The organism is Halobacillus campisalis, from assembly GCF_030345335.1.
GTDB lineage: Bacteria > Bacillota > Bacilli > Bacillales > Halobacillaceae > Halobacillus_A > Halobacillus_A campisalis.
This window is the reverse complement of the sequence record NZ_JAPVRC010000010.1, coordinates 1-57,497: the sequence shown is the minus strand read 5'-3', so window position 1 is coordinate 57,497 and position 57,497 is coordinate 1. Positions and strand designations below refer to the sequence as shown.

At 43.0% G+C, this 57,497-nt stretch carries 56 protein-coding genes, 1 pseudogene and 1 riboswitch (1 of these 58 running past the window's edge); of the genes and pseudogenes, 26 read left to right on the top strand and 31 right to left on the bottom strand.

The features are described from left to right. The 6 genes from O2Q26_RS16650 to O2Q26_RS16625 form a co-directional block, all read left to right on the top strand. Positions 1-328 carry the 3' portion of an LLM class flavin-dependent oxidoreductase gene (locus tag O2Q26_RS16650; protein ID WP_289216967.1) on the top strand. The gene continues 683 nt to the left of window position 1, outside the view, so only the last 328 of its 1,011 coding nucleotides appear in the window; its start codon lies beyond the left edge, outside the window; the stop codon is at positions 326-328. A gap of 1,131 nt (positions 329-1,459) precedes the next feature. Next, the gene (locus O2Q26_RS16645; RefSeq protein WP_289216966.1) at positions 1,460-2,137 is read left to right on the top strand and encodes a VOC family protein; all 678 of its coding nucleotides are present in this window, start codon (positions 1,460-1,462) and stop codon (positions 2,135-2,137) included. Positions 2,138-2,256: 119 nt separating this feature from the next. Beyond that, positions 2,257-3,204 carry a BMP family lipoprotein gene (locus O2Q26_RS16640; protein ID WP_289216965.1) on the top strand — a complete coding sequence of 316 codons (948 nt, stop codon included), beginning with the start codon at positions 2,257-2,259 and terminating at the stop codon, positions 3,202-3,204. Beyond that, complete coding sequence (locus O2Q26_RS16635) at positions 3,201-4,919, top strand: methyl-accepting chemotaxis protein (RefSeq protein WP_289216964.1); 1,719 nt, start codon at positions 3,201-3,203, stop codon at positions 4,917-4,919. Before O2Q26_RS16640 ends, O2Q26_RS16635 begins: the two co-directional genes overlap by 4 nt. Positions 4,920-5,117: 198 nt before the next feature. Then, a complete protein-coding gene (locus O2Q26_RS16630) occupies positions 5,118-5,483 on the top strand; it encodes an ArsR/SmtB family transcription factor (protein ID WP_289216963.1) in 366 nt (121 codons plus the stop codon). Then, positions 5,458-7,572 (top strand): heavy metal translocating P-type ATPase, encoded by a 2,115-nt coding sequence (locus O2Q26_RS16625; protein WP_289216962.1) that lies wholly within the window; start codon positions 5,458-5,460, stop codon positions 7,570-7,572. Before O2Q26_RS16630 ends, O2Q26_RS16625 begins: the two co-directional genes overlap by 26 nt. Before the next feature lie 623 nt (positions 7,573-8,195). On the opposite strand, the gene O2Q26_RS16620 is transcribed toward O2Q26_RS16625, so the two are convergent. Further along, the gene (locus tag O2Q26_RS16620) at positions 8,196-8,450 is read right to left on the bottom strand and encodes a DUF2164 domain-containing protein (protein WP_289216961.1); all 255 of its coding nucleotides are present in this window, start codon (positions 8,448-8,450) and stop codon (positions 8,196-8,198) included. A 240-nt stretch (positions 8,451-8,690) separates the two neighbouring features. Then, a complete protein-coding gene (locus O2Q26_RS16615) occupies positions 8,691-9,281 on the bottom strand; it encodes a class I SAM-dependent methyltransferase (protein ID WP_289216960.1) in 591 nt (196 codons plus the stop codon). A gap of 157 nt (positions 9,282-9,438) precedes the next feature. Here O2Q26_RS16615 and O2Q26_RS16610 point away from each other — a divergent pair, with 157 nt between their 5' ends. Genes O2Q26_RS16610 through O2Q26_RS16590 form a run of 5 tightly spaced genes read left to right on the top strand, consistent with a single transcriptional unit; the run spans position 9,439 to position 13,908 of the window. Continuing rightward, positions 9,439-10,674 carry an ABC transporter substrate-binding protein gene (locus tag O2Q26_RS16610; protein WP_289216959.1) on the top strand — a complete coding sequence of 412 codons (1,236 nt, stop codon included), beginning with the start codon at positions 9,439-9,441 and terminating at the stop codon, positions 10,672-10,674. Further along, on the top strand, positions 10,655-11,512 hold the full coding sequence (locus tag O2Q26_RS16605) for an ABC transporter permease (RefSeq protein WP_289216958.1): 858 nt from the start codon (positions 10,655-10,657) through the stop codon (positions 11,510-11,512). The genes O2Q26_RS16610 and O2Q26_RS16605 overlap by 20 nt, the downstream gene beginning before the upstream one ends. Then, positions 11,512-12,312, top strand: a complete 801-nt coding sequence (locus O2Q26_RS16600) for an ABC transporter permease (RefSeq protein WP_289216957.1) — start codon at positions 11,512-11,514, stop codon at positions 12,310-12,312. Before O2Q26_RS16605 ends, O2Q26_RS16600 begins: the two co-directional genes overlap by 1 nt. Further along, positions 12,309-13,274 (top strand): heme ABC exporter ATP-binding protein CcmA, encoded by a 966-nt coding sequence (ccmA, locus tag O2Q26_RS16595; RefSeq protein ID WP_289216956.1) that lies wholly within the window; start codon positions 12,309-12,311, stop codon positions 13,272-13,274. Before O2Q26_RS16600 ends, ccmA begins: the two co-directional genes overlap by 4 nt. Further along, the gene (locus O2Q26_RS16590; RefSeq protein ID WP_289216955.1) at positions 13,264-13,908 is read left to right on the top strand and encodes a TVP38/TMEM64 family protein; all 645 of its coding nucleotides are present in this window, start codon (positions 13,264-13,266) and stop codon (positions 13,906-13,908) included. Before ccmA ends, O2Q26_RS16590 begins: the two co-directional genes overlap by 11 nt. A gap of 176 nt (positions 13,909-14,084) precedes the next feature. On the opposite strand, the gene O2Q26_RS16585 is transcribed toward O2Q26_RS16590, so the two are convergent. The 5 genes from O2Q26_RS16585 to O2Q26_RS16565 form a co-directional block, all read right to left on the bottom strand. Next, positions 14,085-15,167 (bottom strand): FAD-dependent oxidoreductase, encoded by a 1,083-nt coding sequence (locus tag O2Q26_RS16585; protein ID WP_289216954.1) that lies wholly within the window; start codon positions 15,165-15,167, stop codon positions 14,085-14,087. A gap of 72 nt (positions 15,168-15,239) precedes the next feature. Then, positions 15,240-15,557 (bottom strand): thioredoxin family protein, encoded by a 318-nt coding sequence (locus tag O2Q26_RS16580; RefSeq protein WP_253933760.1) that lies wholly within the window; start codon positions 15,555-15,557, stop codon positions 15,240-15,242. A gap of 78 nt (positions 15,558-15,635) precedes the next feature. Beyond that, positions 15,636-16,451: a DUF368 domain-containing protein gene (locus tag O2Q26_RS16575; protein ID WP_289216953.1), complete on the bottom strand. Its 816-nt coding sequence runs from the start codon at positions 16,449-16,451 to the stop codon at positions 15,636-15,638. Positions 16,452-16,587: 136 nt separating this feature from the next. Continuing rightward, on the bottom strand, positions 16,588-18,081 hold the full coding sequence (locus tag O2Q26_RS16570) for a glycine betaine uptake BCCT transporter (protein ID WP_289216952.1): 1,494 nt from the start codon (positions 18,079-18,081) through the stop codon (positions 16,588-16,590). Between the two features lie 134 nt (positions 18,082-18,215). Continuing rightward, complete coding sequence (locus tag O2Q26_RS16565; RefSeq protein WP_289216951.1) at positions 18,216-18,782, bottom strand: nucleotidyltransferase domain-containing protein; 567 nt, start codon at positions 18,780-18,782, stop codon at positions 18,216-18,218. A gap of 110 nt (positions 18,783-18,892) precedes the next feature. Here O2Q26_RS16565 and O2Q26_RS16560 point away from each other — a divergent pair, with 110 nt between their 5' ends. After that, positions 18,893-19,459, top strand: a complete 567-nt coding sequence (locus O2Q26_RS16560; RefSeq protein WP_289216950.1) for a GNAT family N-acetyltransferase — start codon at positions 18,893-18,895, stop codon at positions 19,457-19,459. Positions 19,460-19,564: 105 nt separating this feature from the next. Here O2Q26_RS16560 and O2Q26_RS16555 read toward each other — a convergent pair whose 3' ends face one another. The 6 genes and pseudogenes from O2Q26_RS16555 to O2Q26_RS16530 all read right to left on the bottom strand — a co-directional run bounded on the left by O2Q26_RS16555 (position 19,565) and on the right by O2Q26_RS16530 (position 24,092). Next, positions 19,565-20,431: an NmrA family NAD(P)-binding protein gene (locus O2Q26_RS16555; RefSeq protein WP_289216949.1), complete on the bottom strand. Its 867-nt coding sequence runs from the start codon at positions 20,429-20,431 to the stop codon at positions 19,565-19,567. A 90-nt stretch (positions 20,432-20,521) separates the two neighbouring features. Beyond that, a complete protein-coding gene (locus O2Q26_RS16550; protein WP_289216948.1) occupies positions 20,522-21,133 on the bottom strand; it encodes a metal-dependent hydrolase in 612 nt (203 codons plus the stop codon). 98 nt (positions 21,134-21,231) lie between these two features. Further along, positions 21,232-22,764: pseudogene (locus O2Q26_RS16545) on the bottom strand (gamma-glutamyltransferase family protein). Between the two features lie 128 nt (positions 22,765-22,892). After that, positions 22,893-23,177: an iron-sulfur cluster assembly accessory protein gene (locus O2Q26_RS16540; protein ID WP_289216947.1), complete on the bottom strand. Its 285-nt coding sequence runs from the start codon at positions 23,175-23,177 to the stop codon at positions 22,893-22,895. A gap of 142 nt (positions 23,178-23,319) precedes the next feature. Next, on the bottom strand, positions 23,320-23,736 hold the full coding sequence (locus O2Q26_RS16535) for an organic hydroperoxide resistance protein (protein ID WP_253933768.1): 417 nt from the start codon (positions 23,734-23,736) through the stop codon (positions 23,320-23,322). Between the two features lie 71 nt (positions 23,737-23,807). Next, the gene (locus tag O2Q26_RS16530) at positions 23,808-24,092 is read right to left on the bottom strand and encodes a YkvA family protein (RefSeq protein WP_289216946.1); all 285 of its coding nucleotides are present in this window, start codon (positions 24,090-24,092) and stop codon (positions 23,808-23,810) included. Positions 24,093-24,232: 140 nt separating this feature from the next. Between O2Q26_RS16530 and O2Q26_RS16525 the strand changes: the two genes are divergently transcribed. Further along, positions 24,233-24,772, top strand: a complete 540-nt coding sequence (locus O2Q26_RS16525) for an NADPH-dependent FMN reductase (RefSeq protein ID WP_289216945.1) — start codon at positions 24,233-24,235, stop codon at positions 24,770-24,772. A gap of 47 nt (positions 24,773-24,819) precedes the next feature. Here the strand turns inward: O2Q26_RS16525 and O2Q26_RS16520 are convergent, their stop codons facing one another. The 4 genes from O2Q26_RS16520 to O2Q26_RS16505 all read right to left on the bottom strand — a co-directional run bounded on the left by O2Q26_RS16520 (position 24,820) and on the right by O2Q26_RS16505 (position 27,988). Beyond that, entirely contained in the window at positions 24,820-25,485 is a 666-nt protein-coding gene (locus O2Q26_RS16520) for a lytic transglycosylase domain-containing protein (RefSeq protein ID WP_289216944.1), read from the bottom strand. A gap of 805 nt (positions 25,486-26,290) precedes the next feature. After that, entirely contained in the window at positions 26,291-27,184 is an 894-nt protein-coding gene (locus tag O2Q26_RS16515) for a diacylglycerol/lipid kinase family protein (protein ID WP_289216943.1), read from the bottom strand. Positions 27,185-27,210: 26 nt separating this feature from the next. Further along, positions 27,211-27,675 (bottom strand): GNAT family N-acetyltransferase, encoded by a 465-nt coding sequence (locus O2Q26_RS16510; protein WP_289216942.1) that lies wholly within the window; start codon positions 27,673-27,675, stop codon positions 27,211-27,213. Positions 27,676-27,697: 22 nt separating this feature from the next. Then, positions 27,698-27,988, bottom strand: coding sequence for a GNAT family N-acetyltransferase (locus tag O2Q26_RS16505; protein ID WP_289216941.1), 291 nt, complete (start codon positions 27,986-27,988; stop codon positions 27,698-27,700). Positions 27,989-28,074: 86 nt separating this feature from the next. On the opposite strand from O2Q26_RS16505, the gene O2Q26_RS16500 reads away from it, so the two are divergent. Then, on the top strand, positions 28,075-28,854 hold the full coding sequence (locus O2Q26_RS16500; protein ID WP_289216940.1) for a carbon-nitrogen family hydrolase: 780 nt from the start codon (positions 28,075-28,077) through the stop codon (positions 28,852-28,854). A 975-nt stretch (positions 28,855-29,829) separates the two neighbouring features. Here O2Q26_RS16500 and O2Q26_RS16495 read toward each other — a convergent pair. From O2Q26_RS16495 to O2Q26_RS16485, 3 genes are all read right to left on the bottom strand, one after another. Further along, positions 29,830-30,906 (bottom strand): nitric oxide synthase oxygenase, encoded by a 1,077-nt coding sequence (locus O2Q26_RS16495; RefSeq protein WP_289216996.1) that lies wholly within the window; start codon positions 30,904-30,906, stop codon positions 29,830-29,832. A gap of 99 nt (positions 30,907-31,005) precedes the next feature. Continuing rightward, a complete protein-coding gene (locus O2Q26_RS16490) occupies positions 31,006-31,212 on the bottom strand; it encodes a zinc ribbon domain-containing protein (RefSeq protein WP_253935845.1) in 207 nt (68 codons plus the stop codon). Between the two features lie 59 nt (positions 31,213-31,271). Then, positions 31,272-32,603, bottom strand: coding sequence for a CoA-disulfide reductase (locus O2Q26_RS16485; protein ID WP_289216939.1), 1,332 nt, complete (start codon positions 32,601-32,603; stop codon positions 31,272-31,274). Positions 32,604-32,747: 144 nt separating this feature from the next. On the opposite strand from O2Q26_RS16485, the gene O2Q26_RS16480 reads away from it, so the two are divergent. After that, positions 32,748-33,923 (top strand): pyridoxal phosphate-dependent aminotransferase, encoded by a 1,176-nt coding sequence (locus O2Q26_RS16480; protein WP_289216938.1) that lies wholly within the window; start codon positions 32,748-32,750, stop codon positions 33,921-33,923. Between the two features lie 255 nt (positions 33,924-34,178). Here the strand turns inward: O2Q26_RS16480 and O2Q26_RS16475 are convergent, their stop codons facing one another. Together O2Q26_RS16475 and O2Q26_RS16470 are read right to left on the bottom strand one after the other, a co-directional pair. Further along, positions 34,179-35,633, bottom strand: coding sequence for an aldehyde dehydrogenase family protein (locus O2Q26_RS16475; RefSeq protein WP_289216937.1), 1,455 nt, complete (start codon positions 35,631-35,633; stop codon positions 34,179-34,181). A 74-nt stretch (positions 35,634-35,707) separates the two neighbouring features. Then, on the bottom strand, positions 35,708-36,151 hold the full coding sequence (locus O2Q26_RS16470; RefSeq protein WP_289216936.1) for a GNAT family N-acetyltransferase: 444 nt from the start codon (positions 36,149-36,151) through the stop codon (positions 35,708-35,710). Between the two features lie 142 nt (positions 36,152-36,293). Between O2Q26_RS16470 and O2Q26_RS16465 the strand changes: the two genes are divergently transcribed. The 3 genes from O2Q26_RS16465 (at position 36,294) to O2Q26_RS16455 (ending at position 39,006) form a co-directional block, all read left to right on the top strand. Continuing rightward, a complete protein-coding gene (locus O2Q26_RS16465) occupies positions 36,294-37,679 on the top strand; it encodes a DUF2254 domain-containing protein (protein WP_289216935.1) in 1,386 nt (461 codons plus the stop codon). A gap of 114 nt (positions 37,680-37,793) precedes the next feature. Beyond that, the gene (locus O2Q26_RS16460) at positions 37,794-38,702 is read left to right on the top strand and encodes a cation diffusion facilitator family transporter (protein ID WP_289216934.1); all 909 of its coding nucleotides are present in this window, start codon (positions 37,794-37,796) and stop codon (positions 38,700-38,702) included. After that, a complete protein-coding gene (locus O2Q26_RS16455) occupies positions 38,695-39,006 on the top strand; it encodes an ArsR/SmtB family transcription factor (protein ID WP_371925038.1) in 312 nt (103 codons plus the stop codon). The genes O2Q26_RS16460 and O2Q26_RS16455 overlap by 8 nt, the downstream gene beginning before the upstream one ends. Before the next feature lie 869 nt (positions 39,007-39,875). Here O2Q26_RS16455 and O2Q26_RS16450 read toward each other — a convergent pair. The 3 genes from O2Q26_RS16450 to O2Q26_RS16440 all read right to left on the bottom strand — a co-directional run bounded on the left by O2Q26_RS16450 (position 39,876) and on the right by O2Q26_RS16440 (position 41,489). Then, positions 39,876-40,301 (bottom strand): pyridoxamine 5'-phosphate oxidase family protein, encoded by a 426-nt coding sequence (locus tag O2Q26_RS16450; protein WP_289216933.1) that lies wholly within the window; start codon positions 40,299-40,301, stop codon positions 39,876-39,878. Between the two features lie 78 nt (positions 40,302-40,379). After that, complete coding sequence (locus tag O2Q26_RS16445) at positions 40,380-41,270, bottom strand: manganese catalase family protein (RefSeq protein ID WP_289216932.1); 891 nt, start codon at positions 41,268-41,270, stop codon at positions 40,380-40,382. A gap of 12 nt (positions 41,271-41,282) precedes the next feature. Then, positions 41,283-41,489 (bottom strand): YuzF family protein, encoded by a 207-nt coding sequence (locus O2Q26_RS16440; RefSeq protein ID WP_289216994.1) that lies wholly within the window; start codon positions 41,487-41,489, stop codon positions 41,283-41,285. 368 nt (positions 41,490-41,857) lie between these two features. On the opposite strand from O2Q26_RS16440, the gene O2Q26_RS16435 reads away from it, so the two are divergent. Then, positions 41,858-42,712, top strand: a complete 855-nt coding sequence (locus tag O2Q26_RS16435; RefSeq protein WP_289216931.1) for an alpha/beta fold hydrolase — start codon at positions 41,858-41,860, stop codon at positions 42,710-42,712. 43 nt (positions 42,713-42,755) lie between these two features. Here O2Q26_RS16435 and O2Q26_RS16430 read toward each other — a convergent pair whose 3' ends face one another. The 4 genes from O2Q26_RS16430 to O2Q26_RS16415 all read right to left on the bottom strand — a co-directional run bounded on the left by O2Q26_RS16430 (position 42,756) and on the right by O2Q26_RS16415 (position 45,317). Further along, positions 42,756-43,277 carry a hypothetical protein gene (locus O2Q26_RS16430; RefSeq protein WP_289216930.1) on the bottom strand — a complete coding sequence of 174 codons (522 nt, stop codon included), beginning with the start codon at positions 43,275-43,277 and terminating at the stop codon, positions 42,756-42,758. 126 nt (positions 43,278-43,403) lie between these two features. After that, positions 43,404-43,925 carry a GrpB family protein gene (locus O2Q26_RS16425; RefSeq protein ID WP_352232262.1) on the bottom strand — a complete coding sequence of 174 codons (522 nt, stop codon included), beginning with the start codon at positions 43,923-43,925 and terminating at the stop codon, positions 43,404-43,406. A 39-nt stretch (positions 43,926-43,964) separates the two neighbouring features. Continuing rightward, positions 43,965-44,381: a VOC family protein gene (locus O2Q26_RS16420; protein WP_289216929.1), complete on the bottom strand. Its 417-nt coding sequence runs from the start codon at positions 44,379-44,381 to the stop codon at positions 43,965-43,967. Between the two features lie 255 nt (positions 44,382-44,636). Next, complete coding sequence (locus O2Q26_RS16415) at positions 44,637-45,317, bottom strand: class I SAM-dependent methyltransferase (RefSeq protein ID WP_289216928.1); 681 nt, start codon at positions 45,315-45,317, stop codon at positions 44,637-44,639. A gap of 257 nt (positions 45,318-45,574) precedes the next feature. After that, positions 45,575-45,754: riboswitch (cobalamin riboswitch) on the top strand. 151 nt (positions 45,755-45,905) lie between these two features. On the opposite strand from O2Q26_RS16415, the gene O2Q26_RS16410 reads away from it, so the two are divergent. The 4 genes from O2Q26_RS16410 to O2Q26_RS16395 all read left to right on the top strand — a co-directional run bounded on the left by O2Q26_RS16410 (position 45,906) and on the right by O2Q26_RS16395 (position 51,125). Beyond that, positions 45,906-48,128: a ribonucleoside-diphosphate reductase subunit alpha gene (locus tag O2Q26_RS16410; RefSeq protein ID WP_289216927.1), complete on the top strand. Its 2,223-nt coding sequence runs from the start codon at positions 45,906-45,908 to the stop codon at positions 48,126-48,128. Between the two features lie 12 nt (positions 48,129-48,140). Continuing rightward, positions 48,141-49,181: a ribonucleotide-diphosphate reductase subunit beta gene (locus O2Q26_RS16405; protein WP_289216926.1), complete on the top strand. Its 1,041-nt coding sequence runs from the start codon at positions 48,141-48,143 to the stop codon at positions 49,179-49,181. Between the two features lie 180 nt (positions 49,182-49,361). Continuing rightward, positions 49,362-49,703 (top strand): P-II family nitrogen regulator, encoded by a 342-nt coding sequence (locus O2Q26_RS16400; RefSeq protein ID WP_289216925.1) that lies wholly within the window; start codon positions 49,362-49,364, stop codon positions 49,701-49,703. Between the two features lie 27 nt (positions 49,704-49,730). After that, a complete protein-coding gene (locus O2Q26_RS16395; RefSeq protein WP_289216924.1) occupies positions 49,731-51,125 on the top strand; it encodes an ammonium transporter in 1,395 nt (464 codons plus the stop codon). A gap of 24 nt (positions 51,126-51,149) precedes the next feature. Here O2Q26_RS16395 and O2Q26_RS16390 read toward each other — a convergent pair whose 3' ends face one another. Then, complete coding sequence (locus O2Q26_RS16390) at positions 51,150-52,802, bottom strand: YndJ family protein (protein WP_289216923.1); 1,653 nt, start codon at positions 52,800-52,802, stop codon at positions 51,150-51,152. Between the two features lie 121 nt (positions 52,803-52,923). On the opposite strand from O2Q26_RS16390, the gene O2Q26_RS16385 reads away from it, so the two are divergent. Both O2Q26_RS16385 and O2Q26_RS16380 read left to right on the top strand, forming a co-directional pair. Beyond that, on the top strand, positions 52,924-53,514 hold the full coding sequence (locus O2Q26_RS16385) for a sigma-70 family RNA polymerase sigma factor (RefSeq protein WP_289216922.1): 591 nt from the start codon (positions 52,924-52,926) through the stop codon (positions 53,512-53,514). Beyond that, entirely contained in the window at positions 53,507-54,142 is a 636-nt protein-coding gene (locus O2Q26_RS16380) for a hypothetical protein (RefSeq protein ID WP_289216921.1), read from the top strand. Before O2Q26_RS16385 ends, O2Q26_RS16380 begins: the two co-directional genes overlap by 8 nt. A gap of 47 nt (positions 54,143-54,189) precedes the next feature. On the opposite strand, the gene O2Q26_RS16375 is transcribed toward O2Q26_RS16380, so the two are convergent. Continuing rightward, complete coding sequence (locus tag O2Q26_RS16375; RefSeq protein ID WP_289216920.1) at positions 54,190-54,816, bottom strand: uracil-DNA glycosylase; 627 nt, start codon at positions 54,814-54,816, stop codon at positions 54,190-54,192. 146 nt (positions 54,817-54,962) lie between these two features. Between O2Q26_RS16375 and O2Q26_RS16370 the strand changes: the two genes are divergently transcribed. Then, complete coding sequence (locus O2Q26_RS16370; protein ID WP_289216919.1) at positions 54,963-57,110, top strand: MMPL family transporter; 2,148 nt, start codon at positions 54,963-54,965, stop codon at positions 57,108-57,110. The last annotated feature ends 387 nt before the right edge of the window (positions 57,111-57,497 follow it).

Sequence of the window (57,497 nt, the reverse complement as noted above, 5' to 3'; positions counted from 1 at the left end):
GGAACGAGCAGAATATTTGGCCGGAAGTCTTGACTTGGCCATATTGAAAATAGAGCAGGGCGGTATCCGGCATAATTTCCCTACACCCGAGGATGCTCTGAATTATTCTTATACGTGGCATGAAGAAAAACAAATCCAAGAAAATAGAAACCGTATCATCGTCGGACCGCCTGACAAAGTGAAAGAAGATATTGAAGAATTGGCTGCCTACTATAAAGTCGATGAAGTAATTGTGAATACTATTATTTCTCCGTTTGAAGCAAGGTTAACCTCTTATCGTTTGTTAGCGGAAGCTTTTGAATTAAATTCTGTTACACGACGTAGTTGATCGGATTAGAAAGCCTTAATTAGTGGTTTCTATGCCATCAAATTTGTTCTAAAATCACCTTTTATAACTGGAGGGGATTTATATGAAAAAGATCGGACGAATTCTTTTCTATCCTTTTTTAACGATAGGCTATGTTAAAGGTGGTTGTCGATGTTGATAATTGAGTTATTCAACAATATGACAGGTTAGTCGAAGACTCGATTTCGAGACATTTGTTGAGTGGATAGGGTCGGCGGGGAATGGCTCGCTTTCCGTGGGAGCGCGGTGAGCTTCCTCGGAAGTCCCGTCCTGCGGGATCTCACTAAGCACTCTCTTCCCACAGGAGTCTTCACCATTCCCCACCGCCCCTTACTATAGATGTGCTTCTCGAAATCGCTGTAAAAAGAACCTTCTAAGTAATAATGTGAGTATTAAATTCCAGTGGTATGGCTATAGAATTTTAGTTATAAAACCTGTACTTTAAGGTAGTTCCAAACATTTTCTTGCATATCACAGTCTCGCTGGTTATCACTAAAGAGCAGTTATTTTTTTATGTGAAGCACTGCAAAAAATCTTTCCGTTATCCTCGCAAAAGCAAGAAGTTCCAAAAAAGGTTAGACTCATGGAATACACGGTGTTTTCAAGTATTTTCAATCAGTGGCTACTATTTTTAAACTTGGTATAGTTTCGAGCGCCTTCCAATCGGATGGTGGCTTTAGAAAACGGTGAGACTCCTGTGGGATGTACATGATCGGTGAGATCCCGGAAGGCGAAGCCTGAGGAAGCTCACCACATGCCCACGGAAAGCGATCCGTTTTCTAAAGCCACCATACCCTCATACAAAAGCCTCGAAACTGAGTCTTCAAGAATAGGGAGCTTATTTGAATATCAACACGGAACTTTAACATAGCCTAACGACAAGATAGATGGAATGATTTTGTTTCCTATAACTGTAATCGGTTCTCTCGCTCTACAAGTTCTAAAAAATCATGGGTTTAGCTTAGGAGAAATCTTTTCCATTTCTCTAGTTTGCATGCTCATTATGATAACAATACTTCGTATAATCAGCTGGTCGCTGGGTTACCCGAGAGATGAAACCAAAAACAAATCAAAAAGGGAAAACCCGCCAAAAGATCCTAAGGAGTGGTTCAAATGCTTGCTTTCGACCATATCGTCGTTGCTTCCGAACATCCCCTCAATGACCGGAGACAGCTGACAGAGAAATATAATTTGACCGGGGTTCCTGGCGGACATCATGAAAATTGGGGCACCTTCAATGAATTATGCTATTTTTCCAATCGGAATTATATCGAATGGTTAGGCTTACAGCATCCCGATACAGCTTCTCAATCAGATAATCCGCTGATTCAGCAGTTTAAACAAACGTTTGACCAAGGTAATATGGGCCCTTTTCAATTTGCGCTGCGTACTACCGATATGGATGGATATATCAGCTATTTCCGATCACAGAACATAGCGTATACTGGTCCATTTCCAGGTGAAAGGATGCGGCCGGATGGTTCGGTTTTAAAATGGAGGATGCTTTTTCCTAAAGGACCAGACGGCCTCCCTCCCCTCCCTTTCCTGATCGAATGGGAAGGTGTAAATGAACCCAGTCAGGCTTCCGACATTAATGCAGAAAAGTTCCAGTCACTGTCCATAGGGACGGAGGAAATTGAACGCTTCAAAGAAGCACTCGTACACACGTTCCAGCTTAAAAACATGGAAGAGCCTTTCCAATTGACCTATCGTTGGCCGTTACAAAACGGGGAGCTTATCCTCACTAAAGGGCAGCACATATTCGTTCAGTTCGATACCTTCCAATTATAGATGACCATAAAAAGAGCGATGATTCATTTCATCGCTCTTTTTTATATTCTGTAACTTAATTTTTTCCAAAATTAACCGATAATTAGTTTGTCAGACATCTTACAGAAGGAGGGGGCACCATGAGTAAACGAGGATGTATAGGTTTCATCATTTTATGTCTAGCGTTGATGGGGTGTAGTAAAGGGGAAGCAGAGTCTGCGAGCACAGCTGATGGAATCAGTGCCGGCCTGCTCGTTACGGAAAGCGGGCTTGGTGACGATTCGTTTAGCGACTCGGCATTTCAAGGACTGGAGCAAGCCAGGGACGAACTTGGCATCACCTTCGATTATCGGGAACCTTTTGAAGGAGATTTCAAAGGAGACATGGAAGAATTAATTGATCAGGGACATGATGTTATTATCGGGCTTGGTTATGATTCGCAGGATTCCATAGATACGTTAGCTGAAAAGTATCCTGAGCAGCATTATGTGTTGATTGATGCCGTTTCAGAGTTCGAAAATGTGACATCAATCACGTTTAAAGAGGATGAAGGCAGTTATTTAATTGGTCTGCTTGCCGGCATGAAAACAGAGTCGAATGTGGTCGGTTTTGTCGGCGGGGAACAGATTGAGGTGGTCGAACGTTTCGAAACGGGTTTTCGCGATGGTGTGGCTGAAGTCAATTCAGAGGCAGAGGTGCTGATCGAATATGCGGAGACATTCGATGATGATAAAAAAGGCGCTGACATCGTTGGATCTATGGTAGAAAAAGAGGCAGACTACATATTCCACGCCGCCGGATTTACAGGTGTCGGTGTGATGAAAGAGGCTCAAGAACAAGGGATCTACGCATTCGGCGCTGACAGTGATCAATACTATGTCGCAGAGGATGCTGTCGTATCTTCAATGATTAAAAACTTGAACGTCGCTCTTTATGATGTGATGGCTCAGCTTGTGGAAGGCGAATCTTTAGAGGGTGGTTTAAAAGAACTCGGCATTGAAGAAGAAGGTGTCGGTCTTGCGCCAATCCGTCTGATTGAATTGACTGATGAAGAGCAGAACCGTATGGATGAGGAGGTTGCCCAATGACGATAGGCAAAAGGTTATATACGCTCACGCTGCTTCCCTTGCTTTTAGGTTTATTGCTTATCTCTTATATTATTTTCCAGATGTTCAGCTTTGAAAGTTCTACTAATGAGGATGTGCAATTCTTATTAGAAGGTAAGGAAGTGAACAGCCAGCTCATTTCTGTTGAGCAAGCATTAGATACATATGGCTTCAGTCCTTCCGCAGCTACGAAAGATGAAGCTCTTACTCAAATTGAAGTAACAGATGAAGCCTTTGGGAGCCTGGAATCTATGGTTCAGACGCCAGCTCAGGAACAATGGTATGAGCAGGCCGAAAGTAAATATGAAGACTGGCAGCAAACGGCAGCAGCGGCACTTGAGAGTGAAGACCGTAACGAAGTGCAACGCCAGGCTTCCCGTACTTCAGGCATCATAAACGACATGTATATGCTGCAAAGAGAAGCTCAGACGTGGTATGACAACAAAGTGGCAGCTCAAGCGGATGATATCCGCAGTTTGATATTATTTGCGGTTGTAGCTGCTGTAGTTTTGATCGCCAGCTCCATCTTCTCCACTTCCCGTTTGACTAAATCAATCGCCAAACCATTACAGGAACTGGCAAGGCAAGCCTCTCGTGTAGCAGAAGGAGATTTAACGACCAGGATTGAAACGTCAGATAAAGAAAAAGACGAAATCGGGCAGCTGAAGCAGGCATTTCAGGTAATGATCAGAAACCTTACCTCTACCGTGCAATCGGTGCATCGTATCGGAAATAATGTAGAGAAGTTCAGCTCTAAACTTAATCATGAAATGAACGGGCTGTCTGAGGTGACCGAACAGGTAACTAGCTCCACTGATGAGCTTGCCCAGGGAAGTCAGTCTATTTCACAGGATATCCAGGACGTCGCTTCCTTAATGGAAAATATGAACCGAAGTTTTGAAATGAATACGGAAGAAAGTAAAAAAGCTTCTGAAAAAAGCACGCAAGCTTTATCTTCCGCAGAAGATGGTCAATCTGCTATTGAAGATCAGCGAATCGTCATGGAGAAAAACACTCAATCCATCACCAACGTCGAGAACTCGGTGAATGATTTTATCGGCTATACAGATCAAATTGAAATGACGGTCAAGCTTGTAAATGATATCGCTGAGCAGACAAACCTGCTGGCATTGAATGCTGCGATCGAAGCGGCTCGTGCCGGTGAACACGGAAAAGGTTTTGCAGTCGTAGCAGAAGAAGTTAGAAAACTTGCTGACCAATCCACAAAAGCTACCGGACAGATTTCAACGATGGTCCAGCAAATCAAAACTGGTGTAACCACCATTGAAAAAGAAATGCATGAAACCATGGAGCTTACAAAACAACAGCACCAGTCACTTAATGCTTCAGAAAAATCATTTAAAGTGATTCACACGCAAGTTGACGCTATTTACAAACAGCTGAATGGACTTGTGGAAGGTATGGTTGAATCTAAATCACAAAGCTCCCAAATCACTTCATCCATAGAAAATGTAAGTGCGATTACAGAACAAACAGCAGCTGGTACAGAGGAAATCTCAGCAAGTGCTGGAGAACAACAGCACGCGTTCAACCAGCTGAGGAAGGAAGCCGATGAGCTCGAATATATGGTTAGCGAATTGAATCAGCATCTGGAGCATTTTCAGTGGGACCTCGAGGAAGAGTATCCAACAGATGAACTTCTTCAGACAGAAAATGTACGAGCTGAAGCTAGCTAACTTGAAAAAGCCGCCTATGCGGCTTTTTTTCTATCCTGAATTAACGCTAGACAATACTGTATTATCACGAATATACGAGCACAAAATTACGAACAAGCCATACACAGGCAGCAAAAAAAGGCGGGCTGACATTGACATTCAAACGACCACTTGAATATAATATAATCAAACAATCATTTGAATGTTAGGGGAATGAATATGCCTAAAGAAACATGTGACGTAACGTGTATCCACCAGGACACAGTCGATAATGTCCAATCCAAAATAGATCAGCACTTTCAGCCCAATGCCTCAGAAATCTTCAAGGTGTTGGCGGATCAGACGCGTCTTAAAATAGCCTTTGCGCTTACGATCGAAGATGAACTCTGTGTGTGTGATGTGGCTAACATCATCGGTGGTTCATCCGCTACCGCGTCCCATCATCTTCGCCACTTAAGGAAGCTCGGCTTAGCGGAACAGCAAAAGAAAGGCAAGCTTGTCTATTACTCGTTGGCTGACCCTACGGTGAAACAGATGGTAACTATGGCTTTTCAATTAAATGAAGGTCGTGGCGCCCATGTCTGAACAAACTGAAAAAACGTACTACGTAGAAGGTTTCTCTTGTGCCGGCTGTGCGGGAACATTTGAAAAAAACGTCAAGAATATTCGAGGGGTAGATCATGCTGAGGTGAACTTTGCCGCCTCCAAAATCACGGTCTCAGGTGACGTGACTGTCCAACAGCTAGAAAAAGCAGGCGCTTTTGAAAAATTAAGCGTTCGTGAGGATCAGTCGGAATCACCTGCTTCCTCCCCTCACTTTTTCTCAAAATATTTCCGGGAGTTACTGGCTGCATTTTTCCTCATTGTGGCTTATACAGTGCTCTGGACTGCAGGCGAACCATCCATTTATACAACGGGATTATTCATAGCTGCCATCCTCACAGGAGGAACCAGACTATTCATTACAGGTCTGCAAAATCTCAGTCGGGCTACTTTCGATATGAGGACATTAATGACTCTCGCTATTATCGGAGCTTCGATTCTAGGAGAATGGGGCGAGGCTGCTGTCGTCGTCATTCTTTTTGCGATCAGTGAAGCTTTGGAATCAAATTCGATGAACAAAGCCCGTGAATCTATCAGAACTTTATTCAACATGGCGCCGGACCGAGCTCTCGTACGACGCAACGGAGTCGAACAGGAAATAGCCTCAAAAGAAATTATCATAGGCGACACACTGCTCATTAAACCCGGCCAGAAAATCCCTGTCGATGGAGAAATTTCATTAGGGAACTCTTCCATCAACCAGGCCGCGATTACCGGAGAATCCATTCCTGTACAAAAAGGAGTGGGAGATGAGGTGTTCGCTGGGACCTTAAACGAGCACGGATACGTGGAAGTAACTGCTTCTTCAACTTCCTCAAATACAAAGCTTGCTAAAATCATTGAGTTAGTGGAAAAGGCACAATCTGAAAAAGCCCCGTCTCAGCATTTCGTCGATCGGTTCGCTCATTATTACACTCCTGCGATCATCGTTGTGGCTGTAATAACAGCTGTTTTGCCGCCTCTATTACTGGGAGCTGAGTGGTCTACATGGATATACCAAGGGTTAGCAGTGCTTGTAGTCGGCTGCCCGTGCGCTTTAGTCATTTCTACTCCCGTATCAATCGTGACGGCAATTGGCAATGCCGCAAAAAACGGAGTATTGATCAAGGGCGGTGTTTACCTGGAGCAAGCCGGCACAATACAAACGGTCGCCTTTGATAAAACAGGTACCCTGACAAAAGGATTTCCTGAAGTAGCGGATGTTCACCACCATCTAGGGAATCCAGCGGAAAACATGGCCTGGATTGCTGCGATCGAAAAATACTCGCACCACCCTCTCGCTTCAGCTATTGTCAAAAAAGCCGAGAGTGATTCAACAAATTACAACCTTCCTGTAGAGGAATTTGAGTCAATGACAGGACGAGGGGTAAAAGGTCAAATTAGCGGAAAGACATACTATGTAGGTTCCCCTTCTCTTTTCCACGGCCACTTGAATGAGGATCAATCATCGTTGATTGAGAAGTGGCAGGCAGAAGGCCATACTGTAATTGCCGCAGGCACAGCAGAAGCGCTGCACACATTATTAGCTATTAAGGACCGTGTGCGAAAAGAAAGCCGCGAAATCGTTCAGCGTCTGCATGAAATCGGGATCAATCGTACGACCATGCTGACTGGTGATAACAAGAGAACCGCCCAGTCGCTTGCAGAAGAAATCGGGATCTCTGATTATCAAGCTGAACTCCTGCCTGAGCAGAAGCTGGAAGCGATCGAAGAGTACCGAAAGAAATACGGAAAAATAATGATGATCGGTGACGGAGTCAATGATGCCCCAGCACTGGCGACAGCCGACATAGGTACTTCACTAGGTGGAGCGGGAACGGATACTGCTTTAGAAACGGCAGATATCGTCTTCATGAAGGACGATTTATCGAAACTTCCGTTTACCATCCGTCTCAGCCGCCATACGCTCTCGATCATAAAGCAGAATATTACATTTTCCATTGCGATCAAGCTCGTGGCGCTGCTTCTCGTCATTCCTGGCTGGCTGACGCTTTGGATCGCTATATTTGCTGATATGGGAGCTACCATTTTAGTTACTTTAAATAGTTTGCGATTATTAAAGCATCGTTGAAACTAAGAGGCAGGACAAAACAACCTCTGAACAAAAAACGTGTGAAATCAGTATTCTAAGACTGATTTCACGCGTTTTTTCATTTAAGCTATGTTAAAGTTCCGTGTTGATATCAAATAAGCACCCTATTCTTAATACTTAGTTTCGAGACTTTTATATAAGGATATGATGGCTTTAGAAAACGGATCGCTTTCCGTGGGCATGTGGTGAGCTTCCTCAGGCTAACGCCTTCCGGGATCTCACCTACCATGTACATCCCACAGGAGTCTCACCGTTTTCTAAAGCCACCATCCGATTGGAAGGTGCTCGAAACTATACCAAGTTTAAAAGAAGGTTCATTTTACAGCGAATTCGAGAAGTGCATATAAAGTGAGGGGCGGCGGGGAATGGGGAGACTCCTGTGGGAAGAAAGTGCTTGGTGAGATCCCGCAGGACGGGACGTCTGAGGAAGCTCACCGCGCTCCCACGGAAAGCGAGTCATTCCCCGCCGCTTTGATCCACACACCCAATGTCTCGAATTCAAGTCTTCAAGTATCCTACCATATTGTTGAATAACTCACTTATCAATACCCTTCCTTTTTTTGAAGGGGAAATTCGTTTTTATCGTAAACATTTAAGAGAAATCATCGGGAAGAATGACCTGATGGACGTTCTAGCGATAATAAGTCTTCATCAAGGTTCAATACCTTCTGTTCTACCATCTCACGGGCATCGTTTATCCCTTTGTTATACATAAAAGGGCCAAGCTCCTGGATCATGAATTGCAGCAGCTGCTCTGACGCGATCGTACCTATTTCTTCATCTCGCTCCAGCTCAAAATAAGTCTGAATGCGTTCCACCATGTATTCTCTTTGTTCTTTAGTCAACGTTTTGATCATCGTCTTCCCTCCCTGGATGATTCTATATTAGCACATCCTAAACTTAAGGAGGAGATCCTACTGAAACCGTTCCGTCACCGTGATGAGTGGAAGCTGGTTTCAGGAAATTCCCGAGACAAAAATAGCGCTTGAAGGTCCGGGAAATCAACCGCTTTCCATGGGCGACGGTGAGCTTCCTCGGGCTAACGCCTTCCGGTCTCACCATGTACTGTCATCCCATACCATTATATAAGCCATGTATTAATTCATAGCGACTGCGCATACGGTATTGTTCGGTTTTGTCGGCTTAATAAAGACTTCTATTCGCTGAAACCCCGAATCTTGCAGCAAGGAGGTCAACTGCCCGCCGAGCACTTCAGTCGTATCATCTGTCGCTCCCTCTTCATGCGGACAAAGTGTAAGAGCGATCTTGCCTCCCTTGACCATTCTTTGACGAATTTCACTCAGCCTTTGCACGGGGTTATCCCAAAAGGTGACATTATTCACTGCATACACCTTATCAATCGTGTGTCTCACAGAGGAAATCGTTTCTGCCTTCCCATGAATGAGAAGAAACTGCTGGTCTCCTCTTTTTTCATGCAGCTTTTTCACCACCATGTCCACCATAGCTTCCGAAGGATCAATCCCTATTAAATCGGAAGCTGGATAATTTTCTGCAAGCGTAGTGAGTCCTTCTCCGGGACCAAATCCCACCTCAAGCACCGTATCTCCATTCTCTATATTCAAAAAGGATTGCGTCCATTTGTTTAGTTCATTATTTTCATAAGCCATGAAACGGCCGATCAGTTTTCCTACCCGGCCTTTCGGCTGTTCGAATTGATGCGTCAGCATATGTTCCACCTCCCCTTATTACCTACCCCCGTTTTTACATATTCATGCAGTTTAAATGGTTTCCCTGAGCATAAAATATTTGTATGATAGGTTACATACACACCATTATTTCTTTGCTACATTACGAAGACCACCACCTTTCGGATAGGAGATTCTCATGAAAACATTTTATTTTCCAATCATCCTAGCTTCACTTCTCATAATTAGTGCATGCAGTCAGGAAGAAGCAGCTTCTTCTATCGACGACATAACCGCACAGTCGTGGGCGGATATTGAAGCTGAATCAGAAGGTACAGAAGTGCGCCTTTATATGTGGGGCGGCGATGAAGGGATCAATCAATATATTGATGAATGGCTGCAGCCTCAATTAGAAGATGAGTACGGGGTGGAGCTTGAACGCATTCCTATGGAGACCGAAGAAATTCTGCAAAAACTCCAAACAGAACAACAGGCCGGGAAGCAAGAAGGAACCATTGATATCATTTGGCTGAACGGGGAGAATTTCAAAACGGCTAAAGACAATGACCTGCTTGCCGGCTCTTTTGTGGATGTTTTGCCGAACTTCAACGAATACTACCAAACTGACGATCCAGCCTTTTCGACAGACTTCGGAACGGATGTTGACGGAATGGAAGCCCCGTGGGGCAAGGTTCAGTTCGTATTTCATTACGATAGTGAAAAAGTGAAGCAGCCTCCTTCTTCCTTTGCTGAACTGAAGCAATGGATTTCAGAGAATCCAGGGGAGTTCACTTACCCTAATGCAGAAGATTTCACTGGCAATGCTTTCTTGCGTCATCTTTTATACGAACAGACTGAACAGCCATCTGACATTTACAGTGAGCCTTTCGAAGCCGATGAGGTGAACGAAAAGGCAGAAGGAATGTGGACATATTTAAATGAAATAGAACCTGACTTATGGCGTTCCGGGGATCATTATCCGAACTCATTGACAGAGCTTGACCGCTTATACGGAGAAGGTGAAGTGTCAATGACAATGGGGTACAACGAAGCGAGGGCTGAAAAACTTATCGATGAAGGTACCTTCCCTGATTCCACAAAATCCTTCGTTATGGAGCCAGGTTCGATAGGAAATACTCACTTTTTATCCATTCCTTTCAATAGTACGAATAAAGAAGGAGCTCTCGCCGCCATCAATTATATGCTTTCACCCGAGGCTCAGCTTTCAAAGCTGAAGCAGGACTACTGGGGTGAAAATACGCCAATAAGTTATGAGAAATTACCAGACAGCATGCGTGAAGAATTCGAAAAAGTAGAACGAGGAGACAGTGTGTTGGACCAGCAGGAGTTGGAAGAGAGCTTTTTACCGGAGTCAGAAGCAGACTATGTAGAGTGGATCGAGGATTATTGGTTTGATGAGATTGTTCAGGAATAACCCTTGGCTCCTCCTTCTGCCCGCCCTCTTGTTTCTTATTCTCCCTTCTTATGGTCTAGCGACGGCTATCCTTGAAAGCTTAAGAGGAACAGATGGCTTTACAGGAGAGCATTATGAGACACTATTTGCGTCCGATCGTTTCACAGCCTCATTCCTGTTCAGTATTCGGACAGCCTTTATTGCGACTGTTTTGTCGCTTGTCGCGGGTGTACTCCTCACCCGTACCTTCTCAGGCTATTTAGAAAAAAATATACCCAGGCTGTCTGTGTGGCTGCCTATGGTTTTTCCTCATCTCGTTTGGGGATATATTATTATACTGCTGTTTGCTGAAACTGGTCTGTTCTCTCAGCTCCTCGTCTCCCTGGGCTGGATAGGTAGTACAAATGAATTTCCAATTTGGACGAGGGATTCGAATGGAATCGGAATTATTCTTACGTACATCTGGAAGGAGATCCCTTTCGTCATTTTAATGTTATTTCCGGTCTACAGCGCCATACCCCGTTCTTATTATGACCTGGTAGAAACACTCGGAGGAAGTCGATGGGACCAATTCAAAACCGTCGAATTGCCGAGAATTCTGCCAGTGCTGCTGGAGATATTTTTGATCATTTTCGCCTTTACGTTGACAGCCTATGAAGTTCCAGCTCTGCTTGGGACTACCTTTCCGGAAATGATTTCTGTCTTAAGTTATCAATGGTTCTACAGCGGAAGCTTTGAGGATCGGCCGCTGGCGTTCGCCGCCATGACAGGCACGAGCTTCTTGATTATGCTGGGCGCATTAGCCGCATATCTCTATTTAAACCGTAAGCGTATGCGCGCCATGAGGGGGAGATTGTAATGAAACGAAACCATCTTCCTTTTTATTTAACTGCCGGATTATTATTCATTGCTCCAACGCTCCTTCTCCTTGTTCAAAGCTTTACAGCTCCTTGGAGATTTCAACGTGGTGAAGGGCTTCAGTTCCAGTTGAACAGCTGGAGCCTGTTGTTTTCTGACCCGAACCTCTGGAGCGCCACCATATGGTCGCTTGTCATTGGAGCAATGGTTCTGCTCATTAATTTATTCATCGGACTGACGAGTGGAAAAGCATTAGCCCTCTATTCCTTTCGAGGAAGAACGATAGTAGAGAGTCTGTTGCTAGCACCGATACTAATTCCAGTGTTAGCGGTCGCGATGGGCCTTCACCTCTTTATGATCAGAGTCGGTTTAGCGGATACCTGGGTGGGCGTCGTATTGATTCACCTCGTTCCCACCGTCCCTTACAGCATCAAGATTTTTCATCATGCTTACAGTGAGGTGGGCAGGCCGCTTATGGAACAATCCCAAATGCTCGGAGCTTCCGTGATCAAGCAGTTTCTGACGATTGAGATGCCCTTATTGCGGACGTCCATCAGAAGCGTTACATTTCTAACCATCGTCATCAGTTTAAGCCAATATGCGATTACCGCCATCATAGGAGGAGGGCAGGTCATTACGCTGCCGATGATTTTCTTTCCCTTCCTGGATACAGCAAATGCCTCTGTTATGGCTGCCTTCTCCGTTTGGTTTGCCATTCTCCCTTTAGTTATGTACATCGTAGTGGAGGGACTGCTGCAGCTGCTCCCTTATTCAAGAAAACCATGGAGGATCCAAACATGACTATTCAAGTCGAACGTCTTTCAAAGAAGTTTCGCATAGACCAGGTGCTGAACAGCTTAAGTTTTAAATTAGAAGCAGGAGAAAAAATGAGCATCGTCGGACCCTCAGGAAGTGGTAAAACTACCCTTCTGCGCATTTTAGCGGGGTTGGAAATACCAGATCAAGGGACCATTTTATTAGAAGAAAAAGATGTAACCCGTTTGTCCGCACGCCAGCGTAATATAGGACTGGTTTTTCAACAGCCGCTCCTGTTCCCTCATATGACGGTCGCAGAAAATATAGCTTATGGAGCTCATATGAATGGGAAGAAAACCGAATCAACCGTTAAAGACTTGTTAGCTGCTATTAACTTAACAGAAGCGGCCGCTCAATTCCCCGCAGAATTATCCGGCGGCCAGCAGCAGCGAGTAGCTCTCGCTAGAGCTCTCGCCATTGAACCTGAGATTCTTTTGCTGGATGAACCCTTCAGCAGTCTCGATCCTAACTTAAGACAGGACATGAGGTATTGGGTGAGGGATCTGCTTGACAAGCGAGGCATCACCTCGATTTTTGTCACCCACGACCGGGAAGAAGCGATGCTGATGGGGGATAAAATCGGAGTGTTCCATGAGGGGACTTTCCAGCAGTTCGCTACAGCTGAGGAAATCAAACTAAATCCACGCAACCCTTTTATCGTGGAATTTTTCGATCACCACATGCTTCTCAACGATCAGCAGTTTGTTCACATACAAGATATCCAATTCTCTGAACCGTCGGGCCCTTGTATTACGTACGAAGCTGAACTGCTGCAAACAACGTTCCGGTTCAGCGAGAGAGTCGCTCATCTCTACGTGAAAGAGTTTGACGAAAAAATTACTCTGCCAACCCCTGATGATGGTTTATCGAAGCATATTGAACTGTATATTCCTAAGGACGCAGTTCAACACTTCCAATCAGATGGGAAGTGCAATGATGAACAGTAAATTGATCCTGCGCGCTGTTTTATTCCTTATCGCTTTCATCACCCTCGCTTGGCTTATCCGCAGCCAAGTAGATGCGTCCCCTCAAGAGATCCGATCTTATATTCTTTCTTTCGGTCTTCTCGGCCCTTTGATTTTCATGGGGTTGTATACCATCGGCCCGATTGTCGCTTTTCCTACGTCCATCTTATCGCTTGCAGCAGCCTTTGCGTATGGACTATGGCCTGGCATGCTTTATATCGTGATCGGAGCTACAGGAGCTGCCGTTGTCGGTTACATCATGGGCCGCTTCTTTGGAGATTCAGTGGTTAAATTCCAAGATTCGAAATGGGCAGGACCACTTTACAAACGTATGAGTGAAAACGGCTTTATTTATGTTTTAATTCTGCGGCTTATCCCGATTGTAGGATTCGACATTCTCAGCTACGGAGCAGGAATCGCCAGAGTCAAGCTCCGGTCTTTTGTTCTTGCTACTGTGATCGGAATGCTTCCTGGTACACTCGCCTACAGTTTAGTAGGAACAAGCTTAGCCAGCGGTGACCGCACACTGATTATCGGCGCCGTTTCCGTTTTTGCCTTGCTCTTTTTGATCACTTTCCTATTCAGGAACAAAGTGCGCTCCTGGCTTACTAAATAAATAGCTCGGTTTTTATATCAAAGAAAGATCAGAGAATTTACTCCTTTTTAAGGGAACACCGACGGTTAAGAGAATACAGTGTTGGCACTCCCTAGCTCATCAGATTCGATTTATCAACGAGCAATAGTAAAACCAAGTAAATAAGACGTTCCTTCTCCTGAGAGAAATGGAACGTCTTATTTATATTTTTTCATAAAGTTTGTATCGATTTTATTCTTAAGGTTCCACGCTTTACCGCTGTAATGGGAGAATCCTCCATACATTAACAATCCTTTTTTCTTACCAGCCGAGAGAATATACATAGCCTTTTTCTGAGGTTCAAACTTCTTAAGAGGTTCATCATCCAAGTAAGCTTTCAAATTCTCAAAAAGCACCGGTCCCTGTCTTACAGCATAAACCCCGCTTTTATCTAGATGAGGATATGTCCGCAGAGTTACACAGTCTCCTGCGCCGAATATGAAGCTGTATTTTTCAAATTGAAGAGTGGCCTTTACATAAGCGAATCCTCTGGTATCGACATCGATGTTCGACAAGGTAAAGATCGGATCGGCTAATGGTCCGCCAAGCCAAAGAACGCCAGTGTGTCGGATTCGGTTATTCATCTCAGTCACGATACACTCATCATACATATCTTTCACTTTTTCATTTTCCCAAATCTGAACCCCTGTTTCCTCCAAAATCGATTTGAGCTTTTTAGACGTTTTTCTCGGGGAATCAGCCAGCACATTTGATGAGGTCACCAGCCGGACATTTCCGGCTATTTCATGTTTGTTTTTGAACGTTTGGATAGAAACAGCGAGTTCGCACCCTGCTGCTCCTCCTCCGACAATAAGAGGCGTTGAAGTAGCCCGGAGAGAGTTCATTTGCTCAACAAACTGATAGTTCGGCTTTACAGACCTGGCGTCCGACCCGGCAAATTCGTACGGAATGCTTTTGGAACCTATATCAAAGCTAATGATATCAAAAGGGTATACCGCTCCCCCTTCACAGAAGAGCTTCTTTCGTTCCGGAAAAACACGGCTGGCTTTCTTTTTTATAAAATGGACACCGCATCTTTCAGCGAACTCTGTAAGGTCGATCCGCGTTTCTTCTTCCGTATACAGCCCTTCTGCGTAGCCAGAGAACATCCCAGAATAATATTGATAATTCGAGGGATTGATGAGACACATCTCAATATCTGTTAATGGATTGTTTTTGTGAAGCCTCATCACTTCCAGGTGAGCATGGCCTGCCCCGACCAGGATCAAGCGCCTTCTCATAAAACCACCGGCCTTCAATTAAATTTTCCGTTTTAAAAACACCCACATGGATAATCCATGTGGGCGCGGCTGCTACAGTTGATTTTGTAGAAATTCTTCAACTTCCTCAGGCGTTTTAGCATAAGCACTATGCAAGTGGGCGATTTTTTCACCTTTTTTAAAGATCAGGATACTTGGAATCCCCATTACTTCATATTTGTCAGCAACTTCCGGAAGTTCGTCTCTGTTGATGTCGTACCATTTGTATTCTTTATATTCCTCTAAAATGTCTCCGATAAACATGTCCATCCGACGGCAGTCCGGACACCAGTCCGCCTGGAATTTGATTAGTACCGGCTGCTCACTTTGGATCACGTCCTGAAAAACATCCAGTTTATGAATTGATTCCATTCTTAATCGGCCCCTTTTCTATCTTTGAATCTATTCTTTCATCATACGATAAAATCATCGAACTGTCTCATGTCCAGCTCACTTATACTCGAATCTTCCGAGCACCCATGCACCTGTCAAACCTCCCAGGAAAGTAATGATGCTAACTAACCACATCACTCCGTTTTCCGGAACACCGGGAAAGATGACAACAACGGATCCTAAGACAAGGCCGATAATTAAACCGAACGTAGCTGAGGTGTAATTTTCCAAGAAGAACTTAATGATTTTGCTCATAATAACAATTCCAATCAATACCCCTAATCCAACTGTTAAAATGATATCCAGCTTTAAATCAGCTACGCCTTCAATAATCGTGGTATACATGCCGATAATCAACAATAAAAAGGAACCGCTGATTCCCGGGAGGACCATAGCACTGCTCGCAAGCCATCCTGAGAAAAAGAGACCTACATATGAAGCAAAGGTCAAGTCTGTCATAGGTTGTCCTTCAGATGTTTGAAAAATGACCATGGATCCAACTAGCAGGGCACCTATGATCAATAAAATATAATGTCTGCCTTCAAACTTATTTTTCATATCCGCTTTATGTGTCAAAAACGGCAGGACTCCTATAATCAATCCTAAAAAGAAAAATTGAGTAGGTCCTGGATAATGCTCAAAGAGCCAGTCAATGAGATTAGCCAGAAGCAATATTGACGTAACGATTCCTAGTCCTAAAGGTAATAGGAACTTCAAATGACGCTTCCATTCTTTACTGAAAAACCCATTGATAGATGTAATCAACTGATCGTAAATTCCTAATACTACGGCGATTGTTCCACCGCTTACTCCAGGCACAACGTCACTCGCCCCCATTAGCATCCCGCGATAAATATTTTTCCACTTCCACATAAGTTTAGTTCTCCTTCTCCATCTCAGTCTCTATCTATTTGGTAACATTATTATCTTATCAGAAATTGGTTTAATATATTATTATTTCAAAAAAATAAGACTGCAAATGGTGCTACAGTCTTATTTTTGAAAATCATTAATATTCCTTTTCAATATCCGCACGATCGGCCCGAAGCGCTTTATAAAGCGATACGACCATTAATATCATAATGAACGAGAATGGAAAAGCCGCGGAAATCAACGCGTTCTGCAAAGCCTGAAGGCCTCCGGTGTAAAGCAGGACCGCAGCCATAGATGATTGAGCCAGACCCCATACAAACTTCACTGTCGTTGGAGGCGTCAGTGAACCATTAGTCGTCTGCATTCCTAACACGAAGGTAGCAGAGTCGGCCGATGTAATAAAGAAAGTACCAATTAAAGTCATAGCGATGATCGACATGGTCAAACCTAATGGATAGTTATCAAACACTCCAAAGAGTGCTTGTTCTGTCGCTAAGCCGGCAATATCCGCAGTTCCCTGATCCTGAAGCTCGATTGCTGAAGATCCGAAAGTTGAAAACCATAAGAAACCTACAACTGATGGGACGAGCAGGACGCCAGATAGAAACTCTCTGATCGTACGCCCCTTGGAGACACGAGCAATAAAGATTCCGACAAATGGTGACCAGGCAATCCACCAGGCCCAGTAGAAAACGGTCCAATCCTGGATCCATCCACGGTTCTCTTCATTCCCCGGCGCCATTCGGAAACTCATCGAAGGAAGGTTCTGAATATAAGCGCCGATCGTGTCCGTGAACATATTCATGATCAGCAGTGTCGGCCCGACAATCAACATGATGACGAGTAAAGATAAAGCCAGAACCATGTTCGTATTACTTAGGTATTTGATCCCTTTGCTTAACCCCGTGTATGCAGAAATCATGAATAATACCGTCACAACCCCAATGATTGCTAATTGAAGGCCGAACGACTGCTCCAACCCGGTCAAATAAGTCAGTCCCCCGTTAATCTGGGCGGCCCCGAAACCTAAAGTCGTAGCTACACCGACTATTGTGGCAAAAACGGCTATAACGTCCACGACTTTACCCCATGGACCTTTCATTTTATCGCCGAATAAAGGTTCTAATGTTGAACTAATGAGAGCGGGAGCGCCTCGGCGGAATTTAAAATAAGCTAAAACAAGAGCTACAATGGCATAAATCCCCCAGGCGTGAACGCCCCAGTGGAAATAAACGAATTGCATAGACTCTTTCATCGCGGCAGCGGAACCAGCTTCCGTTGTAGGAGGCTGAGTGCCGAAGAAGTAAATCGGTTCCGCAGCTCCCCAGAAAACAAGACCGATTCCCATCCCTGCGCTAAACAGCATAGCGAACCATGTAGGGTAGCTGTAGTCTGGCGTGTCATCTTTTTTACCTAATTTGATTTTTCCATAAGGGCTGACAATCATGTATAAACAGAAAATGACAAAACCCGTGACAATTAATAAATAATACCAGCCGAAGTGTACGGAAAGATAAGTTTGAATCTTCCCTGTGATGTTCTCGAGGTTGGAAGGTGCGACTGCCCCCCACACCACCGAAAATAAAGCGATGGCTAATGTAACCCAAAATACTGTGCTGACTTTTTTCATAATGAACTCCTTTCTCATTCATTTTACTATCTGTGGGATTATTCGAAGAAAACGAAAATGGGACGGTGACGAGGTTTATGATTAAAGAATACCCCTGCTAGGAAAATGTAAACAGGCTGAAAGTTTCAGGGAATTTAATACAAAAGCTTTTCCAGCCATGGATGGGTAGGCTCATGTTGAATCAGTGCCTGCTTCAGCCATTCCTTTTGACGTTCATTCAAGAATGGAAATACATAATTGAAGTCGTTATCGTCCTTCTCACGAGTGTTTTTGGATTTATGTAAAAGGACGATTTCTGGATTCAAGTAAGGAATCCCTTGTGCAGAGTGCAAATTCATATGGTCTAGCGGAAAGGTGATTTGCTCATCTCTTCGAAACTTCCATTTGTTTTTATCCCTAAAGTTAAGAAGAATTTCTAATTGCTCCTCCTCATGGCGAGCATGGATTTCATGAATTCTTGAATCGAATGGCTGACTTAAGTCCCACTCCACCAACTGTGCATCTTCCGTGATATACGTTTTCCAGCCTTGAAGATGCTCAGACAGCTTTTGTAAATCTTCGTGGAACACCGCTATTTCAATAGCTTCATGTTCCCTCGTTTCTTCCCCGATATGTAAATCGATCGCCCATCCCCCTGCAACCATCCACTTGCCCTTAAAACCTTCCATAAATTCTTTTGCATTCATACACGTTTCAAACATATAAGCCTTCTCCCCTTTCTGCTGTAAACTTTACTATTCCCTATAAATGGACTTTCTACAACATCGAATCTGTTAGAATAGAGACACTTACATATTTGGGAGGTACATACATGCTAAAGGGAGAAATTGTTGAATTACGTCCTGTTTCACGAGAAGACTTAGCGCATCTGTATCGCTGGGCGAACGACGAGAAGCTGACACAGCAAGGATCCGGCAGCTCGGCAGCTCTACAGAACAATAATCCAAAAGAAGCCATTGAAGCTCACTACGAAAATAATTTAACTTCTCACGATATGTGGACTCACGGAAAAGTGTTTATCGTATATACTTTGGCCACGGATGAGGTTATCGGAAAATGTGATTTCCGTCAAGTCAACCCGATCACGCGAAGTGCTGAAATCGGCCTTAATATAGGAGAGCGGTCGTTCTGGGGGAAAGGTTACGGTCAGGACATCATCAAGACAATGCTTAAACACCTATTTTACACATTGAATGTCCGGCGGGTTCAATTAGATACATGGAGCGGCAACCATCAGGCTATTCGGTTATACGAGAAATGCGGGTTCAAACATGAAGGTAAGCTTCGTCAGAACGAGTTCATCGATGGAGAATATTATGACACGGTGCTTATGGGTTTATTGAGAGAAGAGTACAAAGAAAGCAGCGGCTCAATGTGAAGATCCGCTGCTTTGTTGAGTACTTCAATTTTCCAAGATTCCACCTGAAAATTTATAATCGTGCTTCTCGCCTTAAGATTAGCCTTACCTGCAGACTAACCAACACTATGCTCTATCAGAATTTCTTTTAATAAATGCGTTTCTGTAATCCCTGACAAATTCCCTCATGTACCTTGGTTCCCTCTGCAGGATTTTCTCCGCTTCGAGACTGATTCTTCTGGAAATTCCATTTTTAGAGGAAGTGTAGACGTTCGCTAATTGTGAAGCGAAATCACTGGAATATCCGCGGTGGTAACAATCCTGTAGGAATTGATACTTCGTTGGATTAACGTACTTGATTTCTTCTCCTATTTCTTCAGAAAGAATATCAGCGACTTGATAACAAGTAAGCGCCTGCTTTCCCGTCAGCTTGACAGCATCATTGACTGGTGTTTTACCCATCAACGCCAGAAAAGCTATTTCCGCTACATCCCGGCTGTCGATAAAACTTATTTCAGCCGAACCCGCTGGAATATTCAATTGATGGCGCTCCCGTATGTCATACAGCTGAGATTTTAAAAGATCCTGCATAAAAGAGCTTGCTCTTAAAAATGTATAGTCAAATCCTAAACTAATAATCTTTTTTTCAATTTTTCTATGAGGTAAAAAAGACATTCTTTCGGCTCCAAGAACAGATAAAAACACAATTTTTTGTACTCCTGCCTCTTTTGCAGCATAGAGAGTTTCGATAATCGGCTCGACGTGTTTAATTTCAGTTGGCCGAGTCAAAAAAAGTGACTTTATCCCATCAAAAACCTGCCCATACGATTGAGAATTCTCAAAGTCGAACTGTTTACAATCGATGAGGGGGTCATCGAATAATAGCCTTGCTGCTTCCGGGTGACGTGAAGCTGAACGAAAAGGAATGCCTTTGTCCAGAAACCAACCAGCTAGTTCACGACCGACGAAGCCCGTCACTCCTGTAATCAACATGATGGTAGCACCCCTTTTTATTTACACTCCATTTCTCTTTATATGTACCACGAAAAGAGAAGGGCTTAACCACCGATCAGCCCACCACAGTTAAAAAACCTGTGAAACCAGATACCACAAATTCCAAAATGAAAGAATGAGTATCATAAGCTTTTCAGTTAAGGAACCTGTTCGGAACGTGATAAAAAAGCGGAAGTACTTTTTTTCAAACGGGTAAAATACCGGGATTCCCCGCTTCGTCATATAATCCCCGATTAAATGAGATAAAACTCCCGCTATAAATCCTATAAAATAGAACGATGGGATATCCCATACTCCACTGATCAGCATATGGTAAAGCCCCAATAAAGCTAGAAATGAAACAGAGTGTGTCATTTTACGGTGACTTTTCACCATAATCAGCAGTGGTAAACATAAAAACACAAAAATTTTCAGCTCTTCTCTATACACATCTAAATAATCCGGGGCGAATAAGTACATGCCTAAAGCGATCATCAACGTAATCATAATGCCTCGCCAAAATTTCTGTCCCAACTTAGAATGAGGGGTATCAATATCCGGTAATAGAGAGCCGATCATGACGAACGAAAAAAATAAAACCGCTTCTAACGGTGTGTCAGGCATAACCCCGAATCCTGGGAGAATCGCCAGGGTGAGAAGCCCGCTTGTAAAACCTAAAGCCTGGTGTCCAGATGCCATCATGGTGTATCGTGATCCCTCTCAATCCATACAAAATTAAGCCCTGAACCTTCCAGCTCAGGGCCATTCTCATATTACCTGAATTTTCATTTACCGTAAACTTACCAAACAGCGATGGAACCATCCGTGCGGGACTCCGTACCGCCAGCAAGGACGCCCGAAATCAATTCGATTTAAGGCTACAGTTATTCTGTGTCCCTTCCTTTCCAATCCTTGGGCTACATGATTAGGAAAAGAGGGTTCGACAATGACCTCTCTTTCTTTCAGCCACTTCCACCTAGGTGCGTCCAATGCCATCTGCGGATTGGCTTTAGCATTGATTAATTGGCTGACCAATTGGAGGTGGCCTTGAGGCTGCACCGTACCACCCATCACTCCAAACGGACCAACCGCTTCGTCATCTTTGGTGATGAACCCGGGAATAATCGTGTGGAAACTGCGTTTTCCTCCCGCCAGCGCATTGACTTGTTTCACGTTCATAGAGAAGCTGCTCCCTCTGTTCTGCAATGCAATACCTGTTCCCGATACACATTTCCAGAGCCGAATCCGTCATAATTGCTTTGAATAAAAGAAACCATGTTTCCGTCTTCATCAGCTGTCGCTAAGTAGACATTTCCTTCTTGAGAAAGCTCACTTGCTTTGGGAATGCCGGCTTCTTCATCAATCTGCTTAGCCCTTTCTTCACCACATTTCTGAGAAAGAAGAGTTCCGATGGTGTGCTTCATATCCATTTTGTCTGTGATTTGATTTATCCCGCCACTATAAGCCAATTTCATGGCTTCGATTTGTCTATGATAGTCGTCCACGTTAATTGTCGACTCGAATTGAAAATAGTTCGTAATATTCAATTCCATCAAAGCGATCAAACCGTGCCCATTCGGCGGGATTTCCCATACGTCGTATCCTTTATAATTTACGGAAATCGGTTCTACCCACTCCGGCTTGAATTGCTGCAAATCTTCTTTTCGAATGAACCCCCCGCACTTTCTAGAAAACGAATCGATCTGATCCGCTAAATCACCTTTGTAAAAATCTGCGCCTTTCGTCTCGGCGATAGCTCTTAACGTCGAGGCGTGATCAGCAGAAGACCATACTTCACCAATGCCGGGCGCCTTGCCAGAAGGTGCAAACGTCTCAAACCATGGCTGGAATTGTTCATCTGATAATAAACCTTCGAATTTATCGAAATCCTTCTCCCATTGCCTGCCCAAATCGGGCGTTAAAGCATAACCATTTTCGGCATGTGAAATAGCAGGAGTAAATAATTCGTGAAAATCGAGTTTACCGAACTTATCGGATAGCTCCGCCCACGCGGCTGGTGCTCCTGGAACCGTCACAGGGATAAATCCGTGCTCTGGTATTGATTTATACCCTTTTTCTTTTACAGCTGGGATGGAAAGAGATTGGGGAGCAGGACCACTTGCATTCAAACCATAAAGATGATCCCTCATCCATACTAGAGCGAAAGCGTCGCCACCGATGCCATTGGACGTAGGCTCTACGACTGTTAAACAGGCGGCCGTTGCGATAGCAGCATCAACGGCGTTGCCTCCTTTTTTTAAAATGTCCAAACCAGCCTGAGCAGCAAGCGGTTGAGACGTAGCTACCATTCCTTTCGTAGCGTATGTAGTCATTCTGGTAGAGGAATGTGGGTTAAATAATGTAACGAATGAGTGCACATTGATATTCCTTTCATATTGCTGCTGTGCCTATAGATAGAAAAAAAGAGCTACACCCGGCAGCTCTTTTTTTTTATGGGGATTCAGCAATCTTTCTCGGGAAGTCCTGTCATTTGGAATTTCGGGCCTTCCATCGTCTGCTTACCTTCAATCGTTAAGTCCTCTGTTAAATGTAGAATTTTTTTATCAATTGCTACAGGAATGGCATTGATATGTTGAAGTTCATCGTCTGCTTCTGGTTCAGAAATCGTCATCCCGATGTCAGGTTCTCCACAGCCATACCCTGCAAAATACAACCGAAGACATCCTCCCCCTGAATCTTCAATAAGTTGATCCAATAAATCACGAGCCTGATCTGTGATTTTCATACATTTACTCTCCTTAAGCCGTCTAGATACTTCTATTATGAAGGTTTTTTAGAATTTCTAGTAAAGATATGCTCATGACGGCTGAAGAAAAAGAAATAAAACAAGCCTCCTGCATACGAGGAGGCTTGGATCTAATGAGAAATTAAACAGCTGTTGCTTTCAACTCCACATCAATATTTCCTCTTGTCGCTTTTGAATAAGGACAAAAGTCATGAGCATCTTTGACAAGCTTCTCAGCTTCATCTTGAGAAACGCCTTTAACACTTACGTTCAAGATAACGCCAATCTTAAAGCCGTCATCTGATTCATCTTTAATTAGACTTACGTCTGCTGTCGTTTCGGACTCAATATCTTTACTTTGTTTACTTGCTATTAAGTTTAATGCTCCGTCGAAGCATGCTGAATATCCTGCTGCGAATAATTGTTCTGGGTTGGAACCTTCCTGATTGCCGCTGCCCGGCTGTACAAGGTTCACATCAATAATTCCGTCATCCGATTTTACGTGACCCTCACGACCGCCTTTAGCTGTCGCATGAGAAGTAAACATAACATTACTCACTATAATCACTCCTTGATATAGTTAAATCATCTCACAACCAATATATACCTCAATTTCAAAACCATTAAACATCATGATTTTTCATCGATTTGATATTTTTCTTTAATTGGCTCAGGAGCCATCTTTACAATTTGCTGCAATATAAAGGTCAAAACAGCTATATCATCGACGAGCCCGATCAACACTAAAAAATCAGGAATTATATCCCAGGGGAATATGAGGTAAGCCCCCATCAATACTACAGATATCAATTTTTTATTAAAACTTACATCAGGAGAGCGAAAAAACTCTAACAAAAACGGAATCGACTTCCTAATGTTAGCTAAAAATTTTATTCTCCTCCAGATTCTCAGCATACATTTCCCTCCTGCTCGACGCCGCAATGATTTTAAGCCAGTCACAATTGCTTATTCGGCACGTATGATTTAACATAATGATGGATAATCAAAATGTTAAATCTTTGCTATATTGAATCAATCAAAGGGGAGACCTCGTCATGAAGATTCTACTTCTGAACGGAACAGTCGTAGGCACCAAAACTAAAACATTATTGCATGAAATAGACAAATATATAGTTGGTTTGAAAGCAGAATATGAAACGAAACAAATAGACTTGGAAAATTATCAAATGGAGTTTGTCGATGGTCGTCCATACGATCAGTATAATGAAGATATGCAATATTTGATTCGAGAAATGGAACAAGCTGATGCGTATGTCATAGCCACTCCAATCTTCCAGGGGTCCATCCCCGGCACGTTAAAAAACGTATTCGATGCAGTTTCCCCCTTGGCTATGCGCTACAAACCAGTGTCAATAGTGGCTAATGGCGGAACCCTTCAGCACCACCTCGTGATCGAGAATCAGTTGAAACCAATTTTAAATTATTTCCGCTGTCTCGTTACACCTAATTACGTATATACTCACACGAACCACTTCTCAACACAAGGTGAACTGATCGACGAAGATGTTCACAACCGTCTGCAAGAAATGACGCGTGTTTTCCATCAATATATACAGATGAGCAAAGAAATCTAGACAATAATCCCCCTATGACAGTTTTGGTCATAGGGGGTTTTGATCATTTATCCTAGTACTTTGCCAACATAATTCTGTGTTTCTTTAAACGGAGGAATTCCTCCATATTTATCAACGTTACCTGGACCTGCATTGTAAGCTGCCAAAGCCAGCTTCGTATCCCCGTCATATCGATCCAGCATTTGTTTCAAATATTTAGTGCCGCCCATGACATTTTCTCTCGGGTCAAACGAATTCGTTACACCGAGCCCTTTTGCCGTACCGGGCATCAGCTGCATTAAACCTTGAGCACCAGCATGACTTTCAGCATTTGGATTAAAATTGGATTCAGCTTGTATGACAGACCGTACCAGGGACTCATTAACCCCGTTCTTCTCTGCCGCCTCTTTGATCAAAGTGTCCAAGTCCTCGTTACCGTTTTTTACTTCTTTCTTTTTCACTTCTTCCACAACCTCTTCCACCTTTTCTGATTTCTCAGAGCCAGTATAATGGATATGTATGTGCATTGGCTGCTGTTGAAAAGCTTGTAGACTAGTAATATTCATAGGCGAAGCATTCATTTGAGGAGATGGCGATTGTTGTGATAGTAATAGCCCCAGCATATCCTGGAAAGAAACTCCGTTCATACTAGAATTGGACGAAGAGCCGCTTTCTCCATTCATAAAAGACATAGCCTGCGTTTGCATCAAACTTCGAACACTATTAAAATCCATCAGTCCACTCCTATATTAGTTAGTCTCTATATTTTACAGCATAAAATGAAATGACACAATATTCCTTTTTGAAGCAATAAATCCCAAATTAATCCAAAACTTGCGAAAATTTATTTGATAAATGTTCATCAATCCGCTCCATGAGCTTCACTTTTCCCAAAGCCAAGTTTCCCAGGGCGATGATATAATGAAGAGTAGCAAAAGAGAAACTCTAAGCTATCTTGAATATTCTTTGGTTCTAGTTATTCAAGATGATCTGGTCATAGGGTCTCAATTTTTCTCTTTTGCCTCTGAAGTCGAATCACCCTATCTATTCTATATAAGAATAGACCTGTAGATTACATGGCAGCCTCCCTGAGCGAAGTGTCTGCCTCCCTTCCTTTCACTGAGAAAGGAAGGTTTTTTTATAGGCTCTGAGTCTCGCAGCTTCCCAACAACCCCATTCGATGAAGGTGAGAAACGAATCCTTTTTAAAAAAGAGGGTCTTTTATATGCCTGTTCGGTGAGAAGATAACGCTTCACTTCAAGGTTTTTAACATAGGACACTTGTTATGAAAATCAGCAAATGTTTGCTTTTTCTTGAAGTGGTTTCGAGATACTTATAAGGTAGAGGAGCGGGACAGGTGAAAACCCGCAGAGCGAAGCTCGAGGAGGCTCAGCGCACGCCCCCCCCCCGGAAAGCGATCCGTTTCCCGGAGCCCCTAAATTCTCATTATGTCTCGAAACTGAGTCTTCAACATACGGGAACTTATCTGAAAATCAACACGAAACTTTAACATAACCTAATTAAAAAAAGCCCGCTGTATTAGCGAGCTTCCTCATTTATAATTACTTCAATGTGCTGTGGTTTGACTTCCATAGCCACCGGTAAAGGATCTCCCTCTTCTCCGTCCACATTCGTGTGAAGCTTTTCACTTGAAGAAACGCGGAGCTTCTTCGCCTGGAAGTATTCTACATCCTTGTCCTCTTTAAGATTCCCACGCAAAACCGCCGTTACGATCGAAGCTACCCGAAGCATGTTTACATTTTTAATCACATAACAGTGGAGCACTCCATCGTTCACTTTAGCGTCTGGAGAGAGCTTCTCAAATCCTGCCGTTGATTTTGTAAGCGCCGCAAGAAATAAGAAGGAATCCCCTTCCCATACTTTATCGTCATACTCGATACGTAAGGGGTAAGCGTTGCTTGAAGCAAGGGTCTTCACCCCTTCCATCAAATAAGCTAAAGGACCGAATCTAGTTTTTTGTTCAGGAGAAACTTCAGAAGTCGCTTCTGCGATGGCTCCAATCGCCACGATATTAACAAAATAGCGATCATTGAAGCTCCCTATATCCACTTTTTTCTTAAGATCCGATTCTAATGTTTCGATCGCTGCTTCAGGCTCCAGCGGAATATTCAAGGCTCTTGCAAAGTCATTCACAGTTCCCATCGGAACGATCCCTAGCTTCGGACGGTGTGCCTGGTCGACCATCCCATTGATCGTTTCATTTAATGTCCCGTCTCCCCCTAAAGAAACGACTACGTCGAACTCCTGGGAGCAGGCATCCTGACAGAATTTAGTCGCATCCAGTTCTTTTTCTGTCTGAACTGTTTTCACAGTATATTCTTTTCCCTCAAGTATTTTTTCGATTTTTTCTACATGATCCACAGCTTCTTCTTTACCTGAAGAAGGATTCACAATAATCATTGCCTGCTTCACGCAATCACTCCTTCCTCTACAACGAACTACACATCTCTTCTTCCGTCGGGTGAAAAGATTCCATCTGGTGAAAATCCTATAGAATTAAGGAATCCTTGAGCCCTTTCATCATCGGATGGGTTCATATTTTCGATTGTATCCACATCTTTGTCTCTCATCCATTTGAACATAGACTGAATTAATTCAGATCCTACCCCTTCGCGGCGATAGAATTCATCGACGTAAATTTCTTTTACTTTCCCTACAGTTCGCCCTTCTTCTTCGACTGTTTCTCCATAAACATACCCTACTGTTCTATCGCCCTCTTCAGCGACGAGAAGGCGTTGATCGGAATGCTCATTGAACAGATGATCGGCTGCCCATTCTTTTCTCTTCCTTAGTCTCTCGGCACCTTCAGGTTCAGAAGAGTCGATGCTGATCCACGTATTTTCGACTGCATATTTTGTTACGTGCATTAAATCTTTCTCAGCTGGTTCTCTAATAATGGCCATAAGTCATCCATCCTCCCAGTGATTATTTATTTAAAACATCCTCATACTTCGAGTCTCCGTTTAATACCTTTTCAGCAAAAGAACATATAGGGTCAATCGTCATATTGTTGTTTCTTGCATACTGTACGGCATGATCGACAAGCTCTGTAGCCAGTCCTTCTCCCTGCTCCGGCGGGGTAACGTGAGTATGCGTTATCTTAAGAAGTGATCCCTCTTCTTCATATACCAATTCTGCAAGTTCATTTCCTTTTTCATTTATATAAAAACGTCCGTCTTGTTGTTTGATTTGTGACATCATTTCCACCCTTTCCATCTCTTGTATTCCCTGATGAACAAAAATATAAGCCATGAATTCATAAATTTCTTCTGTTAGAATAAAAGGAAAGAGGTGAAACGCTCATGACGAATATAGCCATTATACAAATGGATATCGCATTTGGAAATCCAGATAAAAACCGCAGTATAGCACTCCCGTTAATCGAAGAAGCTGTTTCAAAGGGTGCAGAATTCATCCTTCTACCTGAGCTTTGGACGACAGGTTACGATTTGAGCCGCTTTGATGAAATTGCTGAAACGCTGGAAGGCCCTACTCATAAGATGTTGTCTGAACTGGCTCAAAAGCATGGAGTTACAATCGCTGGTTCTGTCGCTGAGGATGATCACGGAGAATACTACAATACAATGGTAGCTTACAATAGATCTGGTGATCGAACCCTTAACTATCGTAAAGCTCATTTATTCCGGCTGATGGATGAGGAGAAATTTTTGAATTCAGGCCATCACAAGGGTAATTTCATTCTTGAAGATACACTTGTAGCTGGAGTGATTTGCTATGATATTCGTTTCCCAGAATGGATCCGAACTCATATGCTGAACGGAGCTAGAGGTCTGTTCGTCGTGGCAGAGTGGCCTAAACCACGAGTTGAACATTGGAGAAATTTGTTGATAAGCCGTGCCATTGAGAACCAGAGTTTTGTTATTGCATGCAACCGTATTGGTACCGATCAAAACAACGAATTCGGCGGACATTCGATTGTTGTGGACCCATGGGGTAACATAGTAGCGGAAGCAGGAGATAATGAGGAGATCCTCATGTGTGAGGTCGACTTTTCCCGAGTGGAAGCTATCCGTGAACAAATTCCTATTTTTCAAGATCGCCGCCCGGAACTTTATGAATGATCAAAAAGGTGCTGTCCCAAAAGTCTAAGAAATAGACTTTTATGGGCAGCCTTTTTTTGCTCTGTTAAATCTCTATGTTATTTCATAAAAGCTTCCTATTCTCGAACACTTAGTTCGAGACATAGTGAGAGTTTAGGGGCGGAAGGAAAAGGTTCGCTTTCCGTGGGGCGGGCGCTGAGCCTCCTCTAGCTTCGCTCTGTGGGGTCTCACCTGTCCCGCTAATCCCACAGGAGTCTCACCTTTTCCTTCCGCCCCTCTGCCTAATGAGTATCTCGAAACCGCTTCAAGAAAAAGCAAACATTGATGTTAGTATACTGATGCTCATAACAAGTCTCCCATGTTAAAAACCTTGTTATAGAGCTCTATATTCTCACAGAACAGGGATATGGAAGGCGCTCCTTCTGGGTTGAGGGTTCGTTTCTCACCTTTTATCGAATGGGGTGGTTGGGAAGCTGCGAGACTAACTTGGTAAAAGCGGAAGCGCTTTGGTCAGCGGCGTATGGACTGGACTGAGCTGGCGGAGATAAAGGAAACACGAAGAACGGAGTGATTCGATGTTGACTTATCGGACAGAAGTGAAGGAAGTCTCAATAGTCGCTAAGCGCTGGAAAGCTGGGTAGTCCCCCATAAGGTTTATGAACCAAATCACGCCCTAGACTAATATAAGTGTAAGAGGTGGGAGAAGGAGGTAGGCGAGATCCCAGGAAGCTCGCCAGTTCCCCCACAGGAAAGCGAGTAGCTTCCCAACCACCCCTGACTCTTATTACGGCGACGAACCGCGGTTATCTAGAAATCAATTCTTCCACAATCCTCACGTTCAGTAGAATAACTTAATAAAACAAACATAACTAAACAAAAAATCGATCCCATCGTTAAAATGTCAGGGACTAAACCTAACAAAAAACGAAAAAGAGCGATTTTATATGAGTAACTATTCAGTGGTTTTTATCATTGACTTCTAGACCACTCATTTCTTCAAGATTGTTTATAAGCATGATCTTGATAAAAGTAATTAGGAGTATCTATCCGATCCTCGAAAGATTGGTGAAAAATTTTCGTAGTTGCGGGGGAAACTGGTGGAATCAGCCACGTCCAATCTCCTGTCGCTTCACGTCCGCACTTTTGTTCTTTCTGATGAAAAAGCTGAAATTGCTGCGCCGCGCTGTGATGATCGACAATGCTTACTTTATCCCTTTTGAAAGAATGAAGGACAGCCTGGTTCAATTCAATGAGCGCCCGATCCTTCCATAAGGAGGAGTTCCTCCTTGTATTAAGTCCCATTCCTTCTGCAACAGCTGGCAGCATGTCGTACCTGAAATCATCCGCTAAATTTCTCGCTCCGATTTCCGTTTCCATATACCATCCATTAAAAGGAGCCGCCTTATAATGAATGCCGCCGATTTCCAGCCGCATGTCTGAGATGAAGGGAACGGCATACCATTTAAGTTGCAAATCCTGGAACCATTCATACTCTGGATGGCGCAGCTCAACTTCAAGAACTATCTCGCGAGGAATATCGAACCATCTAGGGGGATCATTTCCGATTTGAATAACTAGAGGAAGAATATCAAACTGCCCTTTCGATCCTTCCCACCCCAGCTTCTCGCATTCCTTCGTGAATTCTATCGAAGCCGGATCCCCTATCACACCTGTCGGCTCATCATATCCAGCGTAACGGATCAATTGGTGGTTCCAAATGCGAACAGACTTCCCTTCCACATGAGGAGGGAAAATAGAAATTGTAGAGCGGATCCGCCCCCCGTTCGTCGCATAATCGATATGATAAAAAACAGCGTCGCGAATATCTTCTTCCGTCAATGCTCCACGCTGGTCGATTACTTTCAGACTATCCCAAAAAAGACGGCCGATACAGCGGTTGCTATTGCGCCAGGCTGCTTTAGCTCCATACTCCAGCTCTTCATATGTATGGTGATAGCTTCCTGTTCGTTGGATCATTTCTTCTATCTCCTGGAGTCTTTCCTCGATTTGCTCTTCTTTTCCTAATTCCTTATAACATTGACGTATGAAAGACTCGGCTTCCTGCCACATCATCATTTCAATCCTCTCATCTCGTACTTTCTTACCTTATAGTACCATAATGGAACTGAAGTCAGAAAAATAATCAGCCTTATTAAGACTGATTACTAGATACTAACCTCCAAAGAAAAAATCGAAAATATTGCTCGCTTGGGACGCTTCTTTATTATAGAACTCTGAGTAGCCGCAATTTTTACAATAGACGACTGTAAACTGGTTATTCTGCACGTCGAACATTTTGGATAGACCTGAACCCGTCATCGAAACATCTTTCGAATCTGCATCGGTACTCCCACATTTCATACATCCTTGTGCACTCATGAAAACTCCTCCTTTTTATTCGTTTCATTCTTGTTTACGAAATAAGAGGCTTTTTTGTTTCACTTCGCTTTTCTGGCAGCCTGCTGGATGGGGTCCCATACGCTGTTATAAGGTGGAGCATAAGATAAATCGAGTTCAACGAGTTGATCCACCGTCATGTGATGGTAAAGAGCGGTCGCTAAAACATCAATACGCTTATCGACCCCTTCTTTGCCGATAATCTGGCCTCCAAGTAATTCTCTAGTCTTCTCATGATAAAGCAGCTTCAGATTCATTTTCCCTTCTTTTGAGTAATAGCCGGCTGCATGAGTAGACTCGATCGTAACCGTTCGGTAAGGGATATGATCCTGCTCTGCTTCCTTAGCTGAAATCCCTGTTCTTCCAAGTGTTAGATCAAAGAACTTCAATATCGAAGTACCCACAACACCATGAAAGCTTCGATGTTCATTCACCATATTCAGTCCGGCTACCTGCCCCTGCTTATTAGCATGAGTCCCTAGCGGTATATAATCATGCCGCTCCTTTACACGATGGTATTGTGTAGCACAATCCCCGGCCGCATAAATATCCATAATACTCGTTTCCATAAAGCCGTTCACTTGAATAGCATCATTGTAACTTTTATAAATTCCGGTACCCTCTAAAAACGAAGTGTTCGGGCTGACACCGACAGCTAAGAGTACATGATCAGCTGAGTACCTTGTTTTATCTGTAACTACACCCTCTACTTTGTCTGAACCTTCAAAGCCTTCCACGGATTCACCCAGTGCCAGTTTGACACCATTACGCTTTGCCTCTTCATGAACAAATTCAGCCATATCTTCATCGAAAATTTTAGCCAATTGACTTCCGCGGTCGATGATCGTTACATTCTTTCCTAGATGCACAAGGTTTTCAGCCATTTCTAATCCAATATATCCTCCGCCGATGATTACCGCTTCATTTACTTCATGATTCAAGTCCTCCATAATGAGCTCTGCATCAGGAATTGTTTTCAATGATCGTATACCTTTTAAATTGCTGCCTTCCCATGGAGGAAGAATCGGGTCAGCGCCTGTCGCGATAAGAAGACGATCATATCGTTCTTCGAAATCTTCTTCCTTCCCGTGGTCGTACCCATAGACTACTTTCTTCTCACAATCCACTTTAGTGACCTCATGAAGTACACGCGCATCTATTCCATGTTTACTTCGGAACGTTTCGGGATCACGAGCAATCAAATCATCACTAGACTCGACCTCTCCTCCAATTAAATAGGGTAGACCGCACTGGCCATAGGAATAAATTTCTCCTCGCTCAAGCGTGACTATCTCGTTCCCTTCACTATTCCTTACAATCTGCATAGCTGCACTCATTCCTGCGGCATCTCCGCCGATAATAACAAATTTCATGGTAAACACTCCTTCGCATCTTCTTCTCTAGTTATACCCTAAAGAAGATCTCATAAAAATAGTACTCCCTTTACAAAAGATAAGACCCGCGTTAATATGAATTATTAAACTTTTCAAAAAATAAACAGAAGGGAAGGGTCCATTATGAAAGAATTCCAGCCGTCAGATGCTATCAAACGTTTGCCTGATCAATTCTTTGCGACACTTGTCAACAAACTTAATACATATCAGCAGAAGGGGCATGATTTAATCAACCTTGGTCAAGGAAATCCTGATCAGCCCACACCTGATCATATTGTAAAATCACTACAAAAGGCTGCTGAAAATCCCATCAACCACAAATACCCTCCTTTTCAAGGCTTCGAGCATTTGAAAGAAGCCGTAGCTACCTTTTACAAAAGAGAATACGATGTCGATATCGATCCTTCTTCGGAAGTTTCTATCCTGTTCGGGAGTAAAGCAGGGTTAGTCGAATTAAATCAATGCTTTCTAAACCCCGGCGATATCGCCCTGGTCCCTGATCCAGGTTACCCTGATTACTGGTCAGGCGTCGCTCTTGCTGAAGGTGTTATGGAACCTATGCCTCTGCGTGAAGAGAATGGTTTCTTGCCAGACTACAATGAAATTGATCCCGATGTGTTAGCAAAGGCCAAACTTTTGTTTCTGAATTATCCTAATAACCCGACTGGAGCCGTGGCAAACCCGGAATTTTTTGAAGAGACCATTCAATTAGCTAATCAAAACGACTTTTGCGTCGTCCACGATTTCGCCTATGGCGCCATCGGTTTTGATGGCCAAAAACCGCTCAGCTTCCTGCAAATGCCTGGAGCTAAGGATGTCGGTGTCGAAATCTATACGATGTCAAAAACGTATAACATGGCAGGCTGGCGAATCGCTTTTGCTGTAGGGAATAAAAGCGTGGTCAAAGCCCTGGATGTCATACAAGATCATTATTATTGCAGCTTGTTCGGAGCCGTCCAGGATGCAGCAGCCACGGCACTTCTAGACTCGCAGCAATGTGTGGAGGATTTAAGGGCTGCCTATGAACAGAGGAGGAACTTGCTGGAAGAAGGACTGAAGGATGCAGGGTATGAAACGACCCCGTGTAAAGGTTCCTTTTTCATGTGGTTGAAAGCACCAGAAGGATTTACCTCAGAGTCATTCGCTGACGCCTTATTAAAAGAAACTGGACTATTCGTAGCCCCAGGTATCGGCTTCGGTACATATGGAGAGTCCTATGTAAGAATTGGCTTGAACAATTCAGAAGAGAAGCTCAAAGACGCCATCGGACGTTTTAAACAATTCAAATCCAATCATTAAAAAAATCGCCGGAAACTCAATTCCGGCGATTTTTTTATTTAAGCTCTGCACATATTGATATTCAAATAAGCTCCCTTATTTAGAAGACTCCGTTTTGAGAGACCGAGGAGGCTCACCGTGCTCCCACGGAAAGCGAGCTATTCCTCGCCGCCCTGCCCTACTCACCAAACGTTTCGCAAATGAGTCTTCAACAATCAGGCTGTATCACTCAATAATTCTCTTATGAGTGATCAGCAACAGGGTTAATCTTTATACTTAAAACGGAAATTCTCGGTGGTGGTTCATTACACTGATCGTTTTCACGGTCGTAAATTTATCAATTGCCCATTCTCCGCCAAAGCGGCCTAATCCTGATTCTTTTTCACCACCGAAGGCGACGTGCGCTTCATCATTTACTGATTGGTCGTTGATGTGGATCATCCCTGTATTTACCTGCTTGGCTGCTTCTACTCCTCGATGGATATCTTCGGTAAAGACTGATCCGCTCAAACCATATACTGAATCATTGGCGACAGAAATAGCTTCCTCTTCACTGGATACTTTTATAATAACCGCCACTGGCCCGAACATTTCATTCTTCGCGACCGGCATATCGTTTGTGACATTAGTAAGCACAGTTGGCTGCATTACATTTCCATCAGCTTCACCGCCGCTCAGTAAGTTTGCTCCTTGATCGAGGCTTGTTTGCAGATCCTCTTGGATGCGCTCTACAGCATCTTTGTTGATCAGCGGACCAACTACGGTATCTTTTTCAGAAGGATCGCCTGCCTTTAAGTTATCCACTTTTTCTTTGAATTTTTCTACAAACTGATCGTGGATTGATTCGTGGACAATGATCCGGTTTAATGACATACAGATTTGTCCCTGGTGCAAATATTTCCCGAAGGAAGCTGCTTCAACTGCTCTTTCGATATTTGCATCCTCCAACACTAACATTGCATTGTTACCACCTAATTCAAGCGCGGTATCTTTAATATGCTTCCCGGCAAGTTCTCCGATGTGACTTCCTACCTCTGTCGACCCGGTGAAAGAAATCAATTTCGCTGCAGGATGAGTGACGAACGCATCACCGATTTCAGAACCTCTCCCTGCCACTACGTTGATGACTCCTTTTGGAAAACCAGCTTCTTCGAATAGGTCAGCTATTAACAACCCTGAAGTAGCAGGTGTTTCTGACGCGGGTTTAACCACTACTGTATTTCCCAGAGCTACAGCCGGTGCAATAGATCGGAGAGCTAAATGGAAAGGGAAGTTCCATGGGCCGATCACTCCAACGACACCTTTAGGAGAACGATAGACTCTGTTCTCTTTACCTGGTGTGTTAGACGGCAGAATCTGTCCATTCATTCTCGTAGGGAAGGATAACGACTCACGTACAATTCCAAGAGCTGCTTGAAATTCGACCTCTGCCTTCACGAGTGTACTTCCAGCTTCTTTAACCAGCCAGTCAATGATCTCATCTTTTCTATCAGTTATATTTCTTAATAAAGCGTCAAAGTAAGATTGGATCTCAGCAGGCGTACGCTGGCTCCAGTCTTGTTGAGCCGCCTCTGCTGCTTGATAGGCTTTATTAAGATCTTCTTCATTAGCTGACGTTATATTAGCCAAAGGTTGGCTTGTATATGGATTAAGGTTTTCAAGTACTTTTTCACTCGAACCGTTTTTCCATTCTCCATTTATATATTGCTTCGTAAACGTTTGTGGACTCATATTTCATACCTCCATGAATTGTTTGACATTAGGGTATTTTCCACAACAATCTCGATACAAAACATTTAGCGTCCCTATCTAACGTGCATTAGCATATCCACATGAGGTATGTCATCTTCTAAATAAACATCCGTCATTTCCTCGAAACCAAATGACCGATAAAAGTTTCTCAAGTATTCCTGGGCATGAAGGCCGATAGTCTTCGCTCCTATCTCTTCTATTATAATGTCAATAGCTCTTTCCATGATTTCACGGCCAAGCCCCCTCCCTCTAGATTCCTTTTCAACTAAGACTCTGCCTATTGAATAAGAATCGCCATCTTTTACAGAAGGTACGATTCTGCAGTATGTTACAATTTTCCCATCTTCTTCTTTCCATATATGTAAGCAATCATCGTCCTGCCCATCTACTTCTTGGTAATAGCAAGTTTGTTCTACGACAAAAACCTTGACTCTTTCTTGAAAAATCCTATGTAACTCATCTTTTGTCAGCTCTTCAAATGTTTTTTTGTACCACATGTTGAAACCCCGCTTCTCTTTAGATTTAAATCTCTTACACCTTACTTCGGATTTTATAGCATTTTTCTGTTTAAAACCACATTCGGGGGGAATATAAGGTTTAGCAAAAAAATTATTATATCAGAATAGGAGGCCACCACTAATGTTTCTTAAAATTCTCCCGATATCATTAAGTAAATATTTTAAAATGTCCAAAAGAGTAAGAAGACAAGAAATACAATCGACATTATGGTATATGCCTCTCGTCTATATCATTCTGGCTTTCTTTTTAGTAGCTTTCACAATAGTGATAGACATACAAATTGGAATAACGGAGATGGCACCATCTGCTTTACACATAGAAGCTTCAGCGACAAGAACGCTTGTCAGCACTTTGATCAGCGGAATATTGACACTCAGCGCCTTCACGCTGAACTCATTACTCGTTGTATTGACTACGTTCAGTGGACAGTTCTCTCCTCGCATGCTGCTGAATTTCGTCGCGGACAAGCAGACACAGCACGCACTCGGCATTTTTAACGGGAGCTTCGTCTATGTACTGATCACCTTCCTCTTCATCGGAACTTCATCAACAGACATTTTTGTAGCTATTCCTGTAATGACGGTGTTATTAGCCTTTATTACGGCTGTTGTTTTCGTATACTTCATCAACCATGCCACGACGTGGATGCAAGTGCACAATATTACGTTCAGCATGAAAAACGTCTCTAAAGAAATCATTTATGATACATTAAGAAAAGACTTGGAAGTTCACCGAACCAGTGAACCGGGAGACCTTAAAGAAAACTACCGCAAAACTCAGCATCATGTACTTGCCAGAGATTCAGGGTATCTTCAATTAATAGATTATAATCTGATGCTCGAAGAAGCTAGAAAAGATGACATCATCATTCAACTTGAATCCCGTGTAGGAGATTATACATTAGCAGGAAACGAGCTTATCACCTACTGGGGACCCGGTTCCGATCAAATCGATGAATCCAAATATTACGAAATGGTGGAAACCGGTCATAAAGAAACAGAAGTACAGGATCTGCAAATGGGAATGCATAAACTTGCCGAAATTGCTATAAAAGGAATCGGAAATGATGATCCTAAAACCGCTTCGAACACAATCCACCAAATGGCGGAGCTTATGCTGACGGTCGATAATTATATTACCTTCAGCCCTTACTTGAAAGATAATGAAGAACAAGTAAGAATCATATTAAAAGAAGAAACGTTCGACTATTATATTTACCGCGGATTTGGGTTCATTAGACATTACGCAAACAAGAACCACCTCATCATCACAGATATTATTGAAGCCCTGACGATGGTCGCTCAATCCATCGATCAAGCGAAGCACGACGCCTTATGGGAATTCGCATGTAATACTATGGATCACATCGAAACTGAGGTCATTTATGAACTGGATAAAACATTTTTATTACGAGCGATTCGAAACATGGCTGAAGTTACCGGCCATCAGGACGAGTATCCAAGAATAGAAGCTAAGTTTTATCCTAATGCTAATTCAAACACATAATTAAAGTCAGGCTGTACTCCAGCCTGACTTTTTGTAGTTTGACACCTTTTTCTTAACACTTTAATATTATATATGTACATATACGCATATATTGAAATAAGGAGGGAATTGAACATGGGACACCATCACCATCATCACGACCATACAACTGGAAATATTAAAGTAGCCTTTTTCTTAAACTTAGGCTTTACGATCATTGAACTGATCGGCGGTATCCTAACCAACAGTATGGCTATTATTTCAGATGCGTTACACGACCTTGGAGATTCTATTTCTTTAGGTCTCGCATGGTTCCTTCAAAAATTCTCGCAGAAAAAGAAAACGCAGCACTTTTCGTTTGGATTTAAACGCTTTTCCCTTTTAGCGGCGCTTATTAACAGCACAGTGCTTGTCGTGGGTTCTATCTTCATATTAACGGAAGCCATTCCGCGGCTGATGGACCCAGAGCAGCCTCATACGCTCGGAATGATGGGGCTCGCTGTGTTAGGGATCTTAGTAAATGGAGCGGCTGTGTTCCGTTTACGCGGTGGAGAATCGATGAACCAGAAGGTGATGACCTGGCATTTATTGGAGGACGTTTTAGGATGGGTTGCTGTATTTATTGTAAGTGTGATCATGACATTTGCAGACCTTCCTATTTTAGATCCATTAGCTTCGATCGGGATTACACTTTATATTTTATATAACGTTATTGTAAACTTAATCAAAACGATGCGCTTATTCCTAGAAGCCGTACCGGAAAATATCGATCTTGAGGATATTATAAACAAAATGAATCAGCTTCCTGACGTACAGTCCACTCACCATACGCATTTATGGTCACTCGATGGCGAGCATCACGCTTTCTCCACCCACGTCGTCGTACCGTCTTCTGCTGGAAAAGAAGAGGTTTGTGCCATCAAGGAACAAGTCAAAGGAATCATCGGTTCAATTCATCTCGACCACATCACAATAGAAATTGAATACGAAGATGAATACTGTGCTATGCATGATGAAGATGAAGGAGGCCTGCACCATGGATGATCCACTTTATTCAAAAGACTTGGACGAAGAAACGTTATTTGTCGTCACCCAAACCTTTAAAGCTTTATCCGACCCTACGCGTGTCAGGATATTAAATCTTCTTTTTGAAAAAGAATACAGCGTCAATGACATTGCCGAGAATCTGAAAATGCGGCAGTCGACTGTATCGCATCAACTGCGCTTTTTAAAAAACCTACGGCTCGTTAAATATCGGAGAGAAGGCACGACGATGTATTACTCTCACGATGATGAACACGTCATCAACGTGCTTCAGCAAATGATTCAGCACGCCCTTCACCATTAAGAAGTCTGAACCTGGATCCAATTTTCATATCAGTATTGTAAATCCTCTTACAATTTGAAATATAAAATTCAAGTTCTACAACTAACGCTCCCTATTCTTGTAGACTCAGTTTCGAGACTTTGGTATGAGGAGATGGTGCTCGAAACTACACCAAGTTTAAAATTATTAGCCACTGATTGAAAATATTAGAAAACACCGTGTATTCCAAGAGTCTCGCCTTTTCTTGGAACTTCTTGCCTTTGTGAGGATAACGGAAACATTTTTTGCGGTCCTTCACAGAAAAATAACTGCTTTTGAGTGATAACCAGCGAGACTTTTGTATGCAAGAAGATGTTTGAAACTACCTTAAAGTGCAGAGTTTTAAAACAAAGCACTGGAGTTTAATGCTCTCCCTATTACTAAGAAGATTCTTTTTTAAAAGATTTCGAGAAGCACATCTATAGTGAGGGGCGGCGGGGAATGGCGAGACTCCTGTGGGAAGAGAGTGCTTGGTGAGATCCCGCAGGACGGGACGTCCGAGGAAGCTCACCGCGCTCCCACGGAAAGCGAGCCATTCCCCGCCGCCCGTATCCTCTCACCAAATGTCTCGGAATCGAGTCTTCGACTAACCTGCCAGTTTGTTTAAGAACATTCTTTCATAGTCTCTTGATTCTAAAATGTAATAAGTGATTGGATGTCAATTTGCAGGTGCAAAGTGTAACACAAGCGCACACGAAGTTATGTACTTCACTACGCAATGGAAGCAGCAAATTCCTGCTCGAAAAATGGATATAAACCTTTATAACAGTAAAAAATGCCTAACAAATTGATAAACAATTTGTTAGGCATTTTATTAAGTGTTCTATAAGAAACGAAATCCGTCTGCCCTCTTATAAATCAAGCGTTGCCGGAGTGTCACCTTCTGCATTCATTAAACGGATGCTTTCAGGATAAATTTCCAGAACGATATAATCCGGATCGCCTTTACCTGTGAACCAGCGCTCCATGGTTTCGCTCCAGAGCCAGTCTTTCATTTTCTGGTCATCGCGGATTTTGGCTTGACCTTCCACTTCCAAGTAAGGGTCCCCTAATCCTTCACCCTCATATCCGATCAGGATATGAACATTAGGGTTTTCCTCGATTTCATCTGCTTTATGAGTATCCTTATTCGTTGGTGTGTAAAAGGTAAATTCATCATCATTGGAAAATGTCATGTAACGGGAATGTGGTTTACCTTTTTTTACAGTAGCCAGCGTGCCGATTTTATGTTGATCCATAATATTATAAATTTTCTTCTTCAATTCTTCTTGATTCAATGGAATTCTCCTTTCAGTATGAGAAACTTACTCTTAGTTTTCCTGCTGAAAGGTAAATATAAACATCTTTATGTGCGTTTATAAATTTTCCATCAACTTTTTAGCGATTTTCTGAAAATCATCGGGGTCAATTCCTGGCGCGAATTCTTCCGGCAGATCATCCAAGTCAGGCATAGGGGCTCCTTTAGGACTGCCATCTATAACATGAAGCCGCTGACCTGTTTCTGGGTTCTCGCCCTTCCAAATTTTCCTTATGTCCTGATAATCGTTGTCACTCCACGTATAGAGGACATTATTCAATCCCTGTTCTTCATATTTCCGCGCGTAATCGAATTTAGAGTTGCTGAGGTCAGGGACAGGGAGCATCTTTTTCACATCGACACCTGTAATGATTTCAATCGCTTTAGCGTAAGCAAGCACATGCACCCCTCCACGAACCAGCAAATAGCCGATCATTTCTCTTGCTGTCGGGTGGTCCGTCATTTCGTATACTCTCATTTTATGCGTCCTCGCTCCAAGTTCCAGGAAGAAGTTATGCAAGAGATCAAGGACTAAGTTTCCACTGTTGAACACATTATCTCCGGTCCAAGCCCTGCCCATGGAATCACCTGCAAGAGCGGTCTGGGCGGTGGCAATAAATTGATATGTATTGCGCGCGTCCTTCCCGGCTTGCAATGGAGCAATATTCGGGTCTCCGGAAAATGTAATGTTCTTGGACAGTAAGTTGATCGACGTGGCGACAAGCTCGACATGCCCCAGCTCTTCAGCTGTGATACTCGCCACTAAATCATAAAAGGGCTTCAACTTCTTCTTCCCGCGAAAATTAAAGGACTGGTACATGTAATTGTTCAATGTCGACATTTCTCCGAACTTCCCCCCAAGAAGTTCCTGAACAGCTGCTGCAGCGTTTTTATCTCCATATTCGGGCACAGGCAATTCGATCAATAACTTGTTTTTACGCTGGAACATAAATTCACTCCTTTACGCTTCATTTGTCGGAAAGACCCAGATGATCTGCTGGATACGAATGAAAAAAGGCGTACCGCTATTTTCCACAACAATATGGTCAGGCATCACGTTCGTTAATATACCTCTCACTGATCCGTGAGTCGTCTGAACAGTAACGGACGAACCGCTTACGGATTGCAATGTTTGAACAACATAGGGGTCGTACAGACTTAAAAACATGGGGTTATTCACTTTTATCACTCCTTTTCCATACTCTTTTATACATATGAAGATGCAATAGCTCTTCATTCATAAATTACGGACAACTTATTAGGAGTAGAAAAATTTTTCATCTTCACCCAAGGTCATCTCTATCATATAAAGCTTTATTAGCAACATTATTTAAGAAGCGCTAACTTTCTTTGTCAGCGCTTTTTTACGTTTTACAATCGCTGATTTTGGAAAGTGTATGATCATGAAGGAAAGAACAAATAATCAAGAAGATACAGTACATGTTTTTGTAACATTTGTAACAAGAATGAAATATAAGGTTTATAAAAGTAGAAATTTGTATTAAACTTGAGGAAGATGATATTGGGAGGACCACCATGCTTTACAAAATTATGAACCATAAATACAAGTTCATACTTCTAACCGTTCTATCTTTCTTGTTGGGCGGTTCCATCTTTTTTTTCAACTCCACACCTACCCGTTCAGAAAAACCGTTGGAGAAGACCCCCACTGTATTTGTGCACGGCTTTAAGGGAGGTCACGGCTCATTTAATACGATGCTGGACCGGTTTGAGAACAACAATTGGGGTAAAAAACGTATGCTCGTCTACGTCACTGCTTCAGGTGACGTGAAAATTAATGGAGGAATCCCTTCAGAAACAAACCCTTTTATCCAGGTGATATTCGAAAATAACAGAGCCAGTATCGCTCAGCAGACGAACTGGATGCAGAAGATTATGACTGATTTAAAGGAACATTTTTCTGTCGATCAGGTCAACCTTGTGGGCCACTCCATGGGAGGGCTGGCATCTACTAATTTCCTGCTGAATAACCAGGAAGGAAATTATCCTGATGTAAAGAAGCTTGTGACGATCGGAAGCCCATTTTTAGGGATCGGTCAGGAAGATTATTTTGCCTTGAATACAGGAGAAGCCACAGTGGATCTCCAAGTGGAATCCAACGCGCTCCTTACCATGCTTAACAGTAAAGATAACTTTGACGAGGGTATTCAAACCTTTTCGATCGCAGGAGTCATTAACGAGGAAGATAAAAGATCCGAGCAATGGGATGGCCTCGTCACGGCTCAGAGCGCTCATGGAATCAAAGGTATTGTACCTCATAGTCATTACAAAAAAGAAACTTTCCGTGATAAAGGAGCTACTCATTCCGGCCTTCATGAACATACAGGTGTCGATCAATCTGTTGCTGAATTTTTATGGAACATCCACTAAAATGCTAAAAACCTCGCAATCCATGTGGATTGCGAGGTTTTCGTTATATTTCTTTAAATGTCGTCATCACAACTTCACCAATCGCTGCGATCGTTTGATCTTTAAAGGCTAAAGAAACACTTCCACCATCAGGCTCTGCATAGAACCAAGACCCATCTTCCAATTGATGATACCCTAATGCTTTCAGTCTTTGGTTCAAAGCGTTAGGGACTTGTATTAGTCCCGTCTCTTTTGTGAAATAAGCTGTAGGAGAGATCTTTACATCTTTGTCATTTGCGCCAGTATATACGACGAATAAGTCTTTCTTATTCTGAGCAATCCACTGTCCTTTTGAAAAAAGTGAAATCCTCAGCTTCTCGAGCGCTGATATTCCTTCTAAATTCACTCCGAAAATATCAAGAATGACCCTCCTGATTTCTTTCGGGGAAATGCACTGGCCATAATCTTGAAGGTACAAATCCATGACTTCCACCTTTGTCAACCTGCCTATGTAATCATCGGAGACCTGTTCATTTTCTTGATTTAAAACTCTTTGAATACGCTGCTTAACCTCTTGAGAAAACATTTGCGCTTCGCTCCCCTAAATATTCTGAACTCAATTATCTAAACTTCAAAGATCTGATTTTCTTTAAACATTTCTAAGAGTAATCATTCCAGGAGGCTCCCACTCTCATCGCTGACCTATTCGAATTCACAACTTTCGAAACCACTCGAACGCACGAACTTCGATTTGACCGACAAGGCTCTTCTTCCCTTGAATATACCTTTCTATATCATGAGGAAAATCGTAAGCCAAACGCTCTTTCAACTCACCATAAGCTGCAGCATCTTGCGGATGGCTCCTCAAGTAATCCCTGAATACTAAATGCCTTTCAATTTCAGGATGACCCGCTTCAAATATATGAACATGGTGGGAACGTTCGTCTCCCCCTTTTTGATAAAAACGACGGCCTTGTATACCGTTTTCCCCCATCACTTCATAACCTGATGCTTCCATAGCCTGGACATACTCGTCTGCTCTGCTGATAATGTCCAATACTGGCATGATATCGATGATCGGCTTAGCTTTCATACCTTCTATTGCTGTGCTGCCTATATGGTGAATGTCAACTAAGTGTCTTCCGAAAATTCCTTCTATAGCTGACGCTTCTTGTCTGAACTTACTTTCCCATCGCCTATCAAAAGGTCTGACTTCTATTTTTCTAATCGTCACTCACCTCTTCAAAATATAAATACACTCCACCTTTACTTTCTACTCGTTCTCCATCCCGCTTTCGTCCATATAAAAGACTTCCCATAGATGATGGTCTAAATCTTGAAAGCTCCATCCATACATGAAACCATGGTCCATCGGTTCATTAAATCGTTCCGCTCCAGCTTCAAAGGCTTTATTTACTAAAGTATCTACTTCCTCGCGACTCTCCAAAGACAAAGCCAGGATAACCTCAGCGGATTTCTCTCCATTAGGAATAACTCGTTTCGTGAAGGATGTGAAATACTTTTCGACTAATAACATCGCATACATATTTTCAGCAATAACCATACATGCAGCTTCTTCACTAGTGAATTGGGGGTTAAAAGTGAAACCGAGTTTGGTAAAAAAATCAATGGAGGCATTCAAATCTTTGACTGGTAAATTGACAAACATACCGTTAGCTTTAGTTTCCACTTGTTTCACCTCATTATTTTTTATATGGGTATTTTCGACGTTTTTTAACATTTTCCTCTTTTACTTTTTAAGCTTCCACTGTAGATTGCTTCTCAAGTAACACTTTCCAGACAAAGCTCGCTTACCTGCATGACGTATATTTTACAGCAGGAAAATCATCGGACGCCCACGAAAAGTTAACCATCCCCCATAAACTCTGGTTCTTTATGACCCGAAACCGAACTGGCAGCAATTTAAAATGTTTTTATTAACGATTCATTTATCCTTCTCAAAAATGAATACCCACATGAACGTTAAGGCCTGCAGCAAATCTTTTGGGAGAAAAGAGACGTCTTTTCCTTCCACTTCACGTTTAAAAACGCCGTAGCCTCCTTCAAGGTGCCACCCTGTTTCCAGTGCCATTTCTTCCAGTTCCCACGGCATCATCGTATTGCATATTACCTCTTCACCATAGACGCGCCGATAGCTGTTCATCCTTGGTTTTGCCGTAGGTCCTAACACACCAATACACAGTTTGCCGCCCGGTTTAAGGATCCTCTTCATCTCTTGAAGCCCCTCATAAGGCACCTCTACCCACTCTAAACAGTTGATCGCCATAATCGCATCGAAACGTTCCTCTTCAAAAGGGAGATGGACTAAATCACCCTGGACGAATTGAAGCCTTTCATGTTCAAGTCTCGACTTTGCCCGGCGGATCATATCTTCTGAAATATCCAGGCCGGTGACATGGTAGCCTTCTTTTTCTAATTTAAAGGATCCGTAGCCATCGCCGCATCCGAGGTCGGCGACCGTACTTCCTTCTTTTATGTGTTTTTTAAAAAAGGGAATGATTGTTTTCCTGCTACCGGTATCCCACATGTTCTCACTATTCGCATTCCAAAAGCCCGCACGCTCGTCCCATTGCTTTTCCGCTTCTTTGTGCCAGTTAAATGTCATTCCAATCCCTCCTGCGGTTTACATACTTTTATAATAACAGGTGCCGAGACCTTTTGCGTGAAACGATTTCGATCTTTAACTCTTTCCTCTTTTACCCTGAAGATATTTTCGTTAGAATATAAAAGGTTTATCCGATTCCAGCTAGGCCACTTTGAAAAAATGCGCCCGGCTGTTCAAAAAGATTTGCACATTGGAAAAATCTCAGTTATGCTTATAACACAATATAAGCTAATCAAACACAACGAAAACACCATATATAGTATCCGCGAACAGAAGATGCCACAAGGCTTAAAAGGGAATCTGGTTGAAATCCAGAACTGCCCCCGCAACTGTAAGCACTCGCGAAACGGAATAATCCACTGTGCAGAATCCAGCATGGGAAGGTCCGGAGTAGAATCGGGTGTGAGTCAGGAGACCTGTCTTCTTTCGCAAAAGTTTCAACTTCTTCGGGGACTGAGAAGATGAGGCGATGGAATGAAGGCGGCTCTCTTGTTGACCCTCTTTCATTGCATGGTTTCATCCGCTCACATCCTTGAGCGGATTTTTTTATGGATTTTTTTATATTAGTGATAAAAGAGGAGTGATTTCATGACTACTGTAGTAACATCCCACTGGCAAGACTGGTTAGAGAAACAAGCCAACGATTTCCCATCTCTATCAATGGGACGTATCATAGAAAAAGCTAAAAACGCAGCAGGAGATAAAAATGAACAAGCTTACTCACTGATTCTAGAATGTCTGGCTGAAATAAGCGAAACGGCTCCCGACTGGACCTACCTGGCCAGCCGTATACATCTTCAGCAGATGTATGAAGAATCGGCAGCCAACCGGGGCACTTCCAACGCCTATGAAGGACTGCATAATTTAGTGAAAATATTAGTGCGTGAAGATATTTATGACCCAAACCTCCTCAGTCTTTATTCGCACGAAGAAATGGACGAGCTTGAGAAAGCGATTGTTCCTGAACGGGACGCACTGTTTACGTATATCGGAGTGAAAACACTCGGAGACCGCTATTTAGCCCGCTCTAAATCGGGGCTGGTATATGAGCTTCCACAGGAACGTTTTATGATCATAGCGATGGTGCTGATGGCTCACGAAATTCCCTCCCGTCGTCTGGAATTAGTGAAAGAATCTTACTGGGCACTCAGTCAGCTATATATGACCGTTGCTACACCGACCTTAGCTAATGCAGGTAAACGCTACGGTCAATTGAGTTCCTGCTTCATTGATACCGTCGATGACAGCCTACAGTCCATTTATGACAGTAATACTGACACCGCCAATTTAAGTAAGCACGGAGGCGGAATTGGCGTCTACTTAGGTAAAATACGCAGCCGCGGTAGTGACATCAGAGGGTTCAAAGGGGTCTCATCAGGCGTCCTTCCATGGATGAAACAAATCAATAACACCGCGGTGAGCGTTGATCAGCTCGGACAGCGTCAAGGTGCCGTTGCCGTATACTTGGACGTTTGGCATAAAGATATCTTTCCTTTTCTCGACAGCCGCTTGAACAATGGTGATGAGCGTCAGCGTACGCACGATCTCTTTACAGGTGTTTCGATTCCTGACTTATTCATGGAAGCTGTTGAAGATCGAGAAGATTGGTTCTTATTCGACCCTCATGAAGTTCGTAAAGTAATGGGTTACTCGCTTGAAGATTATTATGACGAAACCCGTGGCAGCGGCTCCTTCCGCGAACGGTATAACGCGTGCGTACAAAATGAACAGCTCACTAAAGTTAAGGTCCCGGCAATCGAAATCATGAAACGGATTATGGTAGGACAACTGGAGACGGGGACTCCTTACATGTTCTATCGAGATGAAGTTAACCGCATGAACCCAAACAGCCACCAGGGGATGATTTATTGCAGTAACCTGTGCACAGAAATCACACAAAACCAGAGCCCGACGAAGCAGGAAGAACAAAAAGTTCAAGACGGTAAAATCATTACAGTCAAGACTCCAGGCGACTTCGTAGTCTGTAATTTATCAAGTATCAATTTAGGGCGGGCTGTAACAGCTGACGTCCTTCCGAGGTTGATTCCCATTCAAGTAAGGATGCTTGATAACGTCATCGATCAAAATACTATACCAGTCCTGCAGGCGCAATTGACCAACCAGTCTTATAGAGGAGTCGGATTAGGTACTTTCGGGTGGGCGCACCTGCTTGCTAAGAAAAAAATCTCCTGGGAATCCGATGAGGCTGTGAGTTACGCTAACGACGTATACGAAGAAATTTCATATTACACGATCCGCTCAAGCAGCCAGCTGGCTAAAGAGAAAGGAAGCTATCCATTTTTTGAAGGCTCCGACTGGGAAACGGGAGAATTTTTTGTTAAACGGGCGTTTGACCAAGACAATAAGTACAACTGGGAATCCCTCAAGCAGGAAGTCCGTCAAAATGGAATGAGGAATGGCTACCTTATGGCTGTAGCCCCGAACTCCAGCACTTCCTTGATTGCAGGAAGCACAGCCAGTATCGATCCGATTTTCAAAAAGTTTTATTCCGAGGAGAAAAAGGATTTCAAAATACCAGTAACTGCGCCTGAATTAAGCCCTGCTACTTTTTGGTATTATAAATCTGCTTATGACGTCGATCAGCATGCAAGCATTAAACAAAACGCTGCTCGTCAAAAGTATATCGATCAATCGATTTCTTTCAATATATACGTGAAGAATTCAATCAAAGCTAAAGAGCTGCTTGCTATTCATTTAGACGCATGGAAATCTGGATTAAAAACGACTTATTATACGCGCTCGACATCCAGCCAAGGTAATTTTGATGAGTGCGAAAGCTGCTCATCTTAAGGAGGAAACATGATGGACCATACTATACAGAAACGCAAGCTTGTCGACCATATGGCACCCAACGCATCAACAGGCATGGTGAATGGCCGGAGCTCGAATGTGCTGAATTGGGATAATACCCGCTATTCATGGGCTTATCCTATGTACAAAACAATGCTCGCTAACTTCTGGATCCCTAGTGAAATCAATATGAGCAATGACTTGAAACAATGGCCGGAACTTTCAGAGCAGGAACAAGTTTCATTTAAAAAGATTATCGGCTTGCTCGCTTTTTTAGATTCGATCCAAACTGATTATTCTGGAAAAATCGCCGACTACCTGACCGATTCTAGTGTTTCAGCCCTGATGCAGGTGCTCGCTTTTCAGGAAGTGGTGCACAACCAGTCGTATTCTTATGTATTATCCACTCTTGTTGACCAAGCTGAACAAGAACGGATTTTTGAATATTGGAAGCATGATGACATTTTAATCGAAAGAAATAAATTCATCACCGATGGGTATGAACAATTCGATGATCAGCCCACGGTTGAGAATTTCTTAAAATCAGTCGTGTACGATGTCGTATTGGAAGGCCTGTTTTTCTACGCAGGATTCGCTTTCTTTTACAACTTGGCTCGAAACCAAAAGATGGTCTCGACAAGTACTATGATCAATTACATTAACCGGGACGAGCAGATTCACGTTAACTTATTCGCTCATATCTTTAAAGAAACACTGAATGAAAATCCGCAGCTTGACCGTGATTGGTATGAGGAATTCGTAACGGAAACCTTTAAAGAAGCCGTAGATTTAGAAATCAAGTGGGCCCATCACATTATCGGTAATGAGTTTCCCGGCATTCCAATAGATGATTTAGAGGATTATATTCGATATATCGCAAATAAGCGTTGCAAATTGATGGGGGCCAAAAAGCCTTTCCCTGAATATGACGAAAACCCATTGAAGTGGATTCGTGCCTATCAGGAAGTCGATGAAGGAAAATCAGACTTTTTCGAGCAAAAATCCAGACAGTATACAAAAGTTTCCGAAGATAACGGATTTGACGATTTATAATTCTATTTTTCAATCCCGTGTCATTTTTTCATAAATGACACGGGATTTTTATTTATGTCAACTTTCCTAACATTTAATAGATAATTGGTATTGATTTTTCTGAAAATTTGATTTATAGTAAGTTTTAACGTTACTCATTGTGTTAAGAAAACTAACATATAGCGAAGGAGGATATTAACGATGAAAAAATTGGAGGCCATCATACGCCCTGAAGCTTTTCAATCATTAAGAGAAAATCTCGATACTTTAGGCGTCAAAGGGCTGACGGTTTCTGAAGTTGCTGGCTGCGGCCAACAAAAAGGACAGGAAGGGATTTTTCGAGGAAATCGTTACGAAGTGAAGCTATATCCGAAAGTGAAAGTAGAAATGGTAGTCGAAGATACCGAAGTTACAGACATTGTCGAAGTGATTACCAGCACTTGTGCTACAGATAAAGTGGGAGATGGGAAGATTTTCGTTTCGACTATCGACGAAGTGTTCCGAATCCGCACGGGAGAAAAAGGAAAAGCTGCACTTATCTAATTTTATTCGGAAGGATGTTATGAAAAGATGAAAAAAATTATCCTGTTATTATTAATAGCCTCCTTTAGCTTTCCAGTAGCTGCTAGTGCTCAAACAGAAGTTACTGCCGCATCTGTACTAGAATCGCTTGATATGGTATGGATCATGATTGCCGCATTTCTCGTATTTTTCATGCACGCTGGATTTGCGATGGTTGAAGCAGGTTTTACACGTTCAAAGAATGCGTTGAACATTCTCATGAAGAACTTTATGACGATGTCTATCGCTGCCACTTTATATTTTATTGTGGGTTATGGAATTATGTTTGGAGCTTCTGGGGGAGGTTTCATAGGTCTAGATGGATTTCTACTTAGCGGACACGAAGACCAAATTGGTTTCTTTGTCTTCCAGGCTGTGTTCGCAGCAACATGTGCGACCATCATTTCTGGTGCTGTCGCCGAACGTATCAAACTAAGTTCATACTTGATGCTCACTGTAGCCATGACAGCTTTCATTTATCCAATAGTCGGTCACTGGGTATGGGGCGGAGGCTGGTTAGCTGAATTAGGTTTCGTCGACTTCGCAGGTTCGACTGTCGTTCACTTGACTGGTGCACTAGGTGCCATCGTCGCCGTAATGTTCCTTGGACCTCGTTTAGGGAAATACAGCGGAGGTAAAGTCAATGTCATTCAGGGTCACAACATTCCAATCGGCGCATTAGGTGTGTTCATCCTTTGGTTCGGCTGGTTCGGATTTAATGGCGGCAGTACGCTGGCAGCCGACCCGACGCTTATCCCTTCCGTAGTCGCTACTACTCTATTATCTGCGTCTGCAGGGGTCATTGGGTCTGGTTTTTATTCACAACTGAAATACAAACGAGTGGACGCTACTCTTACATTGAATGGTGCATTAGCCGGGTTAGTAGGTATTACGGCAGGGACGGCCGATCTTTCCCCGCTTGGTGCCATCGCAACTGGCTTGATTGCCGGGGTCATCCTCATAGAAGGTGTAGAACTGCTTGACCGTAAACTCCACATCGATGATCCAGTCGGAGCCATCGCTGTCCATGGTCTTTGCGGAGTTTGGGGTACGTTGGCTGTCGGATTCTTTGCAGTAGAAGGCGGACTATTCTATGGCGGTGGTTTTTCACTTCTCGGAATCCAAGCTATCGGTATTCTAGCCGTTGTAGCATGGACAATGGGAATGACGGCTATCGTAGTATTCGCCCTTAAATCTGCATTCGGTATTCGCGTTTCCCGTGAGGAAGAAATTTCCGGACTGGACTTCTCCGAGCACGGATCAAGTGCCTATGAATCTTCTAAGAGCATTTTCAACGAAAACCCGAACCCTACAGTCGATAAAGACTTTGGTGTCGGATTATTGAACAGACTGGATAGTCTGGATCGCGCGAAAACGAAGAAAGAAGAGCGGCCCGCTCAATAAACATCCAAAACCACCTGAAGCGACTCAACCGAGCTTCAGGTGGTTTTCTTTTTTCTCGATCCTATATGAAATGTTCAACAAAGCAGCTCTGCCCAGCTTGATTTTATAGCAGCCCTGAAGACGTCCAGGATGCTCAGTCTTCACATGAAAATCGGCACATAAAAATGTCCGTAATGTCCAATTGCCAAAAGATAGATATACCCCCTCATCCCCTCTCCTATCCGCTTTCGAACTGCTCGATAAGATAAGACCGCCGTCTCCATCATTTACGAGGATTTGAACAACTGTTATGACACCCACAGGTAATGGGTAAGCTGTATTTATAAATGTCTTCCCCCTATGGTGATGGGAAGAATAATAGTTTGTAAGCATCGTTTCATTAGTATCAATGTTTTTCCTCACCCATGCCTTGACGTTTTTTCTACCGTCTTTACCCTCGTGAACAGGTACGACCTCCCCTTCCACTTCAAGATAACTGGATAGATCGATACGATTCACTCCCGCTCTTTGTCTAAGTCTTTGAATAAGGACTACAATAAAATTCAAACCCCTTCTCCACCTCACTGTCATCCCCATTTTGTAATCAGTCGTCTTTTCGAGAAAACGACGCACTTCAGCTTGGACACCTTCAGGGTCAAAACGTACCGATTGATAAGAGGAAAGATCATGAATCAAACCTTCCGCATATAAATGCCGGCCCCCCCATCCGCTTCCATGATCTGAAGATCCACGGATACGCAGCCGGCTCACAGGAAAATTTGTGTAGGTGTAACCTTTCACTGGATGAATGCTTCTCCACGCAGCCACAGCAAGCCACGAAAAAACAAACGCATTGAACGTACCATGCCACTTCGTCATACTTCCTACTCCCAGCCAGTAAGTGTTCACCTCTAGACCCAGCCTGTACATAATTGATAGTCCCATTGTCAGAATCAAAAGGAGAGAAGCGATCCGCAGCGCCATTTTAGGCCACATTTTGAATTCCACAGAACACCAGAGCCACCATAGGCAAAGCCATACAAGCAACAATACGTAGCCAGCTGTGACCAAAAAACCAAAAAAGTGTTGATAAGAACCATTCAGGATAAATAACGGTCCTAGAGCCAAACCTATCCCCAATACGTGATAAGGCCGTCCCGTCCCTGTCTTTTTATAAGCACTCAGCCACCGGCCGAACAATCCAATCAATACCAGAAGAACAAAACCAGCATAATGGAAATGAACCGCATGTATTTGGCTGGTGTAAGGCTGCATTCCCCCACTCGCCAAAACAAACCAGACTCCACCTGCAGCTATGTAGATTAAACCGATATCGATGATTGTTTCATGAACAGGGAACCAGCCTCTCCCAAGCAACCTCATCAACCCCCCAAAAGCTATTAGTAAAGTGAAAAATAACCATAATAACGCCCAACTCCCGGCTTTCTGTCCAGGGGGAAGCGATGCCGCCAACATCCCTGCCCCTGAAAAAGGCAGGTAACCAATCATAACGTTCCATATCCACTGTTCCGCTCGATTATTTTCGGGGGATTGAATGATTTCTTCAAGCAAGAGTGGAACAAGTATGAGAAAAGCAAAGATCAAGGCGGCATCCAATATAGTCGTCTCAATATAAACACACCATAAGAACATAATAATCACACCAGCTGAGGCCATCGTTAAACCCGGCTTTTTCATATTTTCATTTCTCCTATCTGGCTTATTCAAATGAGGAAATCATATGTTATGCTAGAAATATTATACAAGGTGAGTCGAATAGGTTGGATAAAACCTTGCCGGAAGGGGCGTCGTCTATTCTATGAGGTGGAACAAATCGATCGGGAAAGAAGGTTCTCAGGAATCTTTAGAAAACAATAAAAACGCGGCATCACTGAATGATAAAATCGAAGAATGGATTCGTTTGTACAGCCACGATTTGAAGTGGCTTGCTTACTCCTACGTAAAAGATCATTCACTCGCAGAAGATATTACGCAAGAAACGTTTATTAAAGCCTACCAAAAGTATACCACTTTTAACCAGAATTCCACCGAAAAAACATGGCTTTACAAGATTACTATCAACTTGTGCAAAGACCATCTCAAAAGTTCCTATATCAGAAGAGTACTTAAAAAGGGGGCCGAGGTATTTCAAAACCTCCCTTCCCAAGCAGAAACACCCGAGCAACATACGATCAATAAGAGCAATGATGAGGAACTCTTTCAACACATATTACAGCTCGAAGATAAATACAGGGAAGTGATCATCCTTTTTTATTTCGAAGAATTCGAAGTGAAGGATATGTCCCAATTAATAAATGTGAGCCCGAATACCATCAAGACCAGACTTCGCAGATCCCGACAGTTATTACAGGAGCAGATCGCTTCAGAAGGGAGCTCAACAGATGAATGAACTAATGGACCATCGTTTAAAAAAGATGAATCATAACCTTAAATACCAACAAGTTCCTATGGATGAATTTGAGATGGATAAGCTGCTTAATCAAGCTACGAACCAGCCGCCAAGGAATTCAAAAATATGGAGGAAGGCTGCCTTACCGATGCCGGCCGCTGCTGTATTGATTTTCATGATTTTTCAAGTACAGCCGTCTCACTCCTCCCAATACGATACAGCCTCCCTTTCTCAACGCCCCGTCCATACTGAGATGAAGGGCCAGCAATTGATCGAAAATGACAATGTCCAGGATACGATTGAACAGGCTAGCGCACAAAGCGAACAGCAAACATATACAATGGTCCGCCATACCTACATTATCTATAATGATGAGATGTTCGTTCAAACTGATGAAAGTATTGATAGGTCCCGGCTTGTTGAAACAATAGGTACTGTAAAACCTGAAGCTTCGGCTGAGTTACAGCGTGGTCAATCAATCACGTCTAACGAGAAAATTTACAGCGTATCAGGAATGGATGAGGAAGAAGTGATCGCGATCAAAAGCAGACGAAGCACGGGTCACGGACCAACAAAGAAGGATTATTATATTTTCCAGAAACAGGAGTCGCTTCCCATCGCTCAATAATAAAGAGCCGCACCCTTTTATGAAAGTGGTGCGGCTCTTTATTATTTTCAAAGGTTCAAGTATTCTTTAAGTTTATCAAGCGAATGATAAATATCTTTTTTGATGACGGGATTATAGAACACAGCAGCAGGATGATAAAGCGGGAACACGGCATACTGTTTTTCGCTTAAAACATATTCATTATTTTCCCATTGATAGACAGGTCCTTCAATAAGCTCACCAAGCACCTCTGAAATTTTGTACTGCTTCCCCGCTAATCGTTCAAGGGCTACTCCGCCTAAAGCTATAATCAAGCGGGGCGAGATTTCATTAATTTGATAGTCTAAAATAGGAGCATGCGCGGCAATTTCCCTTTGATTTGGCTTGCGGTTCGCTTTACGACGCCCACCACTCCCTTTTTTTGTCGTATCTACCCACTTATAAGGGCGGCTTCTCACCACACTTGTAATATAGACGTCCTCTCTTTTAATCCCAAGGTAAGCGAACTGTTTATCTAATTCATCGCCCGCTCTCCCGATAAAAGGAACCCCTACTACAGCCTCTTTTTCGCCGGGAGCTTCACCTACAATCATAATATCAGCCTCAGGGTTTCCATTCCCTAGAACGAACCCTTCCACCTTTTCATCTTCCATCTTCTTATTGGCTTTATTGATTATGTATTCGGGTAATTGCATAATCTGGTCCTCCATATACTAGTTTTATTATCATGTACCACCCCGGCGTTAATTCAACACTCCTTTAGACATGTAATAATGTTTTCATTCGGAAAATTTAGATGTATGATTTATTAGAAATAAACAGTAAAGGGAGATTATGAAAAATGAAAAAAACCGCTTCGTTAATTGTTCGTTCCTATAGATGGATTATTGCATTTTGGCTGATTGCTTCCCTCGCCCTGGGCTATTTTGCACTTCAACTCCCTTCATTATTAGAAGGAGACGGTTTTAGAACCGATGGTGAATATGAACAAGTCGAACAAGAATTGACAGATACCTTTGATTTCCCTGAATCCACCCTCCTCCTTCTATTCGAGAAAGGGGAACAGACAGATGTCTCTTTTGTGCAATCCATTGAGGATAGCTTAAGCAGCATCGAAGAATTAGATGTCGGCGCCTCTATAATTTCCCCTTTAGATGACGAGTCGATGTACAGTGAGTCATCTGCTTACGCTGCGCTGAACTTTGAGAATGAACCAGAAGATCAAAAGAAAGTTATTGAAGATATCCAATCCGTCATAAACGAAGACGAAGCTATTCTTACAGGGGCACCAGTCATTTCTGAGGATATTAACCAGGCAAGCCAGGATGATTTAAAGCGCGCAGAATTGATTGGCGTACCGGTAGCTCTTATCATCCTGGTGATTGCTTTTGGCACTGTGGTCGCTTCACTGCTTCCTTTGATTATAGGCGGTATCACTATCGTAATCGGTTTTGGATTATTAGCCCTTATTGGAAATCAAATGGACCTTTCCATTTTTATTTTGAATATCGCCCCTATGATCGGCTTAGCATTAAGTATCGATTTCGCTTTATTATTCATTAATCGATACCGTGAAGAGCTGTTGTTCAAAGAGAAGTCAGAAGCTCTCATCATAACGATTCAGACGGCGGGACGTTCCATTCTATTTTCAGCCATCTGCGTGTTTATAGGATTGGGGGCAATGAGCGTCATCCAGGTCGATATTTTCATGAATATTGCAATTGGCGGGACGATCGTAATCATCGTTGCTGTTCTTGCTTCCCTGACTTTTCTTCCTGCCGTTCTATATGTTGCTGGTCCTCATTTGAATAAGTGGAGGATTATTCCTGTCAGTGAAGGAAGCACCGCGAGATGGAAAAAGTTCGCTTACGCCGTCATGAAACGCCCTCTTGTCATAACATTTACCGCGCTCGCATTATTAGTGATCGGCATTCTCCCTGTTTTCAATATGAACTTAACGATTCCGACCATCAGCTCGCTGCCAGAGAGCTATGATTCCCGCGCAGCTTACGAACAAATCGACGAAGAATTTATGGAAGATAGTGAAAGTACCGCCTACGCCATCGTTCAACGAGATGATGGATGGCTTGACCAAGCAGGACTGGAGGAAATAGAACAGCTGGAAGAGATACTTAACGAACCGGAAATCGTGGATTCGGTAAATACGATTTACTCATCGAGTGATATTTCATCTTCAGAAGAGTTCTATCAAGCTATGGAAAACGAAGCTTCTCGTACTCAGTTGGAACCAGCTATTGAACCATTCATTCAAGAGGAGCAGCTCATGATTCCGATCAACTTGTCGGTAACAGCTAACTCCTCTGAAGCACAAGAGCTTCTCTCTGACTGGAGTTCACAAACCTTCGACCAGGAGATAAGTTTTGGCGGCCAACCGAAGTTCAACGAAGAAATTTATACAGAAATTTATGAGAAAGTCGGGTATGCCCTTGCGATCATACTGCTTTCCACCTTCATCATCCTTACGATCGCTTTTCGGTCGATCATCATTCCTTTAAAAGCTATTTTTATGAATATCGTCGGGCTGATGTCTACATTCGGTGTGCTTGTATGGCTTTTCCAGGGCGGTCATTTCGGCCTGGAGGAAGCTGATATCGCCCTTATTCTGCCGGTTATTGTGTTCAGTCTGGTTTTCGGGCTCAGCATGGATTATGAGGTCTTCCTTATTTCTAGAATTCAGGAATATTATTTACAATCAAAAGACAATACGCAAGCGACAGCTGATGGGCTAGCCAGTACGAGTAAAATCATCACGTCCGCTGCCTTAATCATGATTGTGATTACCGGAGCTTTTGCCTTTACAGGAGTTGTGCCTGTTAAACAAATCGGTATCGGCATCGCAGTCGCCATCTTTATAGATGCGACCATTATACGACTGCTGCTCGTTCCAAGCCTTATGAAGCTGTTAGGCGATTGGAACTGGTGGCTTCCTTTTAAAAAAGCACCTAAACAACAAAAACAGCGTTCGTAATAGTAACGGGACCCGTATCATATCGCATCTTAAAAGATGTAGTCGGAAATGCTTATCAAGTTGTATATCAATTTGATAAGCATTTTTTGGTGCTTTTTTAAATCTGAAGTTTTCTACTTATATTGCGTAGTAAATTGTAATAGAAGCATTGAAAAAATATCCTTAAGCAAACTGGCAGGATACTTTAAGACTCAGTTTCGAGATAACCAGGGTTCGTGGCCGCAATGAAAGTCTGGTGTGGTTGGGAAGCTACTCGCTTTCCAACCACACCAATCGATATGAGATGAACGAACCCCCTTATACTGTTCTTTGAATTATTTTTATCTCCGCCATCTCAGTCCAGTCCATACGCCGCTGAACGAAGTGCTTCCGCTTTCAAAGGTAGGA

What these genes read in the sequence shown, in the direction of transcription:
- O2Q26_RS16475 (WP_289216937.1), bottom strand. Translation starts at nt 35,633, where the DNA reads ATGAGTCCACAAACGTTTACGAAGCAATATATAAATGGAGAATGGAAA.
- O2Q26_RS16435 (WP_289216931.1), top strand. Translation starts at nt 41,858, where the DNA reads ATGCTTTACAAAATTATGAACCATAAATACAAGTTCATACTTCTAACC.
- O2Q26_RS16480 (WP_289216938.1), top strand. Translation starts at nt 32,748, where the DNA reads ATGAAAGAATTCCAGCCGTCAGATGCTATCAAACGTTTGCCTGATCAA.
- O2Q26_RS16380 (WP_289216921.1), top strand. Translation starts at nt 53,507, where the DNA reads ATGAATGAACTAATGGACCATCGTTTAAAAAAGATGAATCATAACCTT.
- O2Q26_RS16560 (WP_289216950.1), top strand. Translation starts at nt 18,893, where the DNA reads ATGCTAAAGGGAGAAATTGTTGAATTACGTCCTGTTTCACGAGAAGAC.
- O2Q26_RS16465 (WP_289216935.1), top strand. Translation starts at nt 36,294, where the DNA reads ATGTTTCTTAAAATTCTCCCGATATCATTAAGTAAATATTTTAAAATG.
- O2Q26_RS16370 (WP_289216919.1), top strand. Translation starts at nt 54,963, where the DNA reads ATGAAAAAAACCGCTTCGTTAATTGTTCGTTCCTATAGATGGATTATT.
- O2Q26_RS16625 (WP_289216962.1), top strand. Translation starts at nt 5,458, where the DNA reads ATGAAGGTCGTGGCGCCCATGTCTGAACAAACTGAAAAAACGTACTAC.
- O2Q26_RS16430 (WP_289216930.1), bottom strand. Translation starts at nt 43,277, where the DNA reads ATGTTTTCTCAAGAGGTTAAGCAGCGTATTCAAAGAGTTTTAAATCAA.
- ccmA (WP_289216956.1), top strand. Translation starts at nt 12,309, where the DNA reads ATGACTATTCAAGTCGAACGTCTTTCAAAGAAGTTTCGCATAGACCAG.
- O2Q26_RS16495 (WP_289216996.1), bottom strand. Translation starts at nt 30,906, where the DNA reads ATGATGTGGCAGGAAGCCGAGTCTTTCATACGTCAATGTTATAAGGAA.
- O2Q26_RS16470 (WP_289216936.1), bottom strand. Translation starts at nt 36,151, where the DNA reads ATGTGGTACAAAAAAACATTTGAAGAGCTGACAAAAGATGAGTTACAT.
- O2Q26_RS16555 (WP_289216949.1), bottom strand. Translation starts at nt 20,431, where the DNA reads ATGTTGATTACAGGAGTGACGGGCTTCGTCGGTCGTGAACTAGCTGGT.
- O2Q26_RS16395 (WP_289216924.1), top strand. Translation starts at nt 49,731, where the DNA reads ATGAAAAAAATTATCCTGTTATTATTAATAGCCTCCTTTAGCTTTCCA.
- O2Q26_RS16505 (WP_289216941.1), bottom strand. Translation starts at nt 27,988, where the DNA reads ATGGAAAGGGTGGAAATGATGTCACAAATCAAACAACAAGACGGACGT.
- O2Q26_RS16605 (WP_289216958.1), top strand. Translation starts at nt 10,655, where the DNA reads ATGAGATTGTTCAGGAATAACCCTTGGCTCCTCCTTCTGCCCGCCCTC.
- O2Q26_RS16520 (WP_289216944.1), bottom strand. Translation starts at nt 25,485, where the DNA reads ATGGATTTTAATAGTGTTCGAAGTTTGATGCAAACGCAGGCTATGTCT.
- O2Q26_RS16630 (WP_289216963.1), top strand. Translation starts at nt 5,118, where the DNA reads ATGCCTAAAGAAACATGTGACGTAACGTGTATCCACCAGGACACAGTC.
- O2Q26_RS16455 (WP_371925038.1), top strand. Translation starts at nt 38,695, where the DNA reads ATGGATGATCCACTTTATTCAAAAGACTTGGACGAAGAAACGTTATTT.
- O2Q26_RS16565 (WP_289216951.1), bottom strand. Translation starts at nt 18,782, where the DNA reads ATGTTTGAAACGTGTATGAATGCAAAAGAATTTATGGAAGGTTTTAAG.
- O2Q26_RS16440 (WP_289216994.1), bottom strand. Translation starts at nt 41,489, where the DNA reads ATGTTTTTAAGTCTGTACGACCCCTATGTTGTTCAAACATTGCAATCC.
- O2Q26_RS16510 (WP_289216942.1), bottom strand. Translation starts at nt 27,675, where the DNA reads ATGGCCATTATTAGAGAACCAGCTGAGAAAGATTTAATGCACGTAACA.
- O2Q26_RS16645 (WP_289216966.1), top strand. Translation starts at nt 1,460, where the DNA reads ATGCTTGCTTTCGACCATATCGTCGTTGCTTCCGAACATCCCCTCAAT.
- O2Q26_RS16600 (WP_289216957.1), top strand. Translation starts at nt 11,512, where the DNA reads ATGAAACGAAACCATCTTCCTTTTTATTTAACTGCCGGATTATTATTC.
- O2Q26_RS16550 (WP_289216948.1), bottom strand. Translation starts at nt 21,133, where the DNA reads ATGATGGCATCTGGACACCAGGCTTTAGGTTTTACAAGCGGGCTTCTC.
- O2Q26_RS16635 (WP_289216964.1), top strand. Translation starts at nt 3,201, where the DNA reads ATGACGATAGGCAAAAGGTTATATACGCTCACGCTGCTTCCCTTGCTT.
- O2Q26_RS16590 (WP_289216955.1), top strand. Translation starts at nt 13,264, where the DNA reads ATGAACAGTAAATTGATCCTGCGCGCTGTTTTATTCCTTATCGCTTTC.
- O2Q26_RS16405 (WP_289216926.1), top strand. Translation starts at nt 48,141, where the DNA reads ATGGACCATACTATACAGAAACGCAAGCTTGTCGACCATATGGCACCC.
- O2Q26_RS16575 (WP_289216953.1), bottom strand. Translation starts at nt 16,451, where the DNA reads ATGTGGAAGTGGAAAAATATTTATCGCGGGATGCTAATGGGGGCGAGT.
- O2Q26_RS16400 (WP_289216925.1), top strand. Translation starts at nt 49,362, where the DNA reads ATGAAAAAATTGGAGGCCATCATACGCCCTGAAGCTTTTCAATCATTA.
- O2Q26_RS16385 (WP_289216922.1), top strand. Translation starts at nt 52,924, where the DNA reads ATGAGGTGGAACAAATCGATCGGGAAAGAAGGTTCTCAGGAATCTTTA.
- O2Q26_RS16485 (WP_289216939.1), bottom strand. Translation starts at nt 32,603, where the DNA reads ATGAAATTTGTTATTATCGGCGGAGATGCCGCAGGAATGAGTGCAGCT.
- O2Q26_RS16585 (WP_289216954.1), bottom strand. Translation starts at nt 15,167, where the DNA reads ATGAGAAGGCGCTTGATCCTGGTCGGGGCAGGCCATGCTCACCTGGAA.
- O2Q26_RS16615 (WP_289216960.1), bottom strand. Translation starts at nt 9,281, where the DNA reads ATGCTGACGCATCAATTCGAACAGCCGAAAGGCCGGGTAGGAAAACTG.
- O2Q26_RS16620 (WP_289216961.1), bottom strand. Translation starts at nt 8,450, where the DNA reads ATGATCAAAACGTTGACTAAAGAACAAAGAGAATACATGGTGGAACGC.
- O2Q26_RS16445 (WP_289216932.1), bottom strand. Translation starts at nt 41,270, where the DNA reads ATGTTCCAGCGTAAAAACAAGTTATTGATCGAATTGCCTGTGCCCGAA.
- O2Q26_RS16415 (WP_289216928.1), bottom strand. Translation starts at nt 45,317, where the DNA reads ATGACATTTAACTGGCACAAAGAAGCGGAAAAGCAATGGGACGAGCGT.
- O2Q26_RS16390 (WP_289216923.1), bottom strand. Translation starts at nt 52,802, where the DNA reads ATGAAAAAGCCGGGTTTAACGATGGCCTCAGCTGGTGTGATTATTATG.
- O2Q26_RS16490 (WP_253935845.1), bottom strand. Translation starts at nt 31,212, where the DNA reads ATGAGTGCACAAGGATGTATGAAATGTGGGAGTACCGATGCAGATTCG.
- O2Q26_RS16460 (WP_289216934.1), top strand. Translation starts at nt 37,794, where the DNA reads ATGGGACACCATCACCATCATCACGACCATACAACTGGAAATATTAAA.
- O2Q26_RS16570 (WP_289216952.1), bottom strand. Translation starts at nt 18,081, where the DNA reads ATGAAAAAAGTCAGCACAGTATTTTGGGTTACATTAGCCATCGCTTTA.
- O2Q26_RS16640 (WP_289216965.1), top strand. Translation starts at nt 2,257, where the DNA reads ATGAGTAAACGAGGATGTATAGGTTTCATCATTTTATGTCTAGCGTTG.
- O2Q26_RS16540 (WP_289216947.1), bottom strand. Translation starts at nt 23,177, where the DNA reads ATGAAAATCACAGATCAGGCTCGTGATTTATTGGATCAACTTATTGAA.
- O2Q26_RS16525 (WP_289216945.1), top strand. Translation starts at nt 24,233, where the DNA reads ATGAAGATTCTACTTCTGAACGGAACAGTCGTAGGCACCAAAACTAAA.
- O2Q26_RS16410 (WP_289216927.1), top strand. Translation starts at nt 45,906, where the DNA reads ATGACTACTGTAGTAACATCCCACTGGCAAGACTGGTTAGAGAAACAA.
- O2Q26_RS16580 (WP_253933760.1), bottom strand. Translation starts at nt 15,557, where the DNA reads ATGGAATCAATTCATAAACTGGATGTTTTTCAGGACGTGATCCAAAGT.
- O2Q26_RS16530 (WP_289216946.1), bottom strand. Translation starts at nt 24,092, where the DNA reads ATGCTGAGAATCTGGAGGAGAATAAAATTTTTAGCTAACATTAGGAAG.
- O2Q26_RS16500 (WP_289216940.1), top strand. Translation starts at nt 28,075, where the DNA reads ATGACGAATATAGCCATTATACAAATGGATATCGCATTTGGAAATCCA.
- O2Q26_RS16610 (WP_289216959.1), top strand. Translation starts at nt 9,439, where the DNA reads ATGAAAACATTTTATTTTCCAATCATCCTAGCTTCACTTCTCATAATT.
- O2Q26_RS16375 (WP_289216920.1), bottom strand. Translation starts at nt 54,816, where the DNA reads ATGCAATTACCCGAATACATAATCAATAAAGCCAATAAGAAGATGGAA.